The organism is Chryseobacterium tructae (genome assembly GCF_030409875.1).
Taxonomy (GTDB): domain Bacteria; phylum Bacteroidota; class Bacteroidia; order Flavobacteriales; family Weeksellaceae; genus Chryseobacterium; species Chryseobacterium tructae.
Map to the genome: position 1 here is coordinate 1,614,803 of NZ_JAUFQR010000001.1, position 57,671 is coordinate 1,672,473.

Below are 57,671 nucleotides of genomic sequence, written 5' to 3' on the forward strand. Positions count from 1 at the left end.
CTTAAAAAAATGTATCCTTACCAAGAGTTGATTGCTCCTTTACTGGAAGCTCCGATTCCAAAATCAAAAGCAGTATTTGATGATACAAAAGTAACCGATCACCACGCGATTATTCCTACGGAAGTTCCTCCTTCTCAAAATCTGAGCAGAGAAGAGAAACTGATCTATGATCTGATTGCTAAGCGTTTTATTGCCGTTTTCTACCCTGAATGTAAAATTTCTAATACTTTGGTAGAAGGTAAAGTAGGAACTATTCCTTTCAAAACCAGCGGAAGACAAATTCTGGAACCGGGATGGAGAACGGTGTATGCCAAAGAGCCTAAAGAAGAATCTACAGACAAGGATAAGGAGAAGGAAAAAGAGGAAGAACAAACCATTCCTGAATTTATTGTTGGAGAAACCGGACCACATGATCCGATGATTCACCAAGGAAAAACCACGCCACCAAAACCTTATACGGAAGCAACCCTACTGAGAGCAATGGAAACTGCCGGAAAACAGGTTGAAGATGAAGAACTGCGTGAAATGTTGAAAAACAACGGGATCGGAAGACCATCTACCCGTGCCAATATCATCGAAACACTGTTCAAAAGAAAGTATATTGAAAAGAAGAGAAAAAACCTGATTGCGACTCAAACAGGAATTCAGCTTATCGATACCATTGAAGATGAACTTCTAAAAAGCCCTGAATTAACCGGAGAATGGGAATCCAAACTTCGTAAAATTGAAAAAGGAGAGTATGAAGCTAACCTTTTCAAAGAAGAATTGATTCAGATGGTTACAGAACTTACCGATAAAGTAGTGTACGGAAAAGGAAAGGTGATTACTCTGCAGGACGAAGAAAAAGAAGAAGTGAAAGAAAAGAAAAAAAGAGAGCCTGCGCAGAAAAAAGAACTTCAGTCTTGGGAAGAAACAAAGTGTCCGAAATGTAAGGAACATAACCTAATTAAAGGCAAAACAGCTGTAGGATGTTCTGATTTCAAAAATTGTGGTTTTAAAATTACCTTTGAAATATTTGGAAAAAAACTGTCTGATAAACAGCTTTTAGATCTTGTAATAAAAGGAAAAACTTCCAAGTTAAAAGGGTTCAATGCTCATCCTGGAGGGTTGGCAGAAGGAGTACTTTCTTTAGCAGATGATTTCCAGGTACAGCTTGCTTAATAGCTCGATCATTAAAAGCATATTCTTTTAAAATTTAAAATTTTACATCATACAACATTCTCCAATAGCCCAATTGGAGATGTAATAATTCCTCTTTCTCGGAAATTCAAAAGTTTTCTGAATTTTTAAAGACGGGGCATCACCTCTTTAAGCCATTTATTTCCAGGTACTATTCCCCAAAAAACAAAATCTCCGGGAGAGCCGGAGATAAAAACACAAATGATGAAAAAAAATTATTTCGAGCCCCAAAAATAGATGTATTATTATATACAATTATGATATAAAAGCGTAAAAAAATGATAATAAATTACACCCAAAAAGGTAACGGCAAATGAGATTATATTTACATTTGATTGAAACTGAATGTCTTGCGGATATTGGGTTTCTGTAATAAAAACTATCTTTCTATAGACTTCCTGAATTGCGTTGGAGTCAGTCCTGTCTTTGACTTAAAAAATTTAGTAAAATTGGTAAGCTCTTTAAATCCTAAATTATAAGAAATCTCACTCACATTTAATTGATTATACATCAAATTTCTTTTAATTTCTAAAATCATCCTGTTAATTAACCACTGTTTTGGGGTTTCCTTTTCCACTTTAAGAAAAGCTTTTTGAAGTGTTCGAAGAGCTATCTTCAATTCTTCACAATAGGAGTCTAGGCTTAGGTGTCTGTCTAAATTTTTGTTTACCAGTGATTTAAATCTGGCCACTAAAAGTTTATCTCCACAAAATTCCAGGTTGATTTTAGAATTTATGGATATCTCTTCCGCAATCAAAAGTATGTTAAACAAATAATTATTTAATATGGTGCTTTGTACCTCTCTATAAGGTCTGTTCAATTCACTTTTTATGTAACCGAATAAAGCTAATACTTCTTCAAACCTGTCTCCTAAATTGAAATATCGTATATTCAAGGGATCATTAAACAAACTGGTTTCACTATAAAATTGAGTTTGGGTACTGTTCTGACAAAGAAACTCCTCAGTGAAGATCATTATTCTGCTTTTATAATGAACAGGAGTATCAAATTGGCAGATTTGATTCGGGGAAACAAATAAAATATGTTTTTCCTTAATAGGTATTGTTTTAAAATCAATAGTAATTGTTCCTTCGCCTTCACAAAAAAGATGAATGCAGTTAAATAATATTTTATGCGGCTGGAAAAGTTGAGTAGGTCTAGTCGATAGAAGATCAGATATTCCTTTTGTTGTGATAAAATGAAGACTATTTTCACTATGCAGAAAAGGTTCAATTTTAAAATCTTCCATAAAGTTATTTTTTTCAATTAAATATATGAAAACACTAAATTATTTTATTATAATCAGTGTTCATTTATGAAATTTTCAGACCAAAATGAGTGGGTATTGGTAATATGAGATATAATTTTAGAGCAGAATTCAATAAACAAAATAATCATTTGTTAGGAATGGGGTCAATATTAAGATTTTGAAGACTTTTTCAAAATACATTCCGTGGAGAATACGGGATTCGAACCCGTGACCTTTTGACTGCCAGTCAAACGCGTCACTTTTTTTCCATTTTATGGCTTCCTGAGATGAATAATTAATTTTTTAAATTTACAATTAAATTTGAAAACAATGACCCCAGAGAAAAAGAAACTCATGACAGACAGCTTCGGACGTTCAGAAACGCTGAAATTCTATAACGCAGAACTCCTGGAAGTAGAAACTGATTTTGTTTCTATTAAAATTCCCAAAATGGAAATGATGACCAGAAAAGCAGGCATGTTCAATGGGGCAATGATAGCTTCTCTTGTGGATGTTTCTGCAGGATATGCAGCGGTGAGCCATTATCCGGAAGATTGCTATGTGGTAACCGTTGAATTAAAGTAAACTATCTTCGCCCGGCGATGGGAGACGCTTTGGTATCAAAAGCTTATGTTATTAAAGGAGGCTCTAAAATCAGTGTGATCAGAGCAGAAATCTATGTTCAGAATGAAGGCTCTGAATCAGAAAGCCATGTAGCGACTTCATTGGTTACCATGATGAAAATAAAATAAGATGTTTTTTGAATTGTGTTTAGTAAAATCTTCCATGAATAAAGGATTTAAACTGTTTTTATTCACTAAAATGGAATGGCTTTTGCTCCACAATCCTATAAATATTAAAAAATAACGAAATGAACTTAATTATCCGCTTGTTTGTCACTGCAATAGTGGCTTATCTTTTAACTAAAATTTTACCGGGAGTACATTTTGAAGGTTTTTCTTCAGCCATTATCTTCGCCATTGTACTTGGGGTTTTAAACATATTTGTAAAGCCTGTTTTAAGTCTGTTTGGACTTCCGCTTACCATTCTAACGTTAGGATTCTTTGCCTTGGTCATTAATGCCGGAATTATCCTGATTGCTGATTACTTTATAGACAGTATGGTCGTAGATGGATTCTGGTGGGCATTTATTTTCAGTATTCTATTGTCAATTGTTACTTCACTGGCAAACTCGATGTTCTCAGATGGAGAATAATTCAATGGTAACCTATTTCAAAAATTCCGCTCAATTGAGCGGAATTTTTTATTTTTTAATAAACTTTAAAAGAACTAAATTTCCCTGTTGGGTTTTTAATTTTATAAAATAATTTCCTGCAACAAGATGACTGATCGGAATTTCGCTTACAAATTGATTCTTTGAAACTATTTTTCCACTGCTGTCTATAATCTCATATTCCTGAAAATGTTGATCTGTATTTACTTTTAAAATATCAGACACAGGATTTGGATATACTTTGATGAATACCTCTTTATTTTTCTGTACTGTTTCATGGCTTGACAATGATAAACATGATGGCGGGCTAGTAAGTACTCCGTCTGTAAAGTCATAATACAAAGTGCTTCCCATCGGAATCAAATCGGTACTGATCGTTTGAGGAATGTTTTCAAAAAGAGAGCAGTTATTAAAACGTACATTGGCATTTTCAAAATTCCGGGTTACTTTATACCATAAGTCACATGTTGCAGGCTGCATGGTGATACCCGGCCATAAGGTATCAATGATAAGTCCGTCAATTGTATTAGGGTTCACCATATCAACCATAATACAGCTGCCACTTAGCCATTTGGAAGGCGTTTTAAAATAAATAACAGCGGAAGGAATGCTTCCTGTATAATATTTTTTGCTCATTATGGCTGAGGTAACTCCCTGCCCATTGACAAGAAAGGCTTTGATTTCTTTATTCTGATCAATAGGAATCTGTATACTATTAATAGCTGAGCTTGAACTTAATGTAGGAGTGCTTCCATCAGTCGTATAATATATGGTTCCGCTTCCGGAAATTGTTGCCTGATAAGCATTATAATAATGAGTTGCCATCGGATTTATCGTGAGCTGTGAAAAAAAGAACGTCGATAAAAAGATGGAAGAGAAGAGTATAATTTTTTTCATAAAATAGGTATTAGTTTGTTTTCTCTAAAATTAATGAAAACTTATTAATAAATAAATCACTTACTTTAATTTTAGAAAACTTAAATGTTAATTTTTTCGGTAATTTTTATTTTAAATACTAACTTTGGCAATCTTTGAATTTAATGAAAGGGTTTAAGGAATCATGATGGTTCCTCATATCCGCTAAAAAATGAATATCAACATATGAAACTTAAGTACAGCCTGCTGGCTCTGGCAGCTCCGCTTTTAATGAATGCACAACAACTAATGACGCCTGAAATTCTTTGGACTTTGAAAAAAGTGGGAGTACAGGCAGTTTCACCGGATCAAGCATCCCTTATTTATAAAGTAGGACAAGTAGATCTGAAAACAGAAAAGACAAAAAACGAGAATTACTTCTTGAATGTTCTTAATCATGAGGCTTCTAAAATCGATTTTGGTAAGAAAGCATTGATCCAATGGGATAAAAATGGGATCTATGCTCAGGAAGGAGACAAGATTTATCTTTCAAAAGATGCTGGAAAAACCTGGTCAGAATTCTATACTATTGGTGACGTTGACAATATCGTTATTTCTCCGGATGGGAAAAGAATTGCTTTCAGTAAGCAGGTTTTGGTAGAAAAACTAATGGGGAAAGACAAATACAGTGATACTCCTAAAACTACGGCTCAGGTATATACCGATCTTAACCACAGACACTGGGATTACTTCAATGAAGGAAAATACAACCACGTATTTGTAGTCAATACTTCAGATAAAGTAGAGGCTGCTAAAGATCTTTTAGAAGGGAAAACATGGGATTCTCCTCAAAGACCTTTCGGTGGTGCTGAAGATTTTGTTTGGAGTCCCGATTCTGCCCAGCTTTTATATGTTACCAAGCCTAAAAGTGGTAAAGAGTACTCAACCAGTACCAATACTGATATCTTTGCTTATGATTTAGCTACAGGAGCTACGAAGAACCTTACAGAATCAAACAAAGGATATGATATCAATCCGAAATTCAGCCCTGATGGCAAATCTTTAATTTGGCAAAGTATGGCCAGAGATGGTTATGAGGCTGATAAAAATGATGTAAAAATCTTAGACTGGAAATCAGGGAAAACAACAAACCTTACAGCAGGTTGGGATGACAGCGTTTCCGGAGATGTACTTTGGGGTGCAGATTCAAAAACAATCTATTTTACCGCTGCATACAGAGGAACAAAACAGCTTTTCTCTCTAGATTCAAAATCGGCAAAAGTACAGCAAATCACAAAAGGGGATTTTGATGTAAATGAAATTTTTACAGATAACAAAACTTCACTTATAGTAGGTAGAACTGATGTAAACCATGCTACAGAACTATTCTCTGTAAACCTTAAAAACGGAGAAATGAAGCAGGTTACTGAAGCGAATAAAGATGCTTATGCTAAGTTAGCACAAGGGAAATCTGAACTTAAAATGGTGAAAACTTCGGATGGCAAAGAAATGGGCGTATGGTTCCATTATCCACCGAATTTTGATCCTAACAAAAAATATCCGACATTGGTATACTGCCAGGGTGGGCCACAGTCTGCATTAACACAATATTTCAGTGTAAGATGGAACTTTGCTCTAATGACAGCAAACGATTATATCGTAGTCGCTCCAAACAGAAGAGGAATGCCAGGTTGGGGAACAAAATGGAATGAAGACATTTCAAGAGATTGGGGTGGCCAGCCAATGAGAGATTACCTAGCCGCTACAGATTATGCTAAAACATTACCTTATGTAGATGGGGACAGAGTAGCAGCAGTAGGAGCAAGTTATGGTGGATACAGTGTATTTATGTTAGCGGGAATCCATGAAAACAGATTCAAAACATTCATTGCCCATGATGGACTATTCGATATGAAATCATGGTATCTGACCACTGAAGAACTTTGGTTTGCAAACTGGGATCTTGGTTCTCCATGGGAAAAACCACAGCCAAAAGCTTATACAGAGTTTAACCCAAGCAACTTTGTAGAAAAATGGAACAAACCGATTATGATCGTTCAGGGTGGAATTGATTTCCGTGTACCCTACGAGCAAGGGCAAGAAGCTTTCCAGGCAGCAAAATTAAGAGGATTAAAATCTAAATTGGTTTATTTCCCGAACGAAAACCACTGGGTACTTCATCCACAAAACGGATTGGTATGGCAAAGAGAATTCTTTGACTGGTTAAAAGAAACATTGTAATATATCAATAGAAATATATCAATAGAAGCGGGCTTTAGCCCGCTTTTTTTATAATAGGAAGCACAATTTTAGCCAAACCCTAGGAACCCTATTTTTAAAATCTGCGTAATCAGTATAATCGAGAACTAAAAAACATCAATAGGAGCGGGCTTTAGCCGTTCTGCTTATAATCATAAATTCCAATGGCTTTAGCCAAAACCTAAAGAAGCAGGAATATCAATCTTTTTCATCAGAAGAAAATAATCAAAATGTATATATTTGATCATGCAAAATCGTATTTCTTCATTCCAACCGCTCATCGATGACCAATCTGAAATTTTAATTCTGGGTTCTATTCCAGGAGTGAAATCTTTGGAAATGCAGGAATATTATGCCCATCCACAAAATAAATTCTGGAAGATCATCATGGAATTGCTGAATGAAGAATTTACCGAAGATTATGCTAAAAGAATTGAAAGCCTAAAGAAACATCATATTGCTCTTTGGGATGTTATTGATTCTTGTGAAAGGAAAGGAAGTCTGGATTCTGAAATTAAAAATGAGAAAGCTAATCAGATTGAAAAGCTGGTTGAGGAACATCCAAATATAAAAGCGATCTTTTGCAATGGCGGAAAGTCTTATAAGAATTTACAGAAGCTTCTAGGCAAAAACTATAGACTCCCAATTTTACTAATGCCTTCCACAAGCCCACTGCATACCATCTCCTTTGAAAGAAAATTCGAAGAATGGAAGAAGGTGTTGGAGTTTTTGAAGGTTTGAGAGTATTAGAGTATTAGAGTATTAGAGTATTAGAGTATTAGAGTGGGGTGGGATTGTAAGTTTTAATATCAATGAATTATAAAAGTATAGATTCCTACGGAATGACAAATAGAGCGTTTAGACTATCCGCACACTTTGTCATTCCGTAGGAATCTCAATATTGTATTTTAATAAGAATAGAAAGTTAGTCGCCTAAATAAGCTCTCAATCCTTTCAGTAATTCTAGTTGATTTCTCGTTCTGTCCAGATTATGTTCAGGATATTGAATAGAATAATAGGTACTTCCATTCAGATAATCGGTTAAAAAACGAACCTCTTGAATATAAATAGCGACTTGTGCTGCATAATCAAGGTGATCAGATTCTTCCGGGGTCAGTTTTTCCTTTAGATAGAAAAGAAATCCTTCTTTTACAACCTTATACATTTCAGGATTGAAATTGTTTTCCGCACTTCCGTCATCTTCATGGGTAGTATTGGTATAGGACTGAATCATCGTTCCAAAGTCATACAAAATCGTAGAGATCATCATCGTATCCAGATCAATTACCGCTAACGGATGGTGATTTTTATCAAAGAGTATATTACTGATTTTTACATCAGCATGGATGAGTCTTTTGGGAATCTGATTGGTTTTCTCCATTTCTATCCATTGATCAGGTAAGGAAATAAGCTGGTTGGTGATTTCTATTTCAGCCTTTGCATTTTCCTTTAAATGAGGAACTGCATTTTTCAGTGCCTTTTTATAATCTGCAATTCTTTTTTCAAAATTGAGGAAATTAGGAAGAGTATCTTCAATAGCGGGTAGCTTTTCAGTATTGACGATGCTAAGGAAATAACTGAAGGTTTTAGCTGCCTCAAAAGCCGTCTGTAAAGAGGGGGCGGTAAGAAAGGTAACGCTGTTTTCTACAAAGCTTAACATACGCCAAGGCTCACCATTTTCATCTTTTACCAGAAGTTTATTGGCAAGAGAGGGGATAGGCTCTATGATTTGAAAATGATAATTATTTGATATCAGAAGTTCATTAACCATTAAATGATTGTTGACAATAACCTCCGGCTGTCTGAAGACATGATGATTGATCTTTTGAAGAATAAACTTTTTCTGCTGATCTAAATCTTCTAAAAGGTAAGTTGTATTAATCAGCCCATCAGTGATAGGAGACAGACTGTAATGATCTGTGTTGATAAACTGGGCGACAATATCATTTATTTCCATAAATCTGTTGGGTATCTGTTCTTTTGAATTTCTGATGTCAGGAAATCCTTAATATTCTTTTTATCATCAGCATAGGTTACTCCCATCCATTGAGAAGGAGATCCCTTTACCATTACTTTTGCCTTTTTTTCGTCAATCATTCTCTGAACAGCAGAAGGAATATAAAATTCCTGAGTAAGGGCAGGTTTTGATTCTATGAAATCATAAAAGTAGGTTTCCAACGAATTAAATACTTCAGGATGAAAGATAAAAAAGTTCATGGAAACTAAGGTATCCGGTGCAATTTCTATATTTTCTCCGTTTTCAGTATACATAATAGAATCATTGACCTTTTGAATAGAAGTTTGCTCTTCCACACTGATCAGATTCTGTTCAGCATCTAAAGTGCAAATTCCTCGGGCTACAGTTCCGTGGCCACTTAAGGTGGTGCTTACCGGATAAGCTGCCATTCCAAACTGTGTTTCCGAAATATAGGGTGCGAATCCTTCTGCGGTCAGTTGGTACACTTCCTTTCCATAGAAATCATCTGCATTGATCATGACAAAGGTTCCTGAATCACATCTTTTGCACAAAGAACAGCATGCCCCGTTCCCCAAGGCTTTTGGCGTTCTGAATAATCAAAATTGTAGATCGGAATACTGTCCATTTCCTGATATATCCAATGCAGCTCAAAACCTTTTTCCTCAGAAATGGTGGTGAGGCGTTCAATATAGCTTTGAGGAATTAATGTATTAACGATGATAACTACTTTAGAAAAGCCGGCTTCCAGAGCATCATAGATAGAATACTCCAGAATGGGGGAGCCATTATCGAGTATTCCGTCCACTTGCTTAAGGCCTTTATACCGGCTGCCTAATCCACCTGCAAGGATGAGTAATGTTTTCTTAGAATTCATCAGTCATTCCGAATACAGGTTTACGCGTTTTCCATTTACCATTAGTGAAGTCAGGAATTTCCACTACCTGACCTCCTTTGGCAATAGACTCTTCACTCAATGGAGTAATCGAATACCATAAGGCCAAATCGTAAACGTCCATTGGGAATTCTATATTTCGTTTGATACATTCAATAAAAGTATTCATGACAAAGAAGTCCATTCCACCATGTCCTGCTCCTGCAGCAGTGCTTTCAAACTTCTTCCACATTGGGTGGTCATATTCCTTCATCCATTTTTCCGTGTTGTCCCAACGGTGAGTGTGGTTCATTGTTTTTTCAAAATAAATGTGACCTTGATTAAAGTCTCCCCAACCGAAGTCCTGCCATAATCCTTCTGTTCCTTGTACGCGGAATCCAAGATCATAAGGTCTCTGTAAGCTGGTATCGTGAGTTAAGAGAATCGTTTCCCCATTTTCACAGGCAATTTGCGTAGTTACAATATCCCCTTGGTTGAATTTTACCTTTGCATTCGGATGATTTTCACCCCCTTTTGCATGTTCTACAATATATTTATGCAATCCTACAGATTTGGATGAGAATGAAGAAAGCCTTGTTAAACGGTTTCCACGGTTGATATCCATCATCATTGCAACGGGGCCTAATCCGTGAGTAGGGTAAAGTTCTCCATTGCGCTTTACATAATGTTCCGTTCTCCATTTTGCCTCACTGAATCCTTTTTCTCCAAATTCAGCTCCAGAATTGTAAGGAGTAACTCCATCATTGAAAAGTACTCCTCTCAGATCATGCTGATAGCCACCTCTTCCGTGAACCAATTCCCCAAACATTCCTTTACGAACCATATTCAGAATCGCCATAATATCTCTTCGGTAGCATACATTTTCCATCATGAAAATAGGAACCTTTGTCTCTTCGTACACTTTTACGAATTCCCAGCAATCCTGAAGTTTGATCGCTCCGGAAACTTCCATTCCAACAATTTTTTTAGCACGCATTGCTTCCACACCCTGCGGAAGATGCCATTCCCATGGAGTAGCAATCACAACAGCATCTATCGTTTTTAATTTTAAAAGATTTCGATAGTCATATTCACCGTTTGAAAACTCCTGAGCTGCCGATTTATTGTTGTCTTTTAATATTTTTTGAGATGCTGCAAGCATTCTTTTATCCGGATCAGCAAAAGCAACGATCTCTACATCACTACGTTTAGCTAATAATTTTACATGTTCCTGACCACGAAGTCCTACGCCAATAAAGCCAACACGGACTTTCTTATCTGTTTTAAAATCATTTGAATAGGCAAATAAAGAATTGGGAACAACCAATGCTCCAAAACTTGCCAGAGCTGCGGTTTTGATAAAGTTTCTGCGGGAAGTGCTATTGTCCATTTATTTTTTTTCTAAATATATTAAAACTTTTACAAACAGCGATGGAGTGGGAGCTTGAGAGTTGTAGGGTTTGAGGGTTTGAGGGTTTTAGAGTCGGGGTTCGGATTTAAGAGTGTTACTCTTTTGATATGTGGAGATGAATACCGTAGAGCATTACCTATAATTTCTATAATGACCATTATTTCAATGGATGATTATTCCTCTCCTCCGGAGGGGTGGTAAAAATTCAAAGAATTTTTGCCGGGGTGGTTAATAAAAGATAAAATATAGCTGAAAAAGAATCACTGCCCATAATAAGCCTTGATTACTCTTTCTCTCATTTTGTTTAAGTATTGGATGTTTTTTGTGTTGGATAAAATAATTAAAGAAAGCCCTTTATCAACCAGATGTACCCAATTGGCGCTATGGCCATATCCTTCTCCCTGTCGTTCTGCAAATAGTGTATTCACATGACCAAATTTTTTAGAATATACCCAAAACCCTAGTGCTGTATCTTCAAGGTTTTTATCCGCCGTAAGCATTGTCTCTAATGTAGCCTTCTTAAATAGCTTATGGTTAAATATAGCCTGATCAAAAATAAGAAGATCTTTAGGAGTAGAATACATAGCTCCTGCAGAATAAAAATTATCAATATAGGTATTGGTAGGCATATGGAGAGTAAATGGATCTGATGAATCGGCTGCATATCCTTCATCTATATTCTTGATGATATCATTGTGATGAAGAAACCCGGTGTTTTGCATATTAAGAGGAATTAATATTTGTTCTTTGAGAACTTCTTCAAAAGGTTTGTTGTATATTTTCTCAATAATCTTACCTAGCAGTATAAAATCTCCATTGTTATAGCTGAATTTTGTTCCGGGTTTATTGACTAATTTTTCAGAAAGAAAAGTCGTAATAAAATCATCAAGATTCCAGATCGTATTGTCATAAGCCTGATGAATAAGTTCTGGTGAGCTGATATCCTTATTTTCCCGGCCACTGCTATAGGTGAGAAGATTTCGTATTGTTGCTTTTGTTCCCGCTTCTCCCTTGTATTCGGGATAATAGGTAGAGATGGTAGCCTCCAAATTGATTTTTCCCTTTTCATAAAGCTGCATAATCAATACTGCCGTAAAGGTTTTGGTAAGCGAAAAGATATGAAACCTCGTTTCATCAGAAAAGCTGATGTTATAATGTCTATTGGACAAACCATTATAAGTAAGTAATTCGGTCTTTCCATTCAAAGCCAGTAAAACAGAACCATTGAAATTATCCTTCTTTACGCAGGAATCAATCACTTGCTCAACTTTCTGCATTTGTGGATAGGCTAAATGAATGATGAGCAATAACAATCCTGAAAGTAGTTTTTTCATAACAATGGTTTTATAATAGGGTCAATAGATGAAGGTACCTATAATACTGGATTCCTCTCTTACAATCTCAAGCTTATTGATTTATCCATGCCTTTCTTAAAGCAAGTTGTTTTGAATCGGGATTAGGTATCAGACTTACTTTTCCCGTGTTTTCATCATAAACAAAACCTACTTTTGTAAGATATTCTTTCAAAGGAATAGGCTGGGTGCCTTCTATAAAATCCTTAAAAAATGTACGGATTTCCGGATAGGTCATTTTGGTAATTTCATCAAACAGATCATCATCATTGAAGTATTTACCCTCGCCATATTTTTTCATCAATTCTAGCATCAGATCCTGAGTTCCCATTTTTCCTCCTGAAAGTTCTCGTAATCTGATATCCAGACATAACCCGAGTAATGCTCCTTTTTGATAAAAATTCATATACTGATCCTGTCTGGTCATTGCATTTTTACTGATTTCCGTGAAAGATAATTTATCATCGAATTCCTTCATCCCTTTTATCTTTTCCTCCAACGTTTTTTCAAAATCCTCCAAACTGATCATTTTTTGTTTTATTGGCATATGAATAGTTGCATATTCCGTCATACCCTCATATAACCACAGGTGTTTAGACATCACAGGATTCAGAAAGTCATAATGCTGAATTTCTCCTGAGTGAATGTTGAGAGGAGTCACGATATGAAAAAACTCATGGGAGGCCACTCTGTTTAAAGCATCAGGAAGAAAGTTCATGCTTCCGGAACGATAGAGGCAGACTGTAGAATGAGAATGCTCCAGCCCGTCTCCCAAATATCCACTTTCATTTGAAGATTCATAATAGATCAGGAAGGCATATTTATTGACAGGTAAAGTTCCTCCCAGGTACGCCTGTTGATTCTTCAAAATATTCTCTATTTCACGAGCTATTGTTTTCGAATAATGCCGCTCTTTACTGTTATAGAAAGATACAAGTACTTCAGTATGTCCTATTTTCAACCATGTTGTATCAGGAACGCAATATAAAACAGGAGAGTCTACCAATTGTCGGTAATCTTTAGCCCAAACCCTATCGGTGTTTTTATTTTTCTGTTGATAATTCAGAGCAGAAGAAGCATAAAAATCTTTATTTTTTGTAATGTTAATCTGATAAGGAATGTCCTTCATTTCTTCAAAATATCCTACCAGAGAATTATAATTGATCACAAAGACACTGTCCTTTTTAAACATGGTGCCTGGAGACTTGGCTTCTTGGGTATCCTTTTCCAAAGAATCCCATCCATCAGCAACCTGATAGGATATTTTTTTTACACGCTTTAAGTCGTGTACCATCCAGCTATTTTTATCCAGTCGTTCGGTATGTATTTTTTTTCCGTTTTTATCGGTCGCTGTAAAATTAGAAACGTATTGCCCAAAGTTCATGGCCTGATAAAATCCGGGAACCAGCTTGGGAATAATAAACTTTCCCTGGTTAAGATTATTTTTAGGCGGAGCAAAAGAAACCGAGACTTCATCATTGGATACATGAAGAAGGTCTATATGGTATTCGTAATTTCTCTTTGATTTTTGGGCAATAATTACATTAGGAAGTAGAACCAGTACAAAAAGTAACTTTATCAGGTTATTCATCTGTCTTTTAGTTTTTATGAAAGTACAAAAATTGGCAAGGTTAAATCTTATTTTTCCATATAATATACCTCTTCATAAGGTTGGATCAATACCCAGCCGTGTCCTGAAAATTTCATCTGGAATTCTTCACCGCTCCCTCTTCCGATAAGACTTTTGAAAGATACATTAGTTTTCAGTTCAGGGCTGAGGTTTCCAGACCAGGCAACAGTAGCATTAGGATCGGTAAAAACAGGTGTGTCAGGAGTTACCAATAAGGTTAAAGGATCACCATGAGTAGTAATGGCAATATGGCCGGTTCCGGAAAGCTTTACCTGAAAAAGACCACCGGACATCATGCCTGCAATACTTTTCAGCATTGTAATATCACTATTTACACTTTGTTCGTGAGCTAAAACGTCATTTCCATTCACACAAACCGATTCATTATTCAAATAAAGGATGCGAACCTTTTTACCAGAGTCTGCAACATACAGTTTCCCTGTACCCTCAGCTTTCATCAGCTTGCTTCCTTCTCCACTGATGGCTTTTTTCAGTAAGTTTCCAATTCCACCTGCCAGCATGCCCTGTCTTTCAAAGTTGATATTTCCTACGTAGCTTACCATACTTCCTTTTTTAGTCCAAACGGCTTGATTATTAAGGTTGATTTCTAAAAGGTGTTTGGTTTCCAATTCAAAATAATCCCTTTGTTGTGGATTCTCCTTAGTCTCATTGATAAATGCTTCAATTGAATATTTGCTCATAATTATAATTTTTTAACTGGTTGTTTTTATAGAGTGTTATTGCTTTAGTTTGTCGAAGTTATACTCCCTTTTGTTACTTTTAGGGTTCAGATCCATAAATTTTAAGTCTCGATCAGACAGGTTTTCCATCATGTTCTTCGCAGTTTTCATTATCATTTACATAATTATTTTCAATTTTTAAACGAATGCCAAACGATATAAACCCGTATTCTTCAATCCGTCCGATCCAGCTGAATGATTCAGTTGTGTATTTATTATGATTCGGACTATCAATGAATTATATCTTGCTTGTAGATTCTATACTCAATCTCAATTTTCCAAAAATACTCTTTTTAACCTTTCAAATTTCCCATAAAATCACGGTTTTATATTTGATTGAAAAATAATACTTGACAAAGGGGTGTTCAATGTCGTATATTTGCACTCCGAAAATTACACCTTGTAATTTCAATAATTTTTAAACCGTAATTTAAAAAATGAAAACATCAGATTTTAATTTTGATCTTCCTGCGGAATTATTGGCAGAACACCCATCAGAGCACAGAGATGAAGCTAGATTAATGGTACTTGATAGAAAAACAGAAACTATCCAGCACAAATTATTCAAAGATGTAGTAGATTATTTTGACGAGGACGATTTGTTTATCTTCAACAATACTAAAGTTTTCCCTGCACGTCTTTATGGAAACAAAGAGAAAACAGGTGCTAAAATTGAAGTTTTCCTTTTAAGAGAGCTTGATAAGGAAACAAGAGTTTGGGATGTTTTGGTAGATCCGGCAAGAAAAATCAGAATTGGTAACAAATTATTCTTCACTGAAGATGAGTCTTTGGTAGCTGAAGTTATCGATAACACGACTTCAAGAGGGAGAACATTAAGATTCTTATTCGACGGTTCTTATGAAGAATTCAGATCGAAATTGAAGGAATTAGGAGAAACTCCACTTCCAAAATATATCAAAAGAGCAGTAGAGCCGGAAGATGCAGAAAGATACCAAACAATCTACGCTAAAGTAGAAGGAGCGGTAGCAGCACCTACAGCAGGTCTTCACTTCTCTAAACACTTGATGAAGAGATTAGAGATCAAAGGAATCAATTTTGCTGAAGTTACCCTTCACGTAGGATTAGGAACTTTCAACCCAATTGAGGTAGAAGATCTTTCTAAGCACAAAATGGAATCTGAAGAGATCATCATTGATGAGAAAAATGCTTTGATCATTAATAAAGCAGTAGAATCTCACAGAAGAGTTTGTGCAGTAGGAACAACTACCATGAGAGCATTGGAAACTTCTGTTTCTTCAAACAAAAAAATCTCTGCTTTCAACGGTTGGACAAACAAATTCATCTATCCACCTCACGATTTCGGAGTTGCTAACTCAATGATCACAAACTTCCACACACCGAAGTCTACATTGATCATGATGATTGCTGCATTTGCAGGAAGAGATTTTATTATGCATGCTTATGAAGAAGCCGTAAAAGAAAAGTATAAATTCTATTCTTACGGTGACGCAATGTTAATTCTATAAAAAAAGATATTAGGGAATAGGTTGCAGGTAATTGTTATCTGCAACCTGCAACCTAAAATCTACAACTTTACAATGAAAGATATCCGTACATTATCACTAGATCAGCTTAAAGAATACTTTGTTTCTTTAGGAGAAAAGCCGTTTCGTGCGAAGCAGGTCTATGACTGGTTATGGAGTAAAAACCTCCATTCGATCGATGAAATGACGAATCTTTCGAAACCACTTCGTGAAAGAATTTCCGAAGAATATACCATTAATCCCGTATCCGTAGATCTTCTTCAAAAAAGTACTGACGGAACCATCAAAAATGGAGTGAAACTTCACGATGGATTATTGGTAGAATCTGTTCTTATTCCAACAGAAACAAGAACAACAGCTTGTGTATCTTCACAGGTAGGCTGCTCATTGAATTGCGAATTCTGTGCTACTGCCAAACTCAAGAGAATGAGAAATCTTGAAGTAGCAGAAATTGTAGACCAGGTTGCTCTGATTGACAGCCAAAGCAGAATGTATTTGACAGACCCCTTTCCAATATTGTATTCATGGGAATGGGAGAACCAATGATGAACTACAAAAATGTAGTAGAAGCCATCAGAAAGATCACTCAGCCGGAAGGATTAGGAATGTCACCAAGAAGAATTACTGTTTCTACTTCAGGAATTCCAAAAATGATCAAAATGCTTGCTGATGATGAATTGCGTGTGAAACTTGCATTGTCTCTTCACTCAGCGATTGAAGTAAAGCGTAATGAAATTATGCCTTTCTCAGATAAATTCCCATTAACGGATATTATGGAGGCACTTCAGTACTGGTATCAGAAAACAGGTTCGGTAATTACTTTCGAATATTGTGTATGGAAAGGAATTAATGATGGTGATGAAGATATCAAAGCTTTAATCAAATACTGTAAACAGGTTCCTTCTAAGGTAACCTTATTCAATACAACCCAATCGGGGACGGAAAATACGACCAATGTAACAAACAGGCTGAAGAAAACTATATCCGTCAGCTTGAAAATGCAGGTATTACAGTAATGGTGAGAAGAAGCCGTGGAGGTGATATTGATGCTGCTTGTGGTCAGTTAGCCAACAAAAATGCAGATTAAAATTTCCTTAAAAAAAACTTAATTTCCCCTTAAAACATAGCTTAAAGCCCTACCTTTGCACAAAATTATTTTGTGATGATGGAGTATTTTATGAGCGAGAACGGACTAGAAAATGTATATGCATGGTCGATTCCATTGCATGCTACAGTTATTTTAGCCGAAATGATTTATAGCCACGTGTCAGAGGCAAAGTTATACAGTGGAAAAGACCTTGCTACAAATGTTTATCTTGCTTTGATGAACTTTGGTCTTGACCTGATCATGAAGGCGTTTGCAATGGGGGTGATGTTTTTCTTTTACAGCCACAAACTTTTTTCATGGGATCTTAGCATTTGGTACTTAATAGCTTGTTTTATAATCACGGATTTTGCTTACTATGTCTTGCATTATGTGGATCATCGTTCCAGAGCTTTCTGGGCTGTTCATATTACGCACCATAGTTCAGAATTTTTCAACCTTACGACGGGGTTCAGAAGCCCGGTTTTACAGCCGCTTTACAGATATTTATACTTCTCGCCATTAGCGTTCCTAGGATTCAATCCTTGGCATATCATGGTAGCGTATGCTATAGGGCAGGTATATGGAACATGGGTACACACACAGACGGTAAAAAGTATGGGATTCTTAGAATATATATTGGTAACTCCTTCTCACCACCGTGTACATCATGCTTGTAATATTAAGTATCTGGATAAAAATATGGGAATGTGCCTTATTATCTGGGATAAGATATTCGGTACTTTCCAGAAAGAAGACCCGAATATTCCTGTAAAATATGGGATCTATCCAAAAATGCCGGACAACAGACCTGATACGGTACTCTTCTATGAATGGAGAAAAATCTGGAAAGATTTGAAACAGCCAGGATTAAAATTTACAGATAGAATCAACTATATTTTCAATTCACCGGGATGGCGACATGACGGAACCGGAAAAACGGTAAGACAATACCAAAAAGAATACTTTGCAAAGCAGGCACAAAAAGAGCAGGGAAAGAATGAAAAACAGCAGAAAACTGCATAATGATCAATAAAAATCTATAAATAAGGACGGGCTTTAGCTCGTCCTTCTGTTTTTTGAAAATGAACGAAACTTTAATCACGCGCCACGTATCCCGTAATTCACAGCTCCCATATTCTAACCTACACCAGCTCAGCAATCTCTCCATTTAAACTAAAAGTCCTATTTTTGCCCTATGAAAAGAACACTTCTGCTATTGGCTTTTCTTGCCTTTCAAGCCGCATTTTCTCAACAAACAGATTTCCTGAAAATAAAAAAATACAGAGTCAGCCATCTGGATGACAAGATTCAGGAGACCTCCGGATTGAATTTCTTTAATGGAAAATTGTATACTTTCAATGATAGCGGAAATGCCCCTGAATTATTTGAAATCAATAAAACCTCAGGAGAAGTAGTTAAAACATTAAAAGTAAATGCTAAAAATACCGATTGGGAAGCGCTAACGAGTGATGGCAGTAACTTCTATATTGGAGATTTCGGAAATAATGACGGAAGCCGAAGACATCTTACCATTTATAAAGTACCGTTTCAGGGAGACAGTCTGCAAAATAGCCAGGTAAGAGAGATTAAGTTTCACTATCCTGAACAAACGGATTATATATCGAACTATTACAAGACAGATTTTGACGGAGAAGCAATGGTATATGCTCATGGGAAACTTCATCTTTTTACTAAAGAATGGGTGTCAAAATCGACAGTTCATTACGTTATAGATCCTGAAAAGACTGAAAAACAGGATGCTGTAAAAGCAGAAGTCTATAAAACTAATTTTATGGTGACGGATGCTGCTTACTTTGATAAAAAGCTTTATTTGGTCGGGTATAGCAAAAAAACAGAAGTATTTATGGATGTTTTTACAGAAACTGAACCTGGAATATTTTTTAAAGAAACCCCTAAGCATTATTATTTAGGAAGTGCTTTGTCAATAGGACAGGTTGAAGGAATTGCAGTGGATGAAACAGGAATGTCTATTTCAGCAGAAAAATTCAAATCTCCATTAGGAAAGACAAAGCCTTCACTTTATTTTATTCCTAAAGACCAATTCAGGGATTAATTTTTCGCTTAAAATTGAGCGAAAAAAATTATCTTTGTGAGAATTAATAATTTTATTCACCCAGCATTCGCAGATTGTGGCAAATATCGTAGAAGAAATCAAGCAACCGATCAATGATGAAATGAAACTTTTTGAACAGAAGTTTTATGAGTCAATGCAGAGTAAAGTAGCTTTATTGGATAAAGTAACCCGTTTTATTGTTACTACCAAAGGGAAGCAGATGCGCCCTATGTTTGTGTTTCTTTGTGCCAAGCTGGTAGGAAGTGTTACAGAGAAGACCTATCGTGGAGCTTCCATGATCGAATTGATTCATACAGCGACCTTGGTGCACGATGATGTGGTGGATGAAAGTTTTAAACGTCGTAATTTCTTTTCTATTAATGCATTATGGAAGAATAAGATCGCTGTTTTGGTAGGAGATTACTTATTATCAAAATCGGTATTATTATCTACAGACCATAAAGATTACGATTTACTAGGTGTCATTTCAAGAACCATTCGTGAAATGTCTGAAGGAGAGCTTCTACAGTTGGAGAAGGCCAGAAAACTGGATATTACAGAAGATGTCTATTATGAGATTATCCGTCAGAAAACAGCCACTTTAATTGCCGCCTGCTGCGAGATTGGAGTATTGTCTAACAATGCAGACGAAACTCTTGCCAAAAAAATGCAGGACTTCGGTACTTTTACAGGAATGGCTTTCCAGATCAAAGATGACCTTTTCGATTATTTAAGCTCCAATGTAATTGGTAAGCCTGTAGGAATTGATATTAAAGAAAAGAAGATGACTCTTCCTTTAATACATACCCTGAAAGCAGCCAATGAAAAGGACCGAAAATACTATTTCGATACAATTAAGCGTTATAATAACAATCCAAAACGCGTAAAAGAGCTGATAGAGTTTGTTAAAAATTCCGGGGGATTAGAATATGCTATCACCGTAATGAAAGATTTCCAGCAGAAGGCAAAAGATATTCTAAATGAATTCCCGGAGTCTGAAGCAAGAAAATCTTTACATAGTATGCTGGATTATGTAATTGAGCGAAAATTTTAAATTAAATAATTTTTAGGGTTACAATTATAACGGCTAGAACAATACAAAATAAAGCGATTAAAAATAAATAATCCGCAATACTCTCATAGGTGTATTCCCGCTGTTCTTTATTTGTTCTGATAGCCAGAAATGAAAAGAAACAGCTGAACGCAAAAAGGATGCAGGCAAAACCCGCGAATTCGTCCAAATACGTATTCTGGCTGATCTTAGCGATTTTCAATGAGGTAATAATAATCAAAGAAAATCCCAAAAGATTGCTGGATGCATTCAAAATATGGGGTGACTTTTTATCCATCTTTTACAATTTTTTTCAAAATAAAGCACAATTTTTATTATTATCAAATTTTTAAAAAAGATTATTAAAAATTAAAATTAATTTAAAAAGTGTATATTAGCGGAATACTTGAAGAACAAAAACTTTTTTACTTAGCTATGCAAACAACCTATATTGAAACACAGCAAATATCCTTCCAGGACTTTAAAAATCAAATACTTGATGATTATAGATTAGGAAGAGTTTCTCGTGAAATGTCTTATCTCGGAAGGAGAGAGGTACTTACCGGAAAAGCTAAATTTGGAATTTTTGGGGATGGAAAGGAACTTCCTCAGCTTGCCATGGCGAAGGTTTTCAGAAATGGAGACTTCCGTTCAGGGTATTATAGAGACCAAACTTTTGCATTGGCAATAAATGCTTTAACGGCAGAAAGTTTCTTTGCACAAATGTATGCTGATACAAGTGTGGAAAGAGAGCCGGCTTCAGCAGGAAGACAAATGAACGGACACTTTGCTACAAGAAGCTTAAATGAAGATGGAAGCTGGAAAGATTTGACGGCGCAGAAAAATATTTCTTCCGATATTTCACCTACAGCAGGGCAGATGCCAAGATTATTAGGATTAGCTCAGGCTTCCACTATATATAAAAATGTAAAATTTGACGGTTCTGAGAAGTTTTCAAGAGAAGGAAATGAGATTGCTTTTGGAACGATTGGTGATGCTTCTACCGCAGAAGGTCACTTCTGGGAAACCTTGAATGCTGCATGTGCACTTCAGGTTCCTATGATCGTATCGATCTGGGATGACGGATATGGAATTTCTGTTCCTACTAAAAACCAGAGAGCAAAAGCTGATATCAGCGAAATGCTAAGTGGTTTCCAGAGAAAAGAAGGCGAGAACCAAGGTTGTGAAATCATTCAGGTGAAAGCTTGGGATTATGCAGCATTATTAGAGGCTTATGCTAAAGCAGAACATTTTGCAAGAACAGAAAGTGTTCCTGTAGTAGTACACGTGGTAGATGTTACCCAGCCTCAAGGGCACTCTACATCAGGATCTCACGAAAGATATAAAAATGAAGCACGTTTGGCTTGGGAAGCTGAGTTTGACGGATTAGTGAAATTCAAAGAGTGGATTCTGAACTATTCTATCGAAATTGATGGAAAAGAAGAAGTAATTGCTACTGCTGAAGAATTGGAAGCGATTGACGAAGAAGCTAAAAAAACAGCTAAGACCGGACAAAAAACAGCTTGGGAAAACTATCAGACAGCGATCAAAGAATTGATCCAGTCTATTATTCCTTTAGTAGAAACCTTAAAGGTCAGAATGCTGATGTAGAAACTGCATTAACTCACTTCAATAAATTGGTTTCAAAAGCGAAGAAAGATGTATTCCATTTAGCAAGAAAAGCTTTATTGGCGACAAGAGGTACCCATTCGGCAGAAAGAAGCCAATTGATGCAGAAATACCATGAAGTATTTGAAATCGAAAAAGACAACTATTCATCTCACTTATATTCTCAGTCTGAATGGAAAGCTGAAAATGTTCAGGAAATTAAGCCTGTTTACTCAGACAGTTCTGAAGATGTAGACGGAAGAGTAGTGATCAGAAATAACTTTGATAAAATCTTTGAAAAATATCCTGAAACCCTAATCTTTGGAGAAGATACCGGAAACATCGGTGACGTAAACCAGGGATTGGAAGGAATGCAGGAAAAATACGGAGCATTACGTATCGCTGATACGGGAATCCGTGAAGCTACGATTTTAGGACAAGGAATTGGAATGGCGATGAGAGGGTTGAGACCTATCGCTGAAATTCAGTACTTAGACTATGTTCTTTACTGCTTACAAGGAATGAGTGATGATCTGGCAACAGTACATTACAGAACGAAAGGAGGTCAGAAAGCTCCGTTGATCATCAGAACAAGAGGTCACAGATTGGAAGGAATCTGGCATTCAGGTTCTCCAATGGCAGGTATTCTTAACCTTTCAAAAGGGATCTTAGTATTGGTACCAAGAAACCTTACGAAAGCAGCTGGATTCTATAATACAATGCTTCAGGCTGACGAACCTGCGATCATCGTTGAATGTCTGAACGGATACAGATTAAAAGAGAAACAACCTGATAACTTAGGTGAATTCACAGTTCCTGTAGGTAAAATTGAAGTAACAAAAGAAGGAAAAGACGTTACTTTGGTCACTTATGGTTCTACATGGAGAATTGTAACAGAAGCTGCTAATGAACTAGAAAAACTAGGAATTTCTGCAGAAGTAATCGATATCCAATCGTTAATTCCTTTCGATTTATCTCACGAAATTGCTGAAAGTGTTAAGAAAACGAATAGATTAGTAGTAATCGACGAAGATGTAGAAGGGGGAACAACAGGATTCATCCTACAACAGATCTTAGAAAAGCAAAAAGCTTTCAGATACTTAGACTCAGATCCATTAACAATTTCTGCTAACGATCACAGACCAGCGTATGCTAGTGATGGTGACTATTTCAGTAAGCCGTCTACAGACGATATGGTAGAAAAGATCTACGCTATGTTTAATGAAACCAATCCTCAGAAATATCCGGCGATATTCTAATTAGGGTTCTAGATAAATTTTAAACCGCTTCCTTTGGGAGCGGTTTTTTACTTTATATTTGTTTGAATAACTCAATCATAAACTATGAAACTCAGATTTTTATATTTAATAGTAATAGTTATAAGTTGTAAAGAGAATAAAAAGGAAGTTTTATTGGCTGATAGAGAAGCTCCTTTAGGTTGGATTTCATTGAAAATGTATGATGATAAAAGCTTTGAATTTATTTCTCAAGGGATGATGCGGGATAAAGATATTTACAAAGGAAGTTACAAACTAAAGAATGATACCCTTTATTTAAATACAGAGATTCAATTCCAAAAGCAGGCTCAAAAGCTGTTATAGATAAAGATTTTGTAAGTTACATCAATGGTAGCTATCCTGAAAGTGTTCAAATAAAACTTAACAAATTATCAATGAATAAATGAAATGGACAATATCGATTTTTGTTAGTTAATCCTCTTCAACCAAAGTAATTCGCAATTTATTCAAAGTACTCATCAAAATTATACTTGCAGTCAATTCTACAAACTCCCTTTCTGTAAAATGCTGTAACAATTTTTCCTTGATTTGATATCCTGTTCAATGCCAAAATTAAGAAGTTCTTTAGCGTGATAGCTATAGCAGTAGGTACAGCCATTGATTTGAGACAGGTGAAGTTCTGCCAGTGCAATCCGTTTATTATGTTTTGCTTTTGTAATTGTAAAAATATGTGCATTTTTATAGTGAAAACGCTATCCATGAATTACACTAAAAAACTATTTCAATTATCACTCTTATTTTTAAGTATTTTATTCTATTCTCAATCAGGCAAAAAAGAGGTTTTGCATGAGAATTTTACCTATCAACTAAAAGCTAAACTCAATACACAGACCGCTGATTATGTACACGAAGAATTTTTCTCATTGCATGTAGGTGAAAATCGTGCTTTTTTTGCCAGTACCCAATCTCTTAAAAAAGATACAGTGATGGCAAACTCTATTGTATCTACCCAAAACCCTGATGGAAGTATAGTCATGGGTTTCAAAACCGGTACATCATTACCAAAAACAAGATTTTCATACACCATTATACAAACCAATGAAAAGGTACAGTACTTTCAACAGGTTGGAATGTCGGTGCTTACTTATAAAGAGCCTGTAATAGGGAATTGGAAGCTTATGGATGAATCAAAAGTCATCAATACAATGAACTGCAAAAAAGCAACAGTTACCTACAAGGGAAGAAACTGGATTGCCTGGTATTCAACCGAAATCCCACTGCCTTATGGCCCTTATAAATTCAGTGGATTGCCAGGATTAATCATCAAATTATCAGATGAAAAAGATGAGTATGACTTTGAACTTGTAAAATCAGTACCCACTTCTGAATTGGTGGGAAAATTCATTAATATAAAGAAAAGCCGATATACTGAAGCTATTGAAACCACCCAACCGAAGTTTCAACAGACCCTAAAAGCCAATGATGCCAATATAGCAGCTGCACTGGCAAGTTCCGGTACGACCATCTTAGGAGGTCAGGAAAAGATCAATCAAAGGCAGAAAGAATTGGATTTGATGAGAAAATATTTAAACCCGATAGAGCTGGAATAAATTATTAGATAGGCTGCCTGATACAGGCAGCCTATCTAATATTAATCCTGTTCAGCTAAATGAATTCGCAGTTTATTCAAAGTACTCATCAAAGTTATACTTGCAGTTAATTCTACAAACTCTCTTTCTGTAAAATGCTGTAGTAATTTTTCCTTGATTTCCTGAGAATCATTATTGTTGTAAGTTACGGCTTCTGTCCAGCTCAAAACAAGCTTCTGCTTTACATCAAAAACCTGGGTATGTCTCCAGCCTGGTAATCGGTTAATGATATCCTGTTCAATGCCAAAATTAAGCAGTTCTTTAGCATGATAGCTACAGCAGTAGGCACAACCGTTGATTTGAGACACGCGCAGTTCAGCCAGTGCAATCAGTTTTTCATCGATCCCGGATTTTCTGATACTGGAATGGGCTTTATACAGATGGCCAATGGTTTCTTTTGCAATTTCTTTGTAATTCATAACGAAAATCTTTTCTGCAAATTTGGGTCAGAAACAGTTGTAAAACGATATACTTACTTTTTTGTGCTATACTAACCTTTTTGAAAGTAGGTGATGAAAATACAGAACAGGAATTTGTATATTTGAAGCAGGGAACATCAGTAAATACCATGAAAATTACCAAATTAGTTATTCTTTTCAATTATAAAAAGATCCTGCTGGGAATAGGGGTGTCACTTTTTCTTTTTATACTGTCATTTCAGCTTGATTCAGCCGTTTTTACTGTATTGTTGAGGGTATTGGGTATTCTTATTATTTTGAATATCATTGCGTCTCTTTTGGCCTCTTATATCCTTTACGACACTTCTGATCTTTATGAACTGAATGATTTAAAAGAAGATATAGATTGGAGTAAAACAGAAAATGCAGTTGTTATTCATGCAAGCTTTGATCCTTTGTCACAGCGATTAGAAGCAAAATATCCTCATTTGAACTTAACAGTCTGTGATATTTACGGAAACCGACATGAGCACGAAAGTGGTATTGAAGTATCCAAAAAGATGTTTCCTCCCAACCCGAAAGAAATCAAAATATCTCCTGATAAGCTGCCTTTTGAAGATGGATCGCAGGATGTGATTCTTGCGGTGACAGCCCTTCACGAAATTTTAGATCATGAAAAAAGAGTTTTGTTTTTTAAAGAGGCTAAAAGGATTTTAAAGAAAGGGGGGATAATTATTATTTCAGAACAGTTCAGAGATACCACCAATTTTATTTTCTTTAATATCGGAGCATTCCATTTTTTAAGCTGGAAACAATGGAAAAGCTCTATTGCTCCCTCCAGATTGAAAATAACCGGTAATAAAAAAATAACTCCTTTTGCGAATATGCTTATTGTACAGAAAGACTAAATGAAGTTTAAATGAATAGAAAATACATTTTAAAAACAGAAAGCATATGAAGACAATACCTTGGGATGAAGAAGAGTACATTTATGATATGATAGAGGTGGATGAAATGTTTATTTTACTTGTAAATTTATACCATCATAAAACTTATAGAATTGTCATTACAGATTTTAAAGGATACAGAAAAAGTATTGAGCTGGACGACAGGGAGAATATTACAACAATTAATTCTACCAAATTTTTTCAAAAACTGAAAGATGGCAGAATCTTCATCAATTCATTGAGTACAGACACTATCAATTTTTTGAATGCTGAAAATATTAAAGCGGTTTTTCCTCCGGATATGTTCCGCCTCTATATAGAGCGCAGGAATGAGGGAAAAAAACTGAAATATGAAGATAATGCTCTGAGACATTATCTGATCGACACTCTTTGGGTATATGGTGACAGTCTTCTGTCTTTTCAAAGTAAATGGCAGCGTAAGAAAATAGGCGAAAATACTTTTATAGGAGATAACCACCTGAAAATAGTTCTTCACTCTCATATAGGTGAAAGCATTAAAGAGATTCCCTTGCAGGATATTTCAGAAAATATTAATATATCCTATTTTCACACCTATATGTCTTGTGAAAATATATTTGTGGGGAAAATAGAGAACCAGCTTTTTGTCATCGATGCAGACAAAGGAAGTATTACCAAATATCTTTTAAAAAACAACCGATATAATATTCAGGACATCAATGCTTTGGGAGAGATTATACTGAGTTCCGGAAAGCACTTAATGATTCTGAAATCTACAGAGAGCGGAATAGATATTCTATTGAATACAGAATATAAAGGCTTTATAAAATTTGCACGCTTTAATCACTCAAATGATCTGGTGATCTTTTCATCAAGGAAAATCAGTAGCTTCAAAAGAGGGAATCTGCAGCCTCTTAAGGATTTAGATACCCATAAAATTTATATTCATAAAACCCTTTTAATGAATGATGGAAGAATGCTGATGTATTATACAATTTATAATAAACACCAGAAAAAAAACAATATAAAGATTAAGATCATTGAAATATAACTATCCGCTTAAATTTCAACAGCTTTTTTCTTTTCCTTAATCAATTCGATGCAATCTTCCGAATAGGTTCCCTTCACCTGATATTTCGCTTCCCATTCTTCCAGAAGATATAAAATAGGCAACAGTGCTAATCCTTTTTCCGTTAACGAATATTCTACTCTTGGTGGCAGCTCTTTAAACTCTTCGCGGATGACCAAACCATCAGTTTCCATTTCACGAAGCTGATCGGTCAATACCTTTCTGGAGATCACATTAATGCGTACAGCAAGTTCTCCAAAACGTAGTCTTCGGTCTTTAATGACCAATACAATAATCGGTTTCCATTTGCTTCCTAAGGCGGCCATTGCTTTGCCTAAAGGACAGCTGTACTGCATTAATTCATTCTTTTTCATACGTTACTTTAATGTTACTAATGTAAGTTACTGCGAAGTTACCACTATTTTTTTAATAAAAGATACAAAAACGAACTATTATTAGTTACTTTGTGTAACAATTATAAAATGTTATTTTAAATATGAGCACATCATCATTATTTAAACCGTTTCAATATAAAAATTTACAGTTAAAAAATAGAATTGTAATGGCACCTATGACCAGAGCACAATCTGACAATGGAGTTCCTACACAAAAAATAGCTGACTATTATGGAAGAAGAGCTGCTTCAGAAGTAGGGTTGATTCTTTCAGAGGGAACTGTTATCAACAGACCGGGTTCTAAAAATCTTCCTAATATTCCGGATTTTTACGGAACCGAAGCTTTAAATGGTTGGAAAAACGTTATTGATACCGTACACCAGAATGGAGGTAAAATGGGGCCTCAGATTTGGCATGTTGGAGATACGAGAATGTCTGAGGAATATCCATTATTGCCTATGGAGAAAGCATCAACGATGACTATTGAAGATATTCAGGATACAATTGCACAGTTTGCAGCTTCTGCAAAGTCAGCGAAAGATCTTGGTTTTGATTGTCTTGAAATTCATGGAGCACATGGCTATCTGATTGATCAGTTTTTCTGGGAAGTATCTAATACAAGAACGGATGAATATGGCGGAAAAACCTTAAAGGAAAGAAGCCGATTTGCTGTTGAGGTTGTAAAGGCAATCAGAGCAGCAGTAGGAGAGGACTTTACGATCATTATTCGTCTTTCTCAGTGGAAGCAACAGGACTATAAAACTAAATTAGCCTTTACACCAACTGAAATGGAAGACTGGTTGTTGCCATTAAAAGAAGCTGGAGTAGATATTTTCCATTGCTCACAGCGCCGTTTTTGGGAACCGGAATTTGAAGGTTCGAATTTGAACTTTGCAGGATGGGCTAAGAAAATTACGGGACAGCCAACAATTACTGTAGGTTCTGTAGGATTGAACGGAGATTTCCTGAATGCATTTGCAGGGCAAGGAACAGAAAAAACAGACCTTACGGAATTGATTAAAAGATTGGATAATGAAGAATTCGATCTTGTAGCCGTAGGACGAGCTATTTTACAGGATTACCAATGGGTACAAAAGATTAAAGAAGGCGATACAGCATCTCTTTTGGACTTTTCAGCAGAAAGTATGAGCGTATTATTTTAATATGGGTAGTGAATAGCTAATGAGCTTCGCAGTTAATTTTTTACAGCATAGTTTATTCACTTGCGAAGTAAAATGGGTAATTCATTATTCATATTAATCATCATAATTCACTTTATTTTATATTTAATTTTCACCTATTTATTAAAGAAACCCGCTTTCAGAATTTCTGAAGGCGGGTTTTTGTTTTTATTAGCAGGCGTATTCGTTTGCTACACAATTCCAGTAGGATGGTTGTCCATTTTCTGCTTTATAACGACAAGGTCTTGCTCCGGGTTCGCAGACAGGAGCATTTCCACCATTGACTTTCTTTAATTCTGGTTTTGATAACTTCTTTAAATTTTTCATGTTTTAGTAATGAGTATAGGTTGTAAATATTATATTTTTTCAACATCCGGATGCTACTAAACAAAAGTAGGTTGTAGTTTTCTTTATGTTTAAAGTAAGCTGCTTTCCGGAGATTTAAAATTAGTTTTAAAATCTGCATCCATATCCTACCGGTACACAAACCCAGTAGGCAGGGTAACCATCTTGAGCGGGAATACGACATGCCATCTCTCCGCTTTCACACATAGGAGCAGCTCCACCAATAATTTTCTTTAGTTCTGATTTTACAATTTTTTTTAAATTTTTCATAGGTAATAATTTGTAGGTTGATATTAATTTATACTTTCAATAGATTAAGGGCAATCCATAGTTTCAGGAATACATCTCCATCTTTGAGATCCATCCTTACCAGGATAATAGCATGCCTGACTTCCTGTTGGACATTCTGGGGCATTTCCACCATTGATTTTCTTTAGATCTGATTTTGCTAATTTTTTTAGGTTTTTCATGTTTTGGTGATTTGTTTAGTGTTACAAATGTAATATTTTTTATTAATCTCGCAATCTTTTAATGAAAATGATGGGATTAAGTTAAAGTGATGAGTGGGAGGGGTTTTTTCCGTTTCTTTGTGAATCTATAATCTACAAAATAAAGAATCTAAATAATATGTCAGGTAAATATCTATTCCTTGTAATATCATTATCCTTTTTCTCCTGTAAAAAAGAAAATAAACAAACAGAATCCCATATTACGGATAAAAATGTTCCAGAACACCAAAAAGAAAAATTTCCTACTGACACCCCAAAAATAAAGGCAGATACAGTCATTACAACACCAACAATATTACTGTTAAGCCCTGATGAAAAAGAGATAGAAGAAATTAAAAAGAAGCAAGGGGAAGATAACTTTTATACCATTGCTGATGATGCTAATTATTATTCGGCAGAGATATATGAAGCAGCTCCCAAAGTTGTTTATTCTCATCATAAAATCATTCACTTTCCAAAAGAAAATGATGTTTTTGATAAAAATAAATCTGAAAATAAATGGTTGATTATTGATTATAAAATAGGAGCTAAACCTAAAATATACACTTTAGTAGATTATTATCTTCACCTGACTCAAAAATAATCTTCAGATGCATAAAAATAAACGCGCTACCATAATACTGGTAGCGCGTTTTTAACAGATTTAAATATCTAAAACTGTCACATCAAAATGACAGAAGTGATTTCTTATAAACCAATATTTTTAGTTGGTTTCAATTGCTTTAGAATATTCTTTGGAATAGCATTTTTGTGAACCAAAATTGCCGTCGACTTATATTCAACATAAGGTCTTGTTACGTAAAGGTATCCTGCGAAGTCATTGGTTACTCCCCAAGAGTTTTTCACCATATAATATTCTTTACCGGTCTGATCTTTTGCCAATCCTACGATGTGCATACCATGGTCATCCGTTGTAGAAAGATTGTTAAGTGCTTTCTGACGCATATCCTCAGTAATTGTTTTATCCTTTTTAGGTTCTGTAAACAAAGTTTGTTTGTTCTCTGCATTGATTTGATCTAACTCCATATCAGGAACATAAGCTACCCCGTTTTTATAAGAGAAATAAGGCTCAGAAACGTCAGTTGCCCAACCTACAGAATATCCTTTTGTTACTGCATTATCAATGATTGCTGTAAGATCTTTCATAGGGACATTCCAATCTGAATCGTGGCTCCAGTTATCAGGAATTGGAACTACAAATTTTTGGTAGTAAGCGTAATCTTTGTAAGAAGATAATTCTACATAATCCTCAGCATCAATTCCTACTACTTCTTTAGCAAAAGTTTTAGGTGTGTAATTTTTCCCTTCGTAAGTGAAGTTGGCAGGTACTTTTCCTAGATATTCATCAAGAATAGCATCTACAGAATCCATCCAATTATCTGTAAGCTTCCCTTTAGAAGAAGCTTGAACAAGACTGTCAAGAACCGGCTTTAATTTCCCTTGCATTTCCTTGAAGTTATTGGTGGTCTGTCCAGCTTTCAATCCTGAATACACATCCTGAGGAACTGCACCGTACTTTTTGTACATGTTGATTACATCGTGAAGTTCTCCACCGTCACCCCAGCTGATTGCTCCGTTATTTAAAACATATAACTTCGCTTTATCATGATAAGAGTTTCTGGCTGTAAAGATTTCAGCAAGATCTACAGGTTTTTTGCCCATTCTCTGCATTTCAGATTCAAGGAAAGAGTTTCCTGAGTAGCTCCAGCAAGTTCCTGATGAACCCTGATTCTTTACAGAAGTAGCTCCAACGTCTTTTAACGTTGTGAACTGAAAATTAGCATTTTGTGAGTGGTTGTTTTTTAACTTATTGATTAAGTCATCTTGGGCAAACATCATACTTCCTGCAGACAAAACAAAAAGTAATGATGCAATTTTCGCATTTTTCATTACTGTAAAAAGATTATTTGTATTAATAGTCGTTAATAATAGAGATTTGTTACAAGGGGAAAAGTTAAATTTGAAATTAAAAAAATATGGTAGAGATAAATCGTTGTTTACCAAATTCATCTTTACCTCAAAAAAGTTGATCATGTTTCCAACCCCAACCAAAGTTCCTGCATCTATACTAATATAACTCCTGACTATGGAACGAGAATTATTATTGGAATGCCAGCGTAGCGACCGTAATGCACAGCGGAAAGTCTACGAGAAAATGGCGGGTAGACTGTACTCAGTCTGCAAGCGCTATTTGAAAAACGATGAAGATATAGAAGAAGTATTGGCCGATACATTCTATAAAATTTTCACGAAAATTAGCCAACTTCAGAATCCCGAAACTTTTGAAGCCTGGGCGAAAAAAATTGCAGTGAATGAATGTCTTCAGAAATTAAGAAATGATAAAGCTTTGTTTATTTCTCTGGAAGAAAATAGGGTAGAATACTCCGAAGAATCATCAGAACATATTTCTTTTGAAAAAGATATTCTGAGTTTGTTAAACTTTCTTCCTGAAGGCTGCAGAGCTATTTTTAATCTTTTTGCGATTGAAGGATATCCGCATAAGGAAATAGCTTCTATGCTTTCTATTAGCGAGGGAACCTCGAAATCTCAACTCAATTTTGCACGGAAAAAACTTCAGGAACTTTTGGTGAATCAAAACATTTAAACTTTTACTACAATGGAAAATAATCATATAGATCAACAATTCAATGAAGCTTCCAAGCTTTCAGAAGAACCAACGGTTTTTCCTGGTTTTGAAAAAGTTTGGACAAAGGTGGAAGAGAAGCTAGATCAGAAAAAAGAAAAAAAGAGAATCATTCCTGTTTGGTTACCTTATGGTATTGCTGCAAGTCTGGTGATTGGTATGGGAGCTTTATATTTCATGGATAAAAAAGGTACATCAGAACCTTTGAAACCTTTAATTACAGAGAATACAACTCTAAGGGTTCCGGTGAACAAAACGGATATTGCGAAAATAGACAGTACGATAAAGAATAATATCAAAAAAGAAAAAAATACTGTTAAACCGATAGAAAAACTGGCAGCCAATGCAACACCTGAACCTGCCAAGTCTTCTGTGGGACTTTCTACTCCGCCTTCAACTTTACCAGTTCTGGTACCTTCTAATCAGGTGTCTCAAAGAGTAATTGGTGAATATCAATCAGAGAAAGAGATAAACGACGATATATTTAGTAATAGAAAAGCAGAGTTTAAAACCGATGAATATTTTATTAAAAAGAAAGATCACAGTGAGTCCACTAAGGGAATTGATCAAGTTGTTGTTACAGCATTAGGTATTAAAAAAAATCAAAAATCAATATCTGCTTCGAATTCAATTACAAGTACACCTTTGAATAACCTGCCACAATCCACTGTTTATTCTTCATTGCAGGGGACTGTTCAAGGGATTCAAATCACGGCTTCCGGAAGTGGATCGGTAAGTAATCAGGGGAATAGTATAATAAATGACAATAGTCTGGGATATCTTAATGAGAATAAGATCATGATCAGAGGAGTAGCGTCTGTAAAAGCAGAGAATAAAGCATTATATGTTATTAATGGAGTAGTGGTAGGAGAGGAAGTATTCAGAAATGTAGATCCGAATAAAATTGAAAGCATAAATGTTTTAAAAGAAAGTTCCGCTACAACAATGTATGGAAGCAGAGCCGCCAATGGAGTGATTGTGGTGACCACTAAAAACCTTTCAGGAAAGGAAAAAAGAAAATTAAAGAGACTTCAGAAAGAAATCAACAAACAAAAACAGATTTCACCGGTTACTCATCCTGATGAAAGCTATGATGCCTTTGTTGAAAATCCTTTTGAGCTGACCCGCAGCCAGCCTTTATCCACCTTTTCCATAGATGTTGATAATGCCTCTTATTCCAACATAAGAAGGATGATCAATAATGGGCAGACAGTCGATAAAAATGCAGTAAGAATCGAAGAAATGGTTAACTATTTTAAATATGATTATCCCCAGCCTAAAAACGGAGAACCTTTTTCAATAAATACCGAATATAACAACTCTCCATGGAATCCGAAGCACAAATTGCTTAGAATAGGACTTCAGGGAAAAAATATACCGATGGATAAGTTGCCTGCATCAAACCTCGTTTTTCTTATTGATGTTTCAGGTTCAATGGATGCTGAAAATAAATTGCCATTATTGAAATCTTCTTTTAAAGTTCTGCTAAATCAGCTGAGACCTAAAGATAAAGTCGGAATTGTAGTATATGCAGGTAGTGCAGGAATGGTCTTACCTCCTACATCGGCAGGAGAAAAAGATAAAATTATTGAGGCGCTGGATCATCTTCAGGCAGGAGGAAGTACAGCAGGAGGGCAAGGAATTGAACTGGCTTATAAACTGGCACAGGAAAACTTTATGAAAGGCGGCAACAACCGTGTTATTATTGCAACAGACGGGGACTTCAATGTAGGAATATCTTCAACTTCGGATCTTAAAACATTGATTGAAGACAAAAGGAAATCCGGAGTTTTCCTGACCTGTTTAGGTTTCGGAATGGGTAATTATAAAGACAATACCCTGGAAACTCTTGCAGATAAAGGAAATGGAAATTATGCCTATATTGATAATATGCAGGAAGCCAATAAATTTCTAGGGAAAGAATTTGCAGGAAGCATGTATGCCATAGCCAAAGATGTGAAAATCCAGATTGAATTTAATCCCGAATATGTAAAATCATACCGTCTGATCGGTTATGAGAATAGGAAACTTAAGAATGAGGACTTTGTGAATGATAAAATAGATGCTGGGAACTGGGAAGCGGGCATACTGTTACAGCTTTATACGAGGTGATTCCTACAGATATAAAATCAGACTTTATTCCCAAAGAAAGCGATTTGAAATATACTCAGAATACCTCTTCGAAAGAATTTGGAGATGAACTGGCGACCATCAAATTCAGATATAAAAAGCCTGACGGAGATACCAGCAGTGAAATCAGTCAGATTGTTAAAAATGCTGACAACAGCATATCTTCTGCCAGTTCGGATTTTAAATTTGCCTCGTCAGTAGCATGGTTTGGTTTAGTAGTAAGAAAGTCCGCGCTGATTACCCAAAAAGACCTTTCTGATATTGAAAAACTGGCCAAACAGGGTAAAAGTAAAGATGAAGAAGGCTATCGTTCAGAGTTTATAAGATTGATAGAAAGTTATAAAACCATTCAAAAATAATTTGTAAAAAGAAATTTCCCCGGAAATTTCTTTTTCTTTATTTTAGTATCTATTACCATGAAGATGAGAAAAAATTATTTACTGCTGCTGTTGCCGCTTACTGTTACGGTATTGAAGGCACAGGATTCAAACCTATATTATTCGGGAAAGTTCCTGAATCTCAAAAATAAACCACAGAATTTCTTAAAAGTCTATAATAAAAACAGTGGCGTCTATGAGTTAACAGATGCCGAAGGGACTGCAGTCATTGCAGCCAAGCCCTATGATACTTTAGTATGGAATCAAGGAAAGAACACCAGGGTTGTTGTATCTTATCAGTTAAAGGAACTTAAAAATATTTTAGAAAATCAGGTAGAGAAAAAATCTGTGCAGAAGATTTACAGTAAGGCTTATGATAGTCTGATGTCAAGAAAGAATGGAGAAAAATTTAGTATTGATAACGCACCAACCATTCTAAACAATGATTCTGATAAATATTTTAGCCGTGTAAGAAAACTGAAACAGAAAACAGACAGTACTTATATTCTGAAGGAGCAAAAAACATGGACATTCTTATTGAATGGAGGCTTTACCTCTTCTGTTGAGGTGAGAGATCATAATGCTCTTCCCATAACGCAAAGTAAATATGTACAAGGAAGATCTGATGGTGGAAATCTTAGGTGGAACGGGCCTGCTACCAATGAGATGTTTAGCTTTGGGCCAGATATTTCTACATTAGCTTTTGACGGACTTTCCTATCAGTATGATCACAACGGCAGATTGGTTCCGTTAACGGATGGTCTTAAACAGGCAAAAGCTTATCGTAATAACCTGTTTAAAACGATGGTTGGATATAACAATCAGCTTAGTATTAATACGGTTATAAAGCAAGAATACAAAGAAAGGTTTCGTTTATCGCTGGATTTGAAGCAACAAAAAAATCAACTTTATTTTATTGATCAGTTTAATCTAAACAACTCCATTAAAACAAAACTGAAAATGGATCTGGGCGGTTATATGCTGAAGTTTTCATTCAATTATGAAGATAATAAAGCTACCAATACCAACAGAGTTGGACTTTTCAATAGAGCCTATCAAAATTCCCTATTGACTCCCATTTCATTTTCGAATGCTCAACAGACCTTTTTGGATAATGGAGGTCAACGAAGCTACAGCCAGTATGCTGATAATCCTGCATTTCTTTTTGTACAGGATAAAAAGTATCGTTATCAAAACCGTCAAAGACAATTCGGTCTCAATGTTGATAAAACTTTTGGTAATTTTAAATTAAACATTATTCAGTCCTACGAAAGTAATTTTCTTTGGAACCAGGATCAATATCAGCCGTCTGCTTATGGATTCAGCAACGGGATCATCAATGAAAGAGAACAAAATAATAGGCTGTACCATTCCAATATACAGGGAAAGTATGAACTGGGTAACTATAATTTTAAAAATATTTTCAGCCTTAATTTTATTCTAAATGATATAAAAACTGATGTTTACAATAGTTTGATTAATCAAAGACAAATCTATCAAAGAACCTCTCAGGATTATGTTTTTAATTATAATATGGGTATAAAATCTAATGATTTTGAGGCGGATGTTAATCTTGGAAACACCTTTTATATCTCCAATACATCGGATAAAAATGCTTATTGGCTTCCCAAAGCCACGGGTTACCTTCTTTTTAAGGATATTTTTGACTGGAATAAGTTTGATTTTAAAGTCACAGGAGGGTATAGCCAGTTGAGTTCAGAACCTGAGATAACAAGATCATATGCCTCTTATGCTACCACTTTATTGAAGGCTGAAAACTATTACAGATATTTTCCCGTGCGGGAGGTTGAAAGCTTTAAAGGCCTGTCCAATATCAATACAAAAGAATGGAAAATAGGCGGGAAGATAAATTATGGATATAACATTAGTCTTGAAGGTGAATATTTTAACAGGAAAAGTGAGAACGATATTTTTCCTGTATTTGAAAACAATCAGTTGAGGTTAAGAAATAGTGCCGATCATACGTATAGTGGGTATGAATTTAACTTTGCATATGAAAGGCTCTATCTGGCCTATAATTTTTTTACTACCAATAAAATTTCATTTTTCAAATATAAAGATATTGTAGATCGTGTGGTACCAGGGTATAACAACAGTGCTGTTGCTGGATTTCAGGATGTTTATAAAACTTTGACGGAAGGGCAGGTTCTAGGAGCAGTAATGGGAAGCTATTTTGAAAGGAATGCCGATGGACAGTTGATTATTGATGATTCAGGTTTTCCTAAAAAAGCTAATGGTATGAAGATTATTGCTGATCCAACTCCGGATTTTGTCATGAAATTCAATCATAACTTAACCTATAAAAGATGGACTCTGGATATCAATTGGGAATGGAAAAAAGGCGGCCAGATCTGGAATGGAACTCAGGCTGTTTTAGATTATTACGGACGTTCCTATGACTCAGGAGAAGAACGAAATATTAAAAATTATGTTTTTCAAGGAGTATTGGCTAATGGTAATAGCAATCAGACTCCAGTCGATTTTTATAATCCCAATCAAAACGTTCATGAAAACAGATGGTCAAGATATGGATATCTCGGCGTGGCAGAAAACTATGTTCAAAAGGCAGATCATATAAGGATTAATAATATTTCTCTATCCACGAATTTTCCTTTGAATAATAGCCAGCGATCTATAAGCATTACTTTGTATGTAGACAATATCATGCTTTGGCAGGCGAATAAAGGAGTAGATCCCAATCAGAGTTTTTATGATACAGACAATGGAAAAGGACTGGACTTCTTTAATCTCCCGTCTTTTAAAGCATTTGGCTGCATTGTTTCATTCAAATTTTAACCCATGAATTTCAAATTTACATCATATATCATAGTACTGAGTCTATTACTTTCAACCATATGCCTGAAGGCTCAGCATTTATTTCAGGATTTTGAAAAAGAAAAAACCTACATCCAGACCAACCATGTTTTTTATAAACCTGGAGAAGAAATGTACTTTAAAATATACGTAGTACAAGGAAAAAATAATCTTCCGGCAGAAGATAGTAAAGCGGTTAATTTTGAAATGATTGATCCCGCAGGAAGTGTTTTGAGAAAATCAAAATATGAGATAAATAATGGATATGCTGAAGGGTATTTCTCCTTTGATCATGATATGAAAGGAGGTATTTATAAAATTAGAGCCTATACCAATTGGATGCAAAATGAAGAAGGAAAAAATGCTTTTGAAAAAGAAATTACTTTGCAGAAAGTAGTATCTCCCAGGGTTTTGATGAAGCTTGATTTTCCCAAGAAAGGATATGGCCCTGGTGATGAGGTAATCGCAGACTTTTCAATGAGAAGTCTTAGTAATCTGCCAATCCCTTTTTATGAAGCCGATTATGTGGTGACCCATAATGGAGACGTGGTTACAGAAGGCAAGCTCATTACAGATAAAGAAGGAAAAAAACGATTGCAATTCAAACTTCCTAAGGTATTGAAATCCTCTGATGCTCTTTTGAATATCAAAGTTAATTTTGATGGATTTACAGAATCTATCGCAAAAAATATTCCTATTGTACTGAACAATCTGGATGTGAAATTCTTGCCGGAAGGAGGAACTCTTATTAATGGAATAGAGCAAAATATAGCTTTTAAAATACTGGATGAATTTGAAAAACCTGTGGATGCCGTTTTAGGAATTTATAATCAGAATCATGAAAAAATATCTCAGATTTCCACATATAATTTCGGAATGGGCAGCTTTCTATTGACACCCAAAACAGGAGAAACGTATTACGCAAAAGTAATAAAGCCTGAAAATATAAGCCAGATCTATCAAATTCCTGTAGCTAAAACCGAAGGTTTGATTCTGAATATCAAAAAAGAAAACGGAACGCTTTTATTTAAAACAGTTTCTACACAGGACAAGAATATTGTTTTAAAAGGATTTTTCCGTGAAAAAGAAATGTATAGCAAAGAAATATCTTTGAAAAAAGGGGGCAACTTATTTGAATTAGCGGAGAAAGATTTCCCTGTGGGAGTTTGCCGATTTACGGTGTTTGAAAATAATACTCCTTTCGCAGAACGTATTGTTTTTACCAATAAAGATCAGCAGATGAATATAAAGGTAAAGCCAGTAAAAGAGTATTACCAACCAAGAGAAAAGGTGATTCTTGATATTGAAACCACAGACAAAAACAATAAACCTATCCCTGCAAATATGGCCATTAGTGTGGTAGATGATAAGCTTTGGACGTATGCAGACGATAAACAAAATCATATCATTTCATGGCTCCTGATGGATTCTGAATTAAAAGGAAAGATTGAAAAACCTCAGTTTTATTTCGATAAAAAAGAAGAAAAAGCAGATAAAAGTCTGGATCTGGTCATGTTAACTAACGGATACAGGTATTTTGAGCCTATTCCGGAGATTATTAAAACAGGTAAGTACAAATATTTGCCTGAAAAGAAAGGAACTGTATATGGAGTCGTAGAAGACGAGAATAAAAAGCCCGTAAAAGCAAATGTTTTTCTTGTAGAAACTAATAATGGTCATATTCTTGAGCAAACGACTACGGAAAACGGTCAATTTTATTTTTCAGGAATGAAATACAGTGACTCTTATAAGCTTATCGCTAAATCATTGAAACCTTGGTATAAAGTGAACATCAGAATTTTGTCATATACACTTGAGATTAATCCACTTGTCAAGCAAAAGTTAGCCAATATAGATGCAGAAGAGATTATAAAAGAGGCTGAAATTAAAGAGAAAACAAAAGAGATGGTAAAACTGTCTGCCACCCCTTCTATAAGAAATAAAGATACAATCTCCTCTTCTGGTCAACATATTGAAGAAGTTGTTTTTGTAGGATATGGATCTGCACAGAAGAAGAACCTTACTTCCTCAGTAAGTATTACGGGAAATTCTGAAATTAAAGATTCCAATTTTGAATCAGTATTACAGGGAAAAGTCGCTGGGCTGGTTATTACTCCTGCAGGAGAAAGGCAGAAAGGAAATGTGGTGATCAGAGGCGCTGCATCAATACCTAATAAAAGCCCATTATTTGTGGTAGACGGAGTTCCCGTAGAAAACTTTAATGCTACGATTAATCCCAACGATATTAATAGCATTACCGTACTGAAGGATGCTGCAGCAACGGCTATTTACGGAAGCAGAGCCGCCAATGGAGTCGTTATTATTAATTCTTTTTTTAATAACACATCACAGAATAAACTTGATATTACTCCTTCATCTTATTTTGCTGTTATGACAATTCCTAAGGATGCTCTTACCCATTATTTGGAAAGTAAGAAATTTGCTTATCCAGTATATAAAACAACCAATACTTCCTATAGGTTTGACTATAGAGATGCTCTGTATTGGAATCCTGTAGTAGAAACCGATAAAAACGGAAAGGCAAAAGTTGAATTTTATAATTCTGATGCCAATTCCACATTCAGAGTGATGACAGAAGGAATCTCCGCATCCGGACTTATAGGAAGAGATGAAACCACGTATGCAGCGCAAAGCCTGATCTCCATTGATGCTAAGATTCCACAGTATCTGACAAGAACAGATGAGATGCTTATTCCTGTGGTGATTAAAAACAATTCAAAGGAGATCAGAAAAATGACGATGGATGTTATTGTTCCCAATCATGTAAAACTGAAATCATCAGACAGCCTGATTACTTTAAAGCCTCTTGAGGCAGGAAGACTATTTGTTAGAATTCAAACCGATGAAGTGGTAGATTCAAATATTCAGTTCATTATAAGATCCGGAGATTTCAGGGAAACGATGATCCTTCCGTTTAAGGTTGAAGAGAAGGGATTTCCACATCAGTTTCAGTAATAGATAATAAGACAAGAGAAATTCAGGTTACTATTCCGGAGTATATCAATGGAAGCTTGTATTCATCATACTATGTCTTTGAAAATGCGGCAATGAAAATGTTTGAAGATCTTGAAAAGTTGAAAAAGGAACCTCACGGATGTTTTGAACAATTATCCGCCACAGTTTATCCTAATATTTTTATTCTGGATTATCTGAAGCTGAACAAAAAGATTGATAATTCTACAGAAAGCCTTGTGGTTAGAAACCTTAAAAAAGGCTTTCAGAAGATGATGAGTTATAAAAATGAAGATGGTGGAGTAGGATACTTTAACAGCACTGAATCAGATGTCTCTCTTTCTGCATTTGCCTTACTGGAATTTACAGATTTAAAGAAACATATAGTGGTAGATCCAAAGTTGATCCAGGGCTTGTCTTCTTTTATTTTGTCAAAGAAAAGTGGAAACGGGCTTTTCGAAGTGCGAAAGGATTACGAATCTAAAACAGGAGTTTATTCCGAATATTACTGGGCAAGAAATATGTATGTTCTTTATGCATTGTCGCAGCTAGGTTTTACAAATGAAATTGAAGATTCTTACCAAATAATGCTAAAAAGAGCCTTGTTGAAAAAAGATTCTTATCAGCTGGCTTTATTAGCTAATGCTTCGGCTAATCTAGGAAAACAGGCAGAATATGATAATGTAATGTTTGCTCTAAATAAGCAGTTTGATGATCAGAAATTTAAGACTGAAACTACCTTTACCGGATCCGGAGGAAATTCTGCAACTGCAGAAATACTTTCGCTATATATGATGGCACTTCAGAAAGATGAAAGACTCAATCAGCAGACTATCGCAAAAGTAGCAGATCAACTTCTGAGTAGTAATGGGTACTATGGCTTTGGCTCTACCCAGGCAACGGGTCTGTCTTTGCAGGCATTATCTCAGTTCTTTATAAAAAATGAAAAATTGTATAAAACGGATAGACCAGCCATTACAATAAATAATGCTTCAGTATCATCCGGTATAAGCATTTCATCAGCTTACAAACAGGAAATAACAAGATCAATATGAGTTATCCTTCAGAAACAGGACTTCTTTATAAATTAGAATACCAATATTATACTTTGCAAGCTCCTGCAAGTTCTGATATCCCTTTAATAATGAATACAACATTAAAGTCTGAAAATTCTAAAGTAGGAGAAGCCAACCGAATGACAGTCACCATTAAAAATAAAATAAATAATCAATTACCGATGACTATTGCAAAAATTGGGATTCCTGCAGGATTGACGCTGCAAAATGCTTTATTGAAAGATTTAATAGATAAAAAACAGATTTCTTTTTATGAGATTTTTGATAATTATCTGGTGCTGTATTGGGAACATTTTGATGCTGAAGAAACAAAAACCATCAATCTTGATCTGAAAGTAGAGTTTGCAGGATCTTATACTGGAAAATCAAGTAATGCTTATCTTTATTATATGCCCGAAGCTAAATACTGGAACCAAGGTGTAAAAACTGAAATTCAACCATAGAAAGGAGAAGAAAGATGAAAGCAAGAGGCTGGAAGTTATGAAGGTCATAAAAATAACTGTTATCATTTTGTAAAGTAATTTTTATGAGATCCAGTGGTGGTCAACCTATAATTAACTTCCTTCTTCCAGCCTCCAACTTCCGACCTTTTAATCTTTCAATTCCATTTGAATAAATTTTAATAATTTCCCTCCGAAATTTATAACGCATGAAAAAAACTATTATCACGATGTTAGGGCTTGTCTTATTGGTAAGCTGTAAAACTCAACAAACTTCAGAGTCATCAAAAGAAAACAAAACATACAGTATCAGAAAAGATAAAGATCAGGATGGTATTCCAAATAAAGAAGATCAATGTCCGGAAGTGGCTGGCCCCATAGAGAATAATGGCTGTCCATGGCCTGAAACAGACGGAGATGGTGTGATTGATAAAGACGATGCCTGTCCTACAGTAGCGGGACCCCCTGAAAATAAAGGCTGTCCATGGCCTGATACCGATGGTGATGGAGTACTGGACAAAGATGATGCTTGCCCTACAGTTCCGGGATTGCCAGAGTATAATGGATGTCCCAAACCCAAATCGTATGTTGCAATGGAAGTCTCATCTTATGAGAGGCCATACATTACTCCCGGAAAGATCTATAATACCCGGGTTGGGGTAAATAAAGAAAGCAAAAAGGGCACTAAAAAGATTCAAAAAGCTATTGATTATAATAGTGAAGAGTATACTGCATTGGTTGAAAATCCGTTTGAGTTAACCAAAAAACAACCCTTATCCACTTTTTCTATCGATGTAGATAATGCATCCTATTCTAATATCAGAAGAATGATTAATTATGGACGTAAAGTAGATAAAGATGCCGTAAGAGTAGAAGAAATGCTCAATTATTTTAAATACAATTATCCACAGCCTGAAAAAAATCAACCCTTCTCTATTAATACAGAATATGGAGATGCTCCATGGAATCCAAAACACAAATTACTTAAGATCGGATTGCAGGGGAAAAATATTCCGATGGATAAGGCGCCAGCTTCCAATATTGTTTTCCTGATCGATGTTTCAGGATCTATGAATGCCGAAAATAAATTACCATTATTAATATCTTCTCTTAAAATTTTATTAAGTCAGCTACGTTCTCAGGATAAAGTAGGAATCGTTGTATATGCAGGGAATGCAGGTATTGTCCTGCCATCAACTTCTGCAGGTGAAAAAGCCAAAATTATTAAAGCTTTAGATGATCTGCAGGCAGGGGGAAGTACGGCCGGTGGAGAAGGAATTGAGTTAGCCTATAAAGTAGCACAGGAAAACTTTATAAAAGGAGGAAATAATAGAGTAGTGCTGGCGACAGATGGAGATTTTAACGTAGGAGTATCTTCTACAGGAGGTCTTGAGACATTAATTGAACAAAAAAGAAAAAGTGGAATTTTCCTTACCTGTCTGGGATATGGAATGGGAAATTATAAAGACAATAAAATGGAAACCCTGGCAGATAAAGGCAATGGAAACTATGCTTATATCGATAATTTGCAGGAAGCCAATAAATTTCTAGGACGTGAATTTGCAGGAAGCATATACACTATAGCCAAAGATGTAAAGATTCAGATTGAATTTAATCCGGAATTCGTGCAATCTTATCGCTTAATCGGATATGAAAACAGAAAGCTGAGAAATGAGGACTTTATCGATGATAAAATAGATGCTGGAGAACTGGGAAGCGGACATACAGTTACTGCTTTATACGAGATAATTCCGGCAGATGTACAATCTGAGTTTCTTCCTAAAGATACAAAGCTGAAATATTCATCCTCTTCCAGTACAAAAAACTTTGGGAAGGAGCTGGCAACAATTAAATTCCGTTATAAGAAGCCAAATGAAGAGATTAGTAAAGAAATAACGGAAGTGATTAAAAAAGAACCCTTACCAGAATCAAAAGTGAGCCCGGATTTCAAATTTGCTTCTTCTGTAGCATGGTTTGGACTTATTTTAAGAGACTCTAAATTTATAAGAAATAAAGATTTGAAAAAAATCGAGAATTTGGCAAATGATGGAAAAAGTACAGATACAGAAGGATATAGAGCAGAATTTATAAGACTTGTTGAAAGTTATAAAGCAATCAATCCATAGGATCTTTGTGCTGGATATTTGTATCCATTAACCTCTTAAAGCCGTTTCATATATTTGAAGCGGCTTTTTATTTCTTGTATTAGGATGCTTTTTAAATTAATAAAATATTGTAAAACAGTTACTTGTTTGATGGTAAGATAATTTGTTATTTTATTTTCAAAAATTATTGAAAATTAAAAAAATATAATTACATTTGTATCAGAAATTTAAAGTACAAACAAAATGCAACTTTCAGAAGCTAAAGAAAAATACATTCAGACCTGGGGAACCTTTGCTACCAATTGGGGAATAAACCGTACGATGGCACAAGTACATGCATTGCTTTTAGTGAGTGGTAAACCATTATCTACCGATGAGGTGATGGAACAACTTGAAATTTCAAGAGGAAATGCCAATATGAATCTCCGTGCTTTAATTGATTGGGGAATTGTAAGAAAAGAATTTATAAAAGGAGATCGTAAAGAATACTTTGTTGCAGAAAAAGATGTTTGGTACCTTTTCAAACAAATTACCAAAGAGCGTAGAAAAAGAGAAATTGAGCCGGTCATTTCTTTTCTGGAAGAATTAAGAAACATAGAGGATAATGATTCAGAAGAAGCTAAAGAATTTATCAAGCTAATGGATGATTTCAGTTCTGTAACCGGAAAGATCAACAATATTATGGATCTGGCGATAAAGAGTGATGATCACTGGCTGGTAGGAAAGATTACCAACCTGTTGAAGTAGAATGAAAAGGGATGAAGATCCTTTTTTATTTCATTGAAACTTTCAAAAATTATTGAAAATATAATATTTTTAAAATGTTCAATATTGATTCATATTTGTTATTCCTGAAAGGCCGCAAACATGCATTGAATAAAGCAAACCAGATTACCAATGAAAACACTAATCTTTAAGATCTGGATGTACATTACCTTCCGATCAAAACGCAAACGAACCAGAGGTGATTTTCTTAACCTTTAAAATTAAAAACGATGAAAAAATTTGTAAAATATGATTATTATGCTCAGTTGTCCTTTAGCGTAATAGCTGTTATTGCTACAATTTGGGGATTTCGAGCCTGGGGATTTATGGCTTTTTATTTCATTATTGGGATCCCTCAATTGATAAGTTTCCTGGTAAGGTTATTTATGAAGACAAAAAAATCAATACTGTATATTATTTATGGAATTACAATATTACCTGTTTGGCTTTCAATGCTATTTATTATTGTATTTCAAGGTAATAATAATGTGACAAATTTCTTCGGATTTATTTTAATCCTTGCTCTTATTTATAGCCCAATTATGGCTCTTTTGTATATTCATGAAACATATAGCCTGTATACAAAAATTAAAATGGCAGCCAATCAAAATGCTCAAAAACCAGATTCTGGCCTTTTAGATTAAAGAATAAACGAACCAGAGGCGATTTTCTTACTCTTTACAATAAAACAAGATGGAAAAGTTTATAAAATATGATTATTACGCTCAGCTATTCTTTTTAATTCTGGGGCCTCAGGCTTTTATTATAGGAGGCTTTTCGGGATTAATCTTATTCTATTTTATCGTAGGAATTCCACAACTGATAAGTTATTTGATTCGATTATTCCTTAGTATTAAAAAAACGCCTTTTTATTATGCTTATGGTATTCTTATTATACCCGTCTGGATTTCAATAATACTGGTTGTTATTTTCAAAATGGGGAATGCTGTTACAGAAATACCATCAGTGATTGTGATGATGGCTTTTTTTTACAGTCCGCTCCTTGCCATATTTTATGTTGATGAATGCCGTCATCTTTATAAATCTTTAAAATAAATGTCATGAAAACACTTAAAAACCACACCCTGATCTATGACAATGAATGTCCCATGTGTGCTGTTTATTCCAAAGGGTTTACAACATTTGGAATGCTGGATGAAAACGGAAGAGAAGCCTTTACGGAAATATCAGTCAGAAATAAAAATCTAATAGATTACAACCGGGCAAAAAATGAAATAGCACTGGTAGATCACGAAAATAATCAAGTAACATATGGCTTAGATAGCCTGCTGTTAATTATCGGAAATTCATTTCCTTTATTAGAACGAATAGCCAGAATACAACCTTTATATTGGTTCTTCAAAAAGCTATATTCCTTTATTTCCTATAACCGCAAGCAGATTATTCCATCCCGGACAATAAACCATGATGCTTCTTGTCTACCGAACTTTAATCTTAAATACAGAATAGCTTATATCGTTTTCGTAGCAGTATTTTCAGCGTATGTTTTAAGTATTTATTCAGGAAAGCTGGGAGTGAGCTTAACACCCAATTTTTTTAGAGAATTAACGGTTTGCTTAGGGCAGATTCTTTGGCAAACGCTATTTTTAAAAAACTATTTAAAAGATAAAACTTGGGATTACCTGGGAAATATGATGACCGTTTCACTAATAGGAACATTGTTTTTAATTCCTGTTTTATGGATCAATTTAGCTCCGGCTTTCTATCTCATCTATTTCGGATTCGTAGTACTTATTATGTTTCTTGAACATTTGAGAAGATGCAAAATCTTAAGTCTGAATTATCTTCCTACTATTTCATGGATGCTGTTCAGATTAACAGCTCTGGCGATCATCATTTATAAAACCTTTTAAAAATTAAAAATCCAACCTTTATATGTCCAGAATTTATTTAAAAACCCTGATCAATGCTGATATTCAAATCGTCTTTGATTTAGCAAGAAATATAGATTTACATCAGCAGTCAACCTCACGAACTCACGAAAAAGCAATTGCAGGGCGTACATCCGGATTGATTGAGGAACATGAAACCGTAACCTGGAGAGCAAAACATCTGGGAGTATATCAAACCCTTACCACAAAAATTATCAGCATGAAAAAGCCTGATCAATTTACAGACAAAATGCAGAAAGGAGCCTTCAAATCATTGCATCATCAACATATTTTTAAAAGAGTAGGAGGTAAAACACTCATGATAGATGTTTTTGATTTTGAATCTCCATTAGGAATAATAGGGAAAATATTCAATACACTATACCTCAAGAGTTATCTCACAAAATTCCTTTTGGAAAGAAATCAATTAATAAAAACCGTCGCAGAATCAACAAACGTATAATCACAATCAAGATCCCAATGACAACAACCGACTAGCTACGATGTGGCGATTTAACCCAGGATGGAATAAAATTCTATCAATACCCCACGACCCCAACAATTTATACCCAATATTCATCAATTTTAACCCATAAAAAAACACAGCATGAATTTTTTAAAGGCAGAATGGCGAAAATTAGCCATTATCAATTACGAAATCAATCCGGAAATAGTATTAAAATATCTACCGGAAGGGACAGAGCTCGATTTTTATAAAGACAAATGCTACGTAAGTTTAGTTGGCTTTATGTTTTTAAATACAAAATTATTAGGGTTGCCTATTCCTTTCCATCGTGATTTTGAAGAAGTGAATCTTAGATTTTATGTAAAGAAGAATGAAAATGGAGTAGGGAAGCGAGGAGTGGTTTTTATTAAGGAAATTGTTCCCAAGCCTGCTTTAAGCTTTGTGGCAAATTCTGTGTATAAAGAAAATTACCATACTTTACCGATGAAAAACCTAATTCGTCATAAAGAAGACGAGTTGTTAATCCAATATTCATGGAAAGACAAAAGCTGGCATTCCATTCAAATTACAGCAGAAAGTAAGGCACAACCTATGAAAGCAGATTCTGAATTTGAATTCATTACAGAACATTATTATGGCTTTACCAAAACAGAAAATAAAACCTCAGAATATGAAGTATGCCACCCCAAATGGGAATGGTATCAGATAAAAGACTATCAATTGGAAATCGATTTTCAAAAGGTCTATGGAAAAGATTTTGGATTTCTTAATCATCAGGAACCTATATCCGTAATGCTGGCTGAAGGCTCGGAAATAGAAGTGAAAACTAAAAAAATATCATTTAAATAATACATACACCATAATCTGCATTCCGAACCCCAAATCCCCAATCTATTACCCATAAAACCCACAAAAATGAAAATAATTATCGCTGCCGGAACCGGATTTCTCGGCCAAAACTTAGAAAAATATTTTACAGAAAAAGGAGATCAGGTTTATATTCTGACTCGTAGCCCTCAACGTAACAATGAAATCTTTTGGGACGCTAAAACCATTGGTGAGTGGAAAAATATTCTTGAACAGGCAGATGTTCTGATTAATCTTACAGGAAAATCAGTTGATTGTCGTTACAATGAAAAGAACAAAACAGAAATTTACGCATCAAGAATTGACAGTACAAAAGTCTTGCAGAAAGCTGTTGATGGTTGTGCTATTCGGCCGAAAATATGGTTGAATGCAAGTTCTGCTACTATATATGTGCATTCTGAAAAGCATTTGAATACAGAAGAAAACGGAATTATTGGCGATGATTTTTCAATGAATATTTGCAAAAGCTGGGAAAAAGAGTTTTTTAAAACAAAAGAAGAAGGAATAAGAAAAGTGGCACTTCGTACTTCTATTGTATTAGGAAACAATGGCGGAGCATTTCCCAAATTGAAAATGATTACAAAACTAGGATTGGGCGGAAAACAAGGAAGAGGAAATCAAATGGTAAGCTGGATTCATATCGATGATTTTTGCAGAGCCATAGAATGGATCATTCAGAATGATAGCATAGAAGGTGTCATCAATATAACTGCTCCGGCTCCAATATCCAATGATGCTATGATGAGCAAATTTAGAAAACAATTCAAGTCTCCATTGGGATTAAATGCACCTGTCTGGCAACTAGAGATTGCTTCTATCTTTATGAAAACAGAAACTGAACTATTATTGAAAAGCCGTAACGTATATCCGGAAAAACTAATGAAAGAAGGATTTAATTTTTCTTATCCAACCTTTGATGAGGCTATTTTTAAACTGTTAAAAGGATAAATCAATTTGATGTTTACACCAGCCTACAAGGTACTTCCAAATCCTCGGTAAGATAATAGCTGCAACATAAACGATGGTAACCATCAGCAATGATAAGCTCATGTTGTCCTCTTACCAGCAGAATAGGAGAGAGTTTTTTATTCTTTTCTACCTTTTTCAGGTTTTCCTTAACGTGAATATTGGTTTCCGGAAGTAGAGCAAGCTTGCTGGCACGAAGAATATCCTTAGATTTTTTGGTAATTGTTTTTGCTCCTTTTAACTTTTCAACAATCTTTTGTGCTTCATCAGGAGTAAAGAGAAGCTCCAGATAGTCTAACGCTGCAGGAAAATCATGATCCTCAGGTTCTTTCATCCAGAGGTTATCCTTGGTCAATGTATTTTTTTTCATAGACATTTTGAACAGTGATTAAATGATAAATAAAGGTATAAAAAATACTTTATAACCAATGGCATAAAAAAGTCTGTTCAAAAGGAAAAGTAATTCAAAATACAAACTCCCTCAATATGATCATTGAAGGAGTTTGTATTTTGGTAGATAATCTGAAGATTTTACAAGATTGTCTTTACTATATTTTTAATATTTTCTAGCAAGCAATACGTTCAAAAGGAATGTCCCTGCCCAGTTACTGCTATTACCAGCATTGATTCCCATAAAATCTACACGCGCAACCGATACAGTAAGTCTGGTTTTACCACCCACATTCGCAAGACTTACAAAGGAAGATGTAAATACATCAGGATAACTTGAATTATTTCCTGCTGTAAGAATAGGATACATATTACTTACATTGAATGGAGCCCCTTGATATTCATAAACAAGAGTCATCCTACTACTGTTGGTATAACCTGTAGTATCATTAGTTCTACCAAATGCACTACTGAAAGATGTTTTGCTGATGATCCACCAAGCATCAGCACCTGTTCCTGTATCAAAAGATGCATTGGTATGGTTCGTCCAGTCTGCAATTGGTGCACTTGATCCACTGTGAGGAGGTATTGTAAGCTGGGATCCATAAATCTCCACATTACTAGGCTTAGGAAGAACAGTGAAAGATAAATCCCATGTTCCGCCTGTAGTATTTCCGTTGTTCACCACTTCAGCATACGCTCCTATAGGAATAACAAAAGAAGCAACAGGCGTATTATCTATTCGAAGGGTGTTGCCGCTTGAAGCTTGGAGTGTAATGGAAGAAGAAGAAATATTCTTGATTTTATAGATCCTTCCAGTGTAGCTTGTCGTTCCGGTTCCAATCACCGGAAGAGTAAACGTTGCATTACCCGTTCCATTATAAGTAATGTAATGGTCGTTAGCCAAAATACTATAGGTGGTTGTTGCTACTTCTTTGTAACCAGCTCTTAAAGAACCATTGATAGCTAAGGTACTATTGGGAGTTGAGGTGTTAATACCAACTTGTGCATTTAAGATCGTAGCTCCAAATAGAAAAATTGAAATGTATTTTTTCATATTTATTTTTTTAATGTTTTAGCAAAAATATAGAAAAATACTATTTGAAATCATTTTAATTGACAAATTTTAATATTATTTAATATAAATCCCTTTTGTGTGATATTTTGATTTTACGAAAACTCTTTTGTTTGGTATTGTAAGTGTCAGATAATATAGTGTTTGTGGTTTTTTATAAAGTGAAGGCATAGTTGATTATAATTGTAGAGTATTGTTTGATTTTTTATTAATGACAAAATAATATTGTTATATTTAGATTAATTATAATTTGAGGCTTGGTAGTAATGGGAATTGATAGGATACTGTGTTTTGCAAAATATGTTGGTATGATATATGCACATAGAAAAATATAAACCTGAATGAATGTAATCAATGATTGAATTCATTCCAAAAATATAAACATTATGAAAAAGTTAATGATTTCAACCCTGTTATTATTTGGTTTATCGATGAGTGTTTTTGGACAAAAACATCCGCCGGTTCCGCCGCATCCATCAAAAAATGAACTGGTCAATCTTAAGAAGCAGGAATTGGATAGAAAATACAATACAGAAAAGAAACTGATTCTGAATCATCCGCTTGCAACTAAACAGATGAAAAGAGATCAGATGAAAGCTTTAAATAAGAGATATCAGACTGAAAAACGATTGCTTAAAGAAATGAAATAATACAGATTTCTTGCACTTATTAAAATTTGAAAAGCAAAATTTCATGAAGGGAATTTTGCGAAGTTTGTGGTTTGAGATAATTTTTGTTGAAAGAGAATGCTTTTTGTGTTCTCTTTTATTGTATAAAATTGAATGAAAATAGCTTATTGATGGATTTTAAGATCAATTGGTGGAAACGTGAAACATCCAATATTTTTCCTTAAATTCGCATAAAAATTTTTAAAGTAATGAATTACGATATTATTGTCATTGGAAGTGGTCCTGGTGGATATGTTACTGCGATCAGAGCAGCACAATTGGGTTTCAAAACCGCAATTATCGAGAAAGAAAACTTAGGAGGAATTTGCCTTAACTGGGGATGTATTCCAACCAAAGCTTTATTGAAATCGGCTCAGGTTTTTCATTATATCAACCATGCTGAAGATTATGGATTAAATAAAGTGGAAGCAAGCTTCGAATTCCCGAATGTAATTCAGAGAAGCCGTGGTGTTGCCAGCAAAATGAGCAAAGGAATCGAATTCTTGATGAAAAAGAACAAGATTGACGTAATTCTTGGTACTGCAAAAGTACAGAAAGGTAAAAAAGTTTCTGTTACAGATAAAGACGGTAAAGTAACTGAATATTCAGCAAACAACATTATCATCGCAACAGGAGCTCGTTCAAGAGAGTTACCAAACTTACCACAGGATGGTAAAAAAGTAATCGGTTACAGACAGGCATTATCTCTTCCTGAGCAGCCAAAATCTATGATTGTTGTAGGTTCTGGAGCTATCGGGGTAGAATTTGCCGATTTCTATAATACAATGGGAACAAAGGTAACTGTTGTAGAATTTATGCCAAACATCGTTCCTGTAGAAGATGAGGAAATCTCTAAGCACTTAGAGAAATCTTTGAAGAAGACAGGAATTGAAATTATGACAAATGCTTCTGTGGAAAGCGTTGATACAACAGGAGAAGGAGTAAAAGCTACCGTTAAAACAGCTAACGGAACCATCACTTTAGAAGCTGATATCTTATTATCTGCGGTAGGTATTGCTGCAAACATCGAAAACATCGGTCTAGAAGAAGTAGGTATCCAGACAGATAAAGGAAGAGTATTAGTAAACGAATGGTATGAAACTTCAGTACCTGGTTACTATGCAATCGGAGATATCATCCCAACTCAGGCATTGGCTCACGTAGCATCTGCTGAGGGAATCACTTGTGTAGAGAAATCAAAGGAATGCACGTTGAGAAGATCGACTATGGCAATATCCCTGGATGTACTTACTGTCACCCTGAAGTAGCTTCTGTAGGTCTTACTGAAAAGCAGGCTAAAGAAAAAGGATACGAAATCAAAGTGGGTAAATTCCCTCTTTCTGCAAGTGGTAAAGCTACTGCTAACGGAAATACAGACGGATTTATCAAAGTAATCTTTGATGCTAAATATGGTGAGTGGTTAGGATGCCACATGATTGGTGAAGGAGTAACGGATATGGTTGCTGAAGCAGTAGTAGCCAGAAACTGGAAACTACAGGTCACGAGATTATCAAATCTATCCACCCGCACCCAACTGTTTCTGAAGCGATCATGGAAGCCGCAGCGGCAGCTTACGGAGAAGTGATTCACATCTAATCAATTATTTTTTATTATATTTAAAGCTCAGATTTTTCTGAGCTTTTTTAATAACTATCCATGAAAAAAATATTTTTTTTATTAGGGATCTTTTGTTTTACGCTCCTTTTTTCTCAAGAAAAAGAAAATAAAAGATATTTTCCTGCAGAATATGTTTTGAAGACCTCTGGAGATACCTTAAAAGCGAAAGTGAGAAATACCGGTCTTTATACCAATACAAAATACTCATTTGCTACCATTTTATTTAAAATGAAAATGATGGATGAAAAAGGAGCTACCAATTGGGTTTTCATTAATGAAGTAAGGTATATTAAAATTTTAGATGAAAATCAGAATAAACATGAATATTTTGCTTCAACAGATAAATTTCATAAGGAGAAAGGATTGGTTGAAGTCCTTTATGAAGGGAAAAATATAAATTGGTATAAAGCTTTTAATAATTCAATTCTCACACCTAAAGTTCAATTTATCAAATACCTGGTAGATAAAGATAAAAATATCCTTTATGAATATAAAGAAGATCCTTTTGATGACTTTAGACAGAGTTTAAAAAAGCTATTCAAAAATGACTCAGATTTTACAGAAAAACTCAAACAGGCCAAATCAGAGAAAGAATGTATTCAACTTTTACAATTATGGGATGCAAAATTTGGTTAGATCAGTACAGTATAAAAGTTCAGAGAGATCTGAGATTATTAAACCTAACAGGTTTCCGAAACCTGTTAGGTTTTTATTTCCTAACAACAAAAGCTCAGATTTTTCTGAGCTTTTCTAATCACAAAAAGCAGGAGAAAATATTATTTTATTTTCAATGAATCCAAGTAATAAAAAAACTACTGAATTTCTTCATTTAGTGTATAGTGATCTTTTGGAAATGATATTTTGCTAACTTTAAATTCAGCATTAAATGCTCTGTTGAACTTAAAAATATTCAACCAGTGATCCTCCTTTCTGTTAAAATAATCATATTTATAAAAATTAAACTAATTATATCAAGCACTTTCCTTACATTTATTCAATGAATTTTGAGAAAGTAGGACTTGTTTTGTCAGGGGGCGGTACCAAAGGAATCGCTCATGCAGGGGTATTGAAATTCTTAAAGGAAAAAAATATAGAAATAGACATTCTTTCCTGCTGTAGCGCAGGGTCTATTGTGGGATGCCTTCACGCAGTAGGAAAGACTCCTGAAGAAATTTTGGAATTTTTCAATTCCGTCTATTTTTTTAACTGGAAACATTTTGCATTCAATCAGCCAGGGTTGGTTTCCTCTATTATTTTCAGGAACTATCTTAAGCCTATTTTTCATGATATGAAACTGGAAGACCTTGATATTGACGTGAAAATTGTAGCGACAGAATTGGTAGGAGGTACTCAAAAAATTTTTGATAAAGATTTTGAAATTGTAGATGCTATCATTGCTTCCTGTTCTATTCCCGGAATTACTACACCCTATATCATCGGGGATGAAATGTATTGTGATGGTGGAGTACTGAACAACTTCCCGGCAGATATCATCAGAGACGATTGTGATAAACTTATCGGAGTATTTGTTTCTCCACCCAATGATGCTAAGATCAAGGATTTAAATTCCATTAAAGCCATTGTTCCCGTTCATATGATCTTCTCTCTTATAGAATAGAAAAGGTGAAATTCGATTACTGTGATTGGTTTATTTCCTCTCAAAAACTATCTACTTATGGTACTTTTGAACGTGGAAAAGAACGTTTGGAGCAGATTTTTGAGATAGGCTATACAGCAGCCAAAGAAAGCTATGATGGCAGTCGTTTTCTTACAGAACTAAAACAAGCCGGAACATAAAAAGCAGAATACCGGAAGAGGGGAGTTGGATTACCTAAAAGCTAATTTCTGTCTAAATAGAATTGAGATAATAAGTTGCATGGAAATGAATATTGTAAACATTTCCAACTGCTCTCTTCCGGTTTCCTGCCGGAACTTAGCTTATGCTTATATTACTTTTTAACGACTTGTGCGTCCTGACGTACAATTTCCTGATCATTGGAATCATATACTACTAGAGTATAAGGAGCTTTCTTTGCAGAATCGGTCAGATAGTTTCTCCAAACCTGATAGCTATGGCCGTCATTATTAAAATTGAAATAATAATTACCACCCGTACCATCAGGAATAAGTTCCCCATCGCTGATAATCATACTAGGTTTAGCTGTGATGTTGGCATTGGCGTTCCATGATTGATACAGATATTTTCCATTAGGTTGTTTATCAATTCTGATCTTAAATTTTTTAGTTTTAATGATCACGGTTTTAGGAACCTTTTGGAAAGTGGAAGAAACTATATTGTTTTGGGGTAAATCCGGAGTTTCTTTAGCATAAACAAAAGAGATTTGAGCCAGGGAGAAAACTCCCAATAAGAAGTACTTAATCATATTATAATGGTTATTGGTTAGCTCTCAAGCTCCATCAAATATGAAGCCATTGTTTATATTAGAATAGTTTCCCGAATCCAGTTGTTCAGTTCATAACGATGCTTAATGATTTTTGAAAACCATGCATAGTCTTTGTATTGTTCCGCATAATTCCTGGAAAAGGTCATGATGTTTTTTTTATAACTAAAAAGGCCTACATTACAATTAGTCCTTAATACTTCAAGACGCTTATTCAGCCATATTTTATCTTGAGGAGAACCGGATTGGTGATGCCTGATGAGAATATTGATAATTCCTGTATCAATTCTATCTGTTGATTTGAGAATCCTGTCGAGTTCTGCCGTAAGTATTTCATCGTCTATATATACAATTTCAGGAATATTTTCATCGTCATTCTGAAATAAATGTTCGAACTCTTTATCACTAAGTATAGGGCGGGAGGCATGTATTACTTCCTGTGCAGATTCATAGCTGCTGTTCTGTTTATAGATAAATATGGCAGGAATATCCATTTTCAGGCGGTTATAAGCTTCAATTTTATGATGACCGTCTATAATGAAAGAAGTACTCATTTCAGGATCTGCATGATAAAGGCTGGAAAATACTAATGCTTTAGGTTGGTCTCCCTTCCTGATACGGTCTATGTAATAAATTACTCTTTCTTCATCCATACTGTTGATTTCCAGAGTAAGGATGTAATTGAAATCTTTGAAAGGAAAAAAACCGCCAGAAAAAAGCCTGTCAAAAAGTAATGGTTCTTTACTTGTTGGAGATGGTCTATGTATATGGAAATCAGAATCTTTAAAATGCATTGTGCCTGGAAATACTTGATAACTTCCGTTTTCAAAAAGCTGAAGAAAATCCTGTATACCATGCATTATTTCTTCTTCTGTTCCCTCAATAAGAGCATGATTAAGCTGATCAGCCATGTTAATCTGTTCCTCTTTTGAGAGTTCTGAGACTGCATAGTATTCGCCAACACTGCCTCTGCAGTCCGGCCAGTTAACAGCAATTGGGCGGCGTATAACCAGGCAACTGGCAAAACCATCAAATAAAAGTTTAATGATTCCTTTTCCGTGAGTAACAGAAATTTCCATTATGAGCTATGAAACTGACGTATAGTTGGCGAAAGCCTCCTCCAGACTGTTAAATTTCCCTTTAAACTCATCAATAGGGCAATCCTGAAGAATATTTCCTTTATGAATAAGAATAACCCTTGTACAAAGCGCTTCTACCTCCTGCATGATATGCGTGGAAAGTAGAACTGTTTTCTGTTGTCCGATTTCTTTAATTACATTTCTGATTTCCAGAATCTGGTTAGGGTCTAATCCATTGGTGGGTTCATCAAGAATTAATAAATCCGGTTGGTGGATAATTGCCTGTGCTAATCCTACCCGTTGTTTATATCCTTTGGATAGCTGGCCTATCTTTTTTGATTTTTCCGGGGTAATACCTACCAATTCAATTACTTCATCTACTTTAGATTCAGAAATTTTATGGATATTGGCTACGAACTGCAGATATTCCTTTACATACATTTCCAGGTAAAGTGGATTGTTTTCTGGCAGAAAGCCTATTTTTTTCTTGCTTTCGATCTCATGTGTGGAAATATTGAATCCATTAAAAATAATTTCACCTTCATCAATTTTCAAGGCTCCTACAATAGATTTCATCAAGGTAGATTTTCCGGCACCATTGGGACCTAAAAGACCGATGATTTCATTTTTATCAATAGAAATATTGATATTGTTTAGGGCAGTTTGTTCACCAAATTTCTTGGTCAAATTGTTTATCTGAAGCGGCATAATTTTTAATGTCTTTCTGCAAAAATAAAATAAAAAAACTCATTCGATGGAATGAGTTTCGCAATATTTATAAATAATAATTATTTTTTTGCTTTTTTCTTCGATCCGGAAGCAGAATTATTACCAGGTGCTGTACTTGCTCCTCCTTTTTTATTGCCTTCTGGATTGACAGCGGAAGCTTTATCATACATGGCGTATTTACCATTTGTTCTTCCGAATACTTTATCAACCTGTTTTTGAGTTAAAAACTGTGATTTACCCACATACTTTCTATTTTTATTGATGTATTGGATAAATTGTACAGTAGGCTGACCATAGTTTTTCTCATAGTGGAGTTCGATAATATCATTAGGAAGCTCCAATACAATATTTTCTTCGGGAGCGGAAATAAAACCGTCCATAA

Annotated in this window: 56 protein-coding genes, 1 tRNA gene and 4 pseudogenes (2 of these 61 running past the window's edge); 37 read left to right on the top strand and 24 right to left on the bottom strand. The window is 35.1% G+C overall.

The features are described 5' to 3' along the window. A protein-coding gene (locus tag QWZ06_RS07845) for a type IA DNA topoisomerase (protein WP_290297004.1) crosses the window boundary here: on the top strand, window positions 1–1,161 show its 3' portion. 972 nt of this gene lie to the left of the window's left edge; 1,161 of the gene's 2,133 nt are visible here — the last part of the coding sequence; its start codon lies beyond the left edge, outside the window; it ends in the stop codon at window positions 1,159–1,161. A gap of 397 nt (window positions 1,162–1,558) precedes the next feature. Here QWZ06_RS07845 and QWZ06_RS07850 read toward each other — a convergent pair whose 3' ends face one another. Both QWZ06_RS07850 and QWZ06_RS07855 read right to left on the bottom strand, forming a co-directional pair. Further along, the gene (locus QWZ06_RS07850; RefSeq protein ID WP_290297005.1) at window positions 1,559–2,428 is read right to left on the bottom strand and encodes an AraC family transcriptional regulator; all 870 of its coding nucleotides are present in this window, start codon (window positions 2,426–2,428) and stop codon (window positions 1,559–1,561) included. A gap of 205 nt (window positions 2,429–2,633) precedes the next feature. After that, window positions 2,634–2,711: transfer RNA gene (locus QWZ06_RS07855), tRNA-Ala, on the bottom strand. Between the two features lie 47 nt (window positions 2,712–2,758). Between QWZ06_RS07855 and QWZ06_RS07860 the strand changes: the two genes are divergently transcribed. The 3 genes from QWZ06_RS07860 (at window position 2,759) to QWZ06_RS07870 (ending at window position 3,644) form a co-directional block, all read left to right on the top strand. Then, window positions 2,759–3,013 (top strand): PaaI family thioesterase, encoded by a 255-nt coding sequence (locus tag QWZ06_RS07860; protein WP_290297007.1) that lies wholly within the window; start codon window positions 2,759–2,761, stop codon window positions 3,011–3,013. A gap of 17 nt (window positions 3,014–3,030) precedes the next feature. After that, window positions 3,031–3,180 carry a hypothetical protein gene (locus QWZ06_RS07865; RefSeq protein WP_290297009.1) on the top strand — a complete coding sequence of 50 codons (150 nt, stop codon included), beginning with the start codon at window positions 3,031–3,033 and terminating at the stop codon, window positions 3,178–3,180. A gap of 119 nt (window positions 3,181–3,299) precedes the next feature. Further along, window positions 3,300–3,644, top strand: a complete 345-nt coding sequence (locus tag QWZ06_RS07870) for a phage holin family protein (protein ID WP_290297011.1) — start codon at window positions 3,300–3,302, stop codon at window positions 3,642–3,644. A gap of 48 nt (window positions 3,645–3,692) precedes the next feature. On the opposite strand, the gene QWZ06_RS07875 is transcribed toward QWZ06_RS07870, so the two are convergent. Then, window positions 3,693–4,559 (bottom strand): T9SS type A sorting domain-containing protein, encoded by an 867-nt coding sequence (locus QWZ06_RS07875; RefSeq protein ID WP_290297013.1) that lies wholly within the window; start codon window positions 4,557–4,559, stop codon window positions 3,693–3,695. 204 nt (window positions 4,560–4,763) lie between these two features. On the opposite strand from QWZ06_RS07875, the gene QWZ06_RS07880 reads away from it, so the two are divergent. After that, window positions 4,764–6,758 carry a S9 family peptidase gene (locus tag QWZ06_RS07880; protein WP_290297015.1) on the top strand — a complete coding sequence of 665 codons (1,995 nt, stop codon included), beginning with the start codon at window positions 4,764–4,766 and terminating at the stop codon, window positions 6,756–6,758. Window positions 6,759–7,022: 264 nt separating this feature from the next. Then, window positions 7,023–7,517: a DNA-deoxyinosine glycosylase gene (locus QWZ06_RS07885; protein ID WP_290297016.1), complete on the top strand. Its 495-nt coding sequence runs from the start codon at window positions 7,023–7,025 to the stop codon at window positions 7,515–7,517. Between the two features lie 184 nt (window positions 7,518–7,701). Here QWZ06_RS07885 and QWZ06_RS07890 read toward each other — a convergent pair whose 3' ends face one another. The 7 genes from QWZ06_RS07890 to QWZ06_RS07920 form a co-directional block, all read right to left on the bottom strand. Next, on the bottom strand, window positions 7,702–8,733 hold the full coding sequence (locus QWZ06_RS07890) for a phosphotransferase enzyme family protein (RefSeq protein ID WP_290297018.1): 1,032 nt from the start codon (window positions 8,731–8,733) through the stop codon (window positions 7,702–7,704). Next, window positions 8,724–9,272 (bottom strand): hypothetical protein, encoded by a 549-nt coding sequence (locus tag QWZ06_RS07895; protein ID WP_290297019.1) that lies wholly within the window; start codon window positions 9,270–9,272, stop codon window positions 8,724–8,726. Before QWZ06_RS07895 ends, QWZ06_RS07890 begins: the two co-directional genes overlap by 10 nt. Further along, on the bottom strand, window positions 9,269–9,628 hold the full coding sequence (locus tag QWZ06_RS07900; protein ID WP_290297022.1) for a glycosyltransferase family protein: 360 nt from the start codon (window positions 9,626–9,628) through the stop codon (window positions 9,269–9,271). The genes QWZ06_RS07895 and QWZ06_RS07900 overlap by 4 nt, the downstream gene beginning before the upstream one ends. Then, window positions 9,618–11,015, bottom strand: a complete 1,398-nt coding sequence (locus QWZ06_RS07905) for a Gfo/Idh/MocA family protein (RefSeq protein WP_290297023.1) — start codon at window positions 11,013–11,015, stop codon at window positions 9,618–9,620. The genes QWZ06_RS07900 and QWZ06_RS07905 overlap by 11 nt, the downstream gene beginning before the upstream one ends. A gap of 281 nt (window positions 11,016–11,296) precedes the next feature. Continuing rightward, window positions 11,297–12,370 (bottom strand): serine hydrolase domain-containing protein, encoded by a 1,074-nt coding sequence (locus tag QWZ06_RS07910; RefSeq protein ID WP_290297024.1) that lies wholly within the window; start codon window positions 12,368–12,370, stop codon window positions 11,297–11,299. A 73-nt stretch (window positions 12,371–12,443) separates the two neighbouring features. Further along, window positions 12,444–13,979, bottom strand: a complete 1,536-nt coding sequence (locus QWZ06_RS07915; protein WP_290297025.1) for a M61 family metallopeptidase — start codon at window positions 13,977–13,979, stop codon at window positions 12,444–12,446. 47 nt (window positions 13,980–14,026) lie between these two features. Beyond that, window positions 14,027–14,719 carry an AIM24 family protein gene (locus tag QWZ06_RS07920; protein ID WP_045499102.1) on the bottom strand — a complete coding sequence of 231 codons (693 nt, stop codon included), beginning with the start codon at window positions 14,717–14,719 and terminating at the stop codon, window positions 14,027–14,029. A gap of 476 nt (window positions 14,720–15,195) precedes the next feature. Here QWZ06_RS07920 and queA point away from each other — a divergent pair, with 476 nt between their 5' ends. From queA to QWZ06_RS07945, 5 genes and pseudogenes are all read left to right on the top strand, one after another. Next, window positions 15,196–16,245 (top strand): tRNA preQ1(34) S-adenosylmethionine ribosyltransferase-isomerase QueA, encoded by a 1,050-nt coding sequence (queA, locus tag QWZ06_RS07925; protein ID WP_290297028.1) that lies wholly within the window; start codon window positions 15,196–15,198, stop codon window positions 16,243–16,245. A gap of 72 nt (window positions 16,246–16,317) precedes the next feature. Continuing rightward, window positions 16,318–17,350, top strand: a pseudogene (gene rlmN, locus QWZ06_RS07930) (dual-specificity RNA methyltransferase RlmN). Window positions 17,351–17,425: 75 nt separating this feature from the next. Next, window positions 17,426–18,373: a sterol desaturase family protein gene (locus QWZ06_RS07935; RefSeq protein WP_290297030.1), complete on the top strand. Its 948-nt coding sequence runs from the start codon at window positions 17,426–17,428 to the stop codon at window positions 18,371–18,373. A gap of 172 nt (window positions 18,374–18,545) precedes the next feature. After that, on the top strand, window positions 18,546–19,424 hold the full coding sequence (locus tag QWZ06_RS07940; protein WP_290297031.1) for a hypothetical protein: 879 nt from the start codon (window positions 18,546–18,548) through the stop codon (window positions 19,422–19,424). 76 nt (window positions 19,425–19,500) lie between these two features. Further along, window positions 19,501–20,478 carry a polyprenyl synthetase family protein gene (locus QWZ06_RS07945; protein WP_290297033.1) on the top strand — a complete coding sequence of 326 codons (978 nt, stop codon included), beginning with the start codon at window positions 19,501–19,503 and terminating at the stop codon, window positions 20,476–20,478. A 1-nt stretch (window position 20,479) separates the two neighbouring features. Here the strand turns inward: QWZ06_RS07945 and QWZ06_RS07950 are convergent, their stop codons facing one another. After that, complete coding sequence (locus tag QWZ06_RS07950; RefSeq protein WP_290297035.1) at window positions 20,480–20,773, bottom strand: hypothetical protein; 294 nt, start codon at window positions 20,771–20,773, stop codon at window positions 20,480–20,482. A 137-nt stretch (window positions 20,774–20,910) separates the two neighbouring features. On the opposite strand from QWZ06_RS07950, the pseudogene QWZ06_RS07955 reads away from it, so the two are divergent. Both QWZ06_RS07955 and QWZ06_RS07960 read left to right on the top strand, forming a co-directional pair. Further along, window positions 20,911–23,342, top strand: a pseudogene (locus QWZ06_RS07955) (alpha-ketoacid dehydrogenase subunit alpha/beta). Between the two features lie 153 nt (window positions 23,343–23,495). After that, a complete protein-coding gene (locus QWZ06_RS07960; RefSeq protein ID WP_290297036.1) occupies window positions 23,496–23,684 on the top strand; it encodes a hypothetical protein in 189 nt (62 codons plus the stop codon). A 179-nt stretch (window positions 23,685–23,863) separates the two neighbouring features. On the opposite strand, the gene QWZ06_RS27755 is transcribed toward QWZ06_RS07960, so the two are convergent. Next, window positions 23,864–24,049 (bottom strand): carboxymuconolactone decarboxylase family protein, encoded by a 186-nt coding sequence (locus tag QWZ06_RS27755; protein ID WP_353960006.1) that lies wholly within the window; start codon window positions 24,047–24,049, stop codon window positions 23,864–23,866. Window positions 24,050–24,079: 30 nt separating this feature from the next. Between QWZ06_RS27755 and QWZ06_RS07965 the strand changes: the two genes are divergently transcribed. Further along, on the top strand, window positions 24,080–24,931 hold the full coding sequence (locus QWZ06_RS07965; RefSeq protein WP_290297039.1) for a GLPGLI family protein: 852 nt from the start codon (window positions 24,080–24,082) through the stop codon (window positions 24,929–24,931). Between the two features lie 41 nt (window positions 24,932–24,972). On the opposite strand, the gene QWZ06_RS07970 is transcribed toward QWZ06_RS07965, so the two are convergent. Then, entirely contained in the window at window positions 24,973–25,389 is a 417-nt protein-coding gene (locus QWZ06_RS07970) for a carboxymuconolactone decarboxylase family protein (RefSeq protein ID WP_290297040.1), read from the bottom strand. An 80-nt stretch (window positions 25,390–25,469) separates the two neighbouring features. Between QWZ06_RS07970 and QWZ06_RS07975 the strand changes: the two genes are divergently transcribed. Both QWZ06_RS07975 and QWZ06_RS07980 read left to right on the top strand, forming a co-directional pair. After that, complete coding sequence (locus QWZ06_RS07975) at window positions 25,470–26,276, top strand: methyltransferase domain-containing protein (RefSeq protein ID WP_290297041.1); 807 nt, start codon at window positions 25,470–25,472, stop codon at window positions 26,274–26,276. 46 nt (window positions 26,277–26,322) lie between these two features. Beyond that, window positions 26,323–27,345, top strand: coding sequence for a hypothetical protein (locus QWZ06_RS07980; RefSeq protein WP_290297042.1), 1,023 nt, complete (start codon window positions 26,323–26,325; stop codon window positions 27,343–27,345). An 8-nt stretch (window positions 27,346–27,353) separates the two neighbouring features. On the opposite strand, the gene QWZ06_RS07985 is transcribed toward QWZ06_RS07980, so the two are convergent. Beyond that, a complete protein-coding gene (locus QWZ06_RS07985; protein WP_290297043.1) occupies window positions 27,354–27,737 on the bottom strand; it encodes a winged helix-turn-helix transcriptional regulator in 384 nt (127 codons plus the stop codon). A 122-nt stretch (window positions 27,738–27,859) separates the two neighbouring features. Between QWZ06_RS07985 and QWZ06_RS07990 the strand changes: the two genes are divergently transcribed. After that, window positions 27,860–28,921, top strand: a complete 1,062-nt coding sequence (locus tag QWZ06_RS07990) for an NADH:flavin oxidoreductase (protein WP_290297044.1) — start codon at window positions 27,860–27,862, stop codon at window positions 28,919–28,921. 189 nt (window positions 28,922–29,110) lie between these two features. Here QWZ06_RS07990 and QWZ06_RS07995 read toward each other — a convergent pair whose 3' ends face one another. From QWZ06_RS07995 to QWZ06_RS08005, 3 genes are all read right to left on the bottom strand, one after another. Continuing rightward, a complete protein-coding gene (locus tag QWZ06_RS07995) occupies window positions 29,111–29,266 on the bottom strand; it encodes a bacteriocin-like protein (protein ID WP_290297045.1) in 156 nt (51 codons plus the stop codon). A gap of 126 nt (window positions 29,267–29,392) precedes the next feature. Next, window positions 29,393–29,554 carry a bacteriocin-like protein gene (locus QWZ06_RS08000; protein ID WP_290297047.1) on the bottom strand — a complete coding sequence of 54 codons (162 nt, stop codon included), beginning with the start codon at window positions 29,552–29,554 and terminating at the stop codon, window positions 29,393–29,395. A 44-nt stretch (window positions 29,555–29,598) separates the two neighbouring features. Next, entirely contained in the window at window positions 29,599–29,754 is a 156-nt protein-coding gene (locus QWZ06_RS08005) for a bacteriocin-like protein (RefSeq protein ID WP_290297048.1), read from the bottom strand. Window positions 29,755–29,911: 157 nt separating this feature from the next. Here QWZ06_RS08005 and QWZ06_RS08010 point away from each other — a divergent pair, with 157 nt between their 5' ends. Beyond that, on the top strand, window positions 29,912–30,376 hold the full coding sequence (locus QWZ06_RS08010; RefSeq protein ID WP_290297050.1) for a hypothetical protein: 465 nt from the start codon (window positions 29,912–29,914) through the stop codon (window positions 30,374–30,376). A 104-nt stretch (window positions 30,377–30,480) separates the two neighbouring features. On the opposite strand, the gene QWZ06_RS08015 is transcribed toward QWZ06_RS08010, so the two are convergent. Further along, a complete protein-coding gene (locus QWZ06_RS08015) occupies window positions 30,481–31,683 on the bottom strand; it encodes a C1 family peptidase (protein ID WP_290297052.1) in 1,203 nt (400 codons plus the stop codon). 196 nt (window positions 31,684–31,879) lie between these two features. Here QWZ06_RS08015 and QWZ06_RS08020 point away from each other — a divergent pair, with 196 nt between their 5' ends. From QWZ06_RS08020 to QWZ06_RS08085, 14 genes and pseudogenes are all read left to right on the top strand, one after another. Further along, entirely contained in the window at window positions 31,880–32,398 is a 519-nt protein-coding gene (locus tag QWZ06_RS08020) for an RNA polymerase sigma factor (protein ID WP_290297053.1), read from the top strand. Window positions 32,399–32,992: 594 nt separating this feature from the next. Continuing rightward, a pseudogene (locus QWZ06_RS08025) lies at window positions 32,993–34,926 on the top strand (vWA domain-containing protein); the annotation flags it as partial. A 57-nt stretch (window positions 34,927–34,983) separates the two neighbouring features. Beyond that, a complete protein-coding gene (locus tag QWZ06_RS08030; RefSeq protein WP_290297055.1) occupies window positions 34,984–37,761 on the top strand; it encodes a hypothetical protein in 2,778 nt (925 codons plus the stop codon). 3 nt (window positions 37,762–37,764) lie between these two features. Then, window positions 37,765–40,755 carry a TonB-dependent receptor plug domain-containing protein gene (locus tag QWZ06_RS08035; protein WP_290297057.1) on the top strand — a complete coding sequence of 997 codons (2,991 nt, stop codon included), beginning with the start codon at window positions 37,765–37,767 and terminating at the stop codon, window positions 40,753–40,755. 92 nt (window positions 40,756–40,847) lie between these two features. Beyond that, window positions 40,848–41,807, top strand: a complete 960-nt coding sequence (locus QWZ06_RS08040; RefSeq protein ID WP_290297058.1) for a prenyltransferase/squalene oxidase repeat-containing protein — start codon at window positions 40,848–40,850, stop codon at window positions 41,805–41,807. Further along, window positions 41,804–42,271 carry a hypothetical protein gene (locus tag QWZ06_RS08045; RefSeq protein WP_290297060.1) on the top strand — a complete coding sequence of 156 codons (468 nt, stop codon included), beginning with the start codon at window positions 41,804–41,806 and terminating at the stop codon, window positions 42,269–42,271. Before QWZ06_RS08040 ends, QWZ06_RS08045 begins: the two co-directional genes overlap by 4 nt. A 206-nt stretch (window positions 42,272–42,477) precedes the next feature. Continuing rightward, window positions 42,478–44,394, top strand: a complete 1,917-nt coding sequence (locus tag QWZ06_RS08050; protein WP_290297061.1) for a vWA domain-containing protein — start codon at window positions 42,478–42,480, stop codon at window positions 44,392–44,394. 222 nt (window positions 44,395–44,616) lie between these two features. Then, window positions 44,617–45,120, top strand: a complete 504-nt coding sequence (locus QWZ06_RS08055; RefSeq protein WP_290297062.1) for a GbsR/MarR family transcriptional regulator — start codon at window positions 44,617–44,619, stop codon at window positions 45,118–45,120. A 248-nt stretch (window positions 45,121–45,368) separates the two neighbouring features. Next, complete coding sequence (locus QWZ06_RS08060; protein WP_290297063.1) at window positions 45,369–45,782, top strand: hypothetical protein; 414 nt, start codon at window positions 45,369–45,371, stop codon at window positions 45,780–45,782. A 49-nt stretch (window positions 45,783–45,831) separates the two neighbouring features. After that, window positions 45,832–46,194 carry a hypothetical protein gene (locus QWZ06_RS08065; RefSeq protein ID WP_290297065.1) on the top strand — a complete coding sequence of 121 codons (363 nt, stop codon included), beginning with the start codon at window positions 45,832–45,834 and terminating at the stop codon, window positions 46,192–46,194. A gap of 5 nt (window positions 46,195–46,199) precedes the next feature. Beyond that, window positions 46,200–47,012, top strand: coding sequence for a DCC1-like thiol-disulfide oxidoreductase family protein (locus QWZ06_RS08070; RefSeq protein ID WP_290297066.1), 813 nt, complete (start codon window positions 46,200–46,202; stop codon window positions 47,010–47,012). Window positions 47,013–47,034: 22 nt separating this feature from the next. Then, on the top strand, window positions 47,035–47,493 hold the full coding sequence (locus QWZ06_RS08075) for an SRPBCC family protein (RefSeq protein WP_290297069.1): 459 nt from the start codon (window positions 47,035–47,037) through the stop codon (window positions 47,491–47,493). 144 nt (window positions 47,494–47,637) lie between these two features. Beyond that, entirely contained in the window at window positions 47,638–48,345 is a 708-nt protein-coding gene (locus tag QWZ06_RS08080; protein WP_290297071.1) for a YqjF family protein, read from the top strand. Window positions 48,346–48,411: 66 nt separating this feature from the next. Continuing rightward, window positions 48,412–49,311, top strand: coding sequence for a TIGR01777 family oxidoreductase (locus QWZ06_RS08085; protein ID WP_290297073.1), 900 nt, complete (start codon window positions 48,412–48,414; stop codon window positions 49,309–49,311). Window positions 49,312–49,324: 13 nt separating this feature from the next. Here the strand turns inward: QWZ06_RS08085 and QWZ06_RS08090 are convergent, their stop codons facing one another. Beyond that, the gene (locus QWZ06_RS08090) at window positions 49,325–49,699 is read right to left on the bottom strand and encodes a hypothetical protein (protein WP_290297074.1); all 375 of its coding nucleotides are present in this window, start codon (window positions 49,697–49,699) and stop codon (window positions 49,325–49,327) included. 186 nt (window positions 49,700–49,885) lie between these two features. Then, a complete protein-coding gene (locus tag QWZ06_RS08095) occupies window positions 49,886–50,776 on the bottom strand; it encodes a hypothetical protein (protein WP_290297075.1) in 891 nt (296 codons plus the stop codon). Window positions 50,777–51,180: 404 nt separating this feature from the next. Between QWZ06_RS08095 and QWZ06_RS08100 the strand changes: the two genes are divergently transcribed. The 5 genes and pseudogenes from QWZ06_RS08100 to QWZ06_RS08120 all read left to right on the top strand — a co-directional run bounded on the left by QWZ06_RS08100 (window position 51,181) and on the right by QWZ06_RS08120 (window position 54,876). Further along, window positions 51,181–51,444: a hypothetical protein gene (locus QWZ06_RS08100; protein WP_290297076.1), complete on the top strand. Its 264-nt coding sequence runs from the start codon at window positions 51,181–51,183 to the stop codon at window positions 51,442–51,444. 227 nt (window positions 51,445–51,671) lie between these two features. Continuing rightward, window positions 51,672–53,058 (top strand): annotated as a pseudogene (gene lpdA, locus QWZ06_RS08105) (dihydrolipoyl dehydrogenase). 60 nt (window positions 53,059–53,118) lie between these two features. Then, window positions 53,119–53,715, top strand: a complete 597-nt coding sequence (locus QWZ06_RS08110) for a hypothetical protein (RefSeq protein ID WP_290297077.1) — start codon at window positions 53,119–53,121, stop codon at window positions 53,713–53,715. A 361-nt stretch (window positions 53,716–54,076) separates the two neighbouring features. After that, a complete protein-coding gene (locus QWZ06_RS08115; protein ID WP_290297079.1) occupies window positions 54,077–54,697 on the top strand; it encodes a patatin-like phospholipase family protein in 621 nt (206 codons plus the stop codon). 5 nt (window positions 54,698–54,702) lie between these two features. Continuing rightward, a complete protein-coding gene (locus QWZ06_RS08120) occupies window positions 54,703–54,876 on the top strand; it encodes a hypothetical protein (protein ID WP_290297081.1) in 174 nt (57 codons plus the stop codon). A gap of 152 nt (window positions 54,877–55,028) precedes the next feature. Here the strand turns inward: QWZ06_RS08120 and QWZ06_RS08125 are convergent, their stop codons facing one another. The 4 genes from QWZ06_RS08125 to QWZ06_RS08140 all read right to left on the bottom strand — a co-directional run. Beyond that, on the bottom strand, window positions 55,029–55,463 hold the full coding sequence (locus QWZ06_RS08125; protein WP_290297083.1) for a hypothetical protein: 435 nt from the start codon (window positions 55,461–55,463) through the stop codon (window positions 55,029–55,031). Between the two features lie 53 nt (window positions 55,464–55,516). Continuing rightward, window positions 55,517–56,560 carry a hypothetical protein gene (locus tag QWZ06_RS08130; protein ID WP_290297084.1) on the bottom strand — a complete coding sequence of 348 codons (1,044 nt, stop codon included), beginning with the start codon at window positions 56,558–56,560 and terminating at the stop codon, window positions 55,517–55,519. A gap of 6 nt (window positions 56,561–56,566) precedes the next feature. Next, a complete protein-coding gene (locus tag QWZ06_RS08135) occupies window positions 56,567–57,268 on the bottom strand; it encodes an ABC transporter ATP-binding protein (RefSeq protein WP_290297086.1) in 702 nt (233 codons plus the stop codon). A gap of 80 nt (window positions 57,269–57,348) precedes the next feature. Next, window positions 57,349–57,671: the 3' portion of a hypothetical protein gene (locus QWZ06_RS08140; protein ID WP_290297089.1), read on the bottom strand. It continues 238 nt past the right edge of the window; only the last 323 of its 561 coding nucleotides appear in the window; its start codon lies off the right edge, out of view; its stop codon occupies window positions 57,349–57,351.

Bases quoted from the DNA above. Each gene is read 5' to 3' on its own strand.
- QWZ06_RS07985 (WP_290297043.1), bottom strand. From the start codon at position 27,737: ATGAAAAAGAATGAATTAATGCAGTACAGCTGTCCTTTAGGCAAAGCA.
- QWZ06_RS08030 (WP_290297055.1), top strand. From the start codon at position 34,984: ATGAAGATGAGAAAAAATTATTTACTGCTGCTGTTGCCGCTTACTGTT.
- QWZ06_RS08000 (WP_290297047.1), bottom strand. From the start codon at position 29,554: ATGAAAAATTTAAAAAAAATTGTAAAATCAGAACTAAAGAAAATTATT.
- QWZ06_RS07920 (WP_045499102.1), bottom strand. From the start codon at position 14,719: ATGAGCAAATATTCAATTGAAGCATTTATCAATGAGACTAAGGAGAAT.
- QWZ06_RS08090 (WP_290297074.1), bottom strand. From the start codon at position 49,699: ATGAAAAAAAATACATTGACCAAGGATAACCTCTGGATGAAAGAACCT.
- QWZ06_RS07865 (WP_290297009.1), top strand. From the start codon at position 3,031: ATGGGAGACGCTTTGGTATCAAAAGCTTATGTTATTAAAGGAGGCTCT.
- QWZ06_RS08095 (WP_290297075.1), bottom strand. From the start codon at position 50,776: ATGAAAAAATACATTTCAATTTTTCTATTTGGAGCTACGATCTTAAAT.
- QWZ06_RS08130 (WP_290297084.1), bottom strand. From the start codon at position 56,560: ATGGAAATTTCTGTTACTCACGGAAAAGGAATCATTAAACTTTTATTT.
- QWZ06_RS08075 (WP_290297069.1), top strand. From the start codon at position 47,035: ATGTCCAGAATTTATTTAAAAACCCTGATCAATGCTGATATTCAAATC.
- QWZ06_RS07850 (WP_290297005.1), bottom strand. From the start codon at position 2,428: ATGGAAGATTTTAAAATTGAACCTTTTCTGCATAGTGAAAATAGTCTT.
- QWZ06_RS07980 (WP_290297042.1), top strand. From the start codon at position 26,323: ATGAAGACAATACCTTGGGATGAAGAAGAGTACATTTATGATATGATA.
- QWZ06_RS07970 (WP_290297040.1), bottom strand. From the start codon at position 25,389: ATGAATTACAAAGAAATTGCAAAAGAAACCATTGGCCATCTGTATAAA.
- QWZ06_RS08050 (WP_290297061.1), top strand. From the start codon at position 42,478: ATGAAAAAAACTATTATCACGATGTTAGGGCTTGTCTTATTGGTAAGC.
- QWZ06_RS07950 (WP_290297035.1), bottom strand. From the start codon at position 20,773: ATGGATAAAAAGTCACCCCATATTTTGAATGCATCCAGCAATCTTTTG.
- queA (WP_290297028.1), top strand. From the start codon at position 15,196: ATGAAAACATCAGATTTTAATTTTGATCTTCCTGCGGAATTATTGGCA.
- QWZ06_RS07870 (WP_290297011.1), top strand. From the start codon at position 3,300: ATGAACTTAATTATCCGCTTGTTTGTCACTGCAATAGTGGCTTATCTT.
- QWZ06_RS07895 (WP_290297019.1), bottom strand. From the start codon at position 9,272: ATGATCAATGCAGATGATTTCTATGGAAAGGAAGTGTACCAACTGACC.
- QWZ06_RS07940 (WP_290297031.1), top strand. From the start codon at position 18,546: ATGAAAAGAACACTTCTGCTATTGGCTTTTCTTGCCTTTCAAGCCGCA.
- QWZ06_RS08060 (WP_290297063.1), top strand. From the start codon at position 45,369: ATGAAAAAATTTGTAAAATATGATTATTATGCTCAGTTGTCCTTTAGC.
- QWZ06_RS08125 (WP_290297083.1), bottom strand. From the start codon at position 55,463: ATGATTAAGTACTTCTTATTGGGAGTTTTCTCCCTGGCTCAAATCTCT.
- QWZ06_RS07990 (WP_290297044.1), top strand. From the start codon at position 27,860: ATGAGCACATCATCATTATTTAAACCGTTTCAATATAAAAATTTACAG.
- QWZ06_RS08065 (WP_290297065.1), top strand. From the start codon at position 45,832: ATGGAAAAGTTTATAAAATATGATTATTACGCTCAGCTATTCTTTTTA.
- QWZ06_RS07890 (WP_290297018.1), bottom strand. From the start codon at position 8,733: ATGGAAATAAATGATATTGTCGCCCAGTTTATCAACACAGATCATTAC.
- QWZ06_RS07935 (WP_290297030.1), top strand. From the start codon at position 17,426: ATGATGGAGTATTTTATGAGCGAGAACGGACTAGAAAATGTATATGCA.
- QWZ06_RS07915 (WP_290297025.1), bottom strand. From the start codon at position 13,979: ATGAATAACCTGATAAAGTTACTTTTTGTACTGGTTCTACTTCCTAAT.
- QWZ06_RS07885 (WP_290297016.1), top strand. From the start codon at position 7,023: ATGCAAAATCGTATTTCTTCATTCCAACCGCTCATCGATGACCAATCT.
- QWZ06_RS08070 (WP_290297066.1), top strand. From the start codon at position 46,200: ATGAAAACACTTAAAAACCACACCCTGATCTATGACAATGAATGTCCC.
- QWZ06_RS08040 (WP_290297058.1), top strand. From the start codon at position 40,848: ATGAAAATGTTTGAAGATCTTGAAAAGTTGAAAAAGGAACCTCACGGA.
- QWZ06_RS08035 (WP_290297057.1), top strand. From the start codon at position 37,765: ATGAATTTCAAATTTACATCATATATCATAGTACTGAGTCTATTACTT.
- QWZ06_RS07860 (WP_290297007.1), top strand. From the start codon at position 2,759: ATGACCCCAGAGAAAAAGAAACTCATGACAGACAGCTTCGGACGTTCA.
- QWZ06_RS08045 (WP_290297060.1), top strand. From the start codon at position 41,804: ATGAGTTATCCTTCAGAAACAGGACTTCTTTATAAATTAGAATACCAA.
- QWZ06_RS08115 (WP_290297079.1), top strand. From the start codon at position 54,077: ATGAATTTTGAGAAAGTAGGACTTGTTTTGTCAGGGGGCGGTACCAAA.
- QWZ06_RS07995 (WP_290297045.1), bottom strand. From the start codon at position 29,266: ATGAAAAATTTAAAGAAGTTATCAAAACCAGAATTAAAGAAAGTCAAT.
- QWZ06_RS08080 (WP_290297071.1), top strand. From the start codon at position 47,638: ATGAATTTTTTAAAGGCAGAATGGCGAAAATTAGCCATTATCAATTAC.
- QWZ06_RS07965 (WP_290297039.1), top strand. From the start codon at position 24,080: ATGAATTACACTAAAAAACTATTTCAATTATCACTCTTATTTTTAAGT.
- QWZ06_RS07875 (WP_290297013.1), bottom strand. From the start codon at position 4,559: ATGAAAAAAATTATACTCTTCTCTTCCATCTTTTTATCGACGTTCTTT.
- QWZ06_RS08010 (WP_290297050.1), top strand. From the start codon at position 29,912: ATGTCAGGTAAATATCTATTCCTTGTAATATCATTATCCTTTTTCTCC.
- QWZ06_RS07880 (WP_290297015.1), top strand. From the start codon at position 4,764: ATGAAACTTAAGTACAGCCTGCTGGCTCTGGCAGCTCCGCTTTTAATG.
- QWZ06_RS08100 (WP_290297076.1), top strand. From the start codon at position 51,181: ATGAAAAAGTTAATGATTTCAACCCTGTTATTATTTGGTTTATCGATG.
- QWZ06_RS08085 (WP_290297073.1), top strand. From the start codon at position 48,412: ATGAAAATAATTATCGCTGCCGGAACCGGATTTCTCGGCCAAAACTTA.
- QWZ06_RS08015 (WP_290297052.1), bottom strand. From the start codon at position 31,683: ATGAAAAATGCGAAAATTGCATCATTACTTTTTGTTTTGTCTGCAGGA.
- QWZ06_RS07905 (WP_290297023.1), bottom strand. From the start codon at position 11,015: ATGGACAATAGCACTTCCCGCAGAAACTTTATCAAAACCGCAGCTCTG.
- QWZ06_RS07900 (WP_290297022.1), bottom strand. From the start codon at position 9,628: ATGAATTCTAAGAAAACATTACTCATCCTTGCAGGTGGATTAGGCAGC.
- QWZ06_RS08055 (WP_290297062.1), top strand. From the start codon at position 44,617: ATGCAACTTTCAGAAGCTAAAGAAAAATACATTCAGACCTGGGGAACC.
- QWZ06_RS07910 (WP_290297024.1), bottom strand. From the start codon at position 12,370: ATGAAAAAACTACTTTCAGGATTGTTATTGCTCATCATTCATTTAGCC.
- QWZ06_RS08005 (WP_290297048.1), bottom strand. From the start codon at position 29,754: ATGAAAAACCTAAAAAAATTAGCAAAATCAGATCTAAAGAAAATCAAT.
- QWZ06_RS08020 (WP_290297053.1), top strand. From the start codon at position 31,880: ATGGAACGAGAATTATTATTGGAATGCCAGCGTAGCGACCGTAATGCA.
- QWZ06_RS08135 (WP_290297086.1), bottom strand. From the start codon at position 57,268: ATGCCGCTTCAGATAAACAATTTGACCAAGAAATTTGGTGAACAAACT.
- QWZ06_RS08110 (WP_290297077.1), top strand. From the start codon at position 53,119: ATGAAAAAAATATTTTTTTTATTAGGGATCTTTTGTTTTACGCTCCTT.